We start from the raw sequence: 57,671 nt of genomic DNA on the forward strand, positions 1-57,671 counted from the left end.
ATGTATAATGTATAATGTATAATGTATAATGTATAATGTATAATGTATAATGTATAATGTATAATGTATAATGTATAATGTATAATGTATAATGTATAATGTATAATGTGATCATTAAACACTATTTTCTGCATCAATAGGAACGGACTTTAGTCCGTTCACTTTATAAATCAGCCAATCTGGCTTTAGTCAAAACCTAAAAATAAAATTTTTTCAAAAAAAAACATCTACGCAAAATGACAGCGTAATACTACGATTACTTTGCATCAGAAATCAGAGAGGAAGATATAGATTCCCAAATGTTTAACAAAAAAACAGTAATCATGAAATTTAATTTTTTAAGAAAAGAGACTAAAGTAGTCATGAACTACGAAGGTGAAAAAGCATATATGATGACACCTGCTGAAGAATTATATAGTGCTGTTGTTACAACAGGACTGTCCAATACAACCTATGAGAAAGGAAATGACAGGTTGAAAAGAATCCAATCTCTGATTAAAAAAAATGATCCGGAATTCGTAGCGAAATTAGCGGTCTATGCAAGAAGAGATATGTACCTGCGTTCCATACCATTGGTTTTGACGACTGAACTGGCAAAGCAGACTTCAGGTACGGATTTAGTAAGCCGGACAGTAGAGGGCATTGTTCAAAGAGCGGATGAAATCACAGAACTGTTGGCTTACTACCAACTTGCGAATGAAAGAACAGAAACAAAAAAACTGAATAAATTATCAAAACAGATTCAGAAAGGGTTGGCAAACTCATTCAACAAATTTGATGAGTATCAGTTCGCAAAATACAATAGAAAAGCTGAGATCACATTGAAAGACGCGTTGTTCCTGGTTCACCCAAAAGCTAAAGATGAAAATCAACAGGCTGTTTTCAATAAGATTGTAAATGGTACTCTGGAAACTCCTTATACTTGGGAAGCTGAACTTTCTGTCTTAGGTCAGAAGAAATTCATTAATGACGAAGAAAGAAAAGTGGCCTTCAAAAACAAATGGGAAGAATTGATCTTCAGTAATAAGCTGGGCTATATGGCAACCTTGCGAAATCTGAGAAATATTTTAGAAGCAGAAGTATCATCCGCAGCAATGGATAAAGTATGCTGCTACCTGGCCGATGAAAAAGCGGTTCGCAACTCAAAACAGCTCCCATTCAGATTCCTGGCAGCTTATAGAGAATTAAAAAGGACCGGTTCTCCATACCTGTCCTCTCTTTTGGAAGCACTTGAAAATGCAGTAATGATAAGTGCAAAGAATATTAAAGGCTTTGGCTTTGATACTTCGGTGGTCATTGCAGCGGATGTTTCAGGTTCAATGCAGAAACCGGTGTCTAATAAAAGTAAAGTTTTATTGTATGATATTGGGTTGCTGATGTCTATGATCTTACAGTCTCAGTATAACAATGTGGTAACAGGTATATTCGGTGACCGTTGGGTGCGTGTTCCGATGCCAAAAAACAGCATTTTAAGAAATGTTGACGAATTCTATAAGCGTGAAGGAGAAGTAGGTTATTCTACGAATGGTTACCTGGTCATCGAAGATCTGATCAAAAGAAATGAAAAAGTGGATAAAATAATGCTGTTCACTGATACCCAAATGTGGGACAGCAATGGTTTTAAAAACTCTTTTGAAGACTCTTGGAACAGGTACAAAGCTATGGCTCCCAATGCGAAACTGTATATTTTTGATTTGGCAGGTTATGGCAGACAGCCTCTGGATGTCAGAAAAAATGATGTATATCTTATTGCGGGTTGGTCAGATAAAATTTTCGATGTGCTGAATGCTTTGGAAGATCAAAAATCTGCAGTAGAAATGATAAAAAAGGTAGTGCTGTAAAAGGCACTGCTTTAAATAAAAGATAATAAATAAAAAACAACTGCGTAAAAAGAATGCGCAGAAGCTGCATAAATTTGTAACAAGAAATTAATAACCATGAAATTATTATAAAAAATAGTAAAGGAGCAAGTGCCGTAAAGCAGGGTTACTTCGTTGGGGTAACAAAGGTACAGGTTCAAGCCCTGTTCTGTGGAAGCAGATGGTGTAAAGATAGCACTTTGTTAATACATCTCTGTTTGAATCATTGCCTTGCTCAAATTATATCAAGTGTCGTTTTAGGATCATACTTCGGATTTTAATCATCGGGTCGCAGGTTCGAATCCTGCCTTCTCCCCCGAAAAGGAGAGGTAGCTCAGAAGGTAGAGCAAATGCACGACAGATCCTAAGAATATTACCTTGATTATTCTCAAAAAAGAACAATGACTATAAAAAATGTATACTCAAGTCAAGTGTCGTTTTGGAATCGGGACACGGGTTCAAATCCCGTCTCTTTCACAAAATTACGATGTGTAGTAGGAAGAGTAGCTCAGAGTTAGAGCACGACATCACTTTTTGCTTATTGCCTTGTTTTTATAAAAAGAAAAGCTGGAAGCTGTGAGGCCCCTTTGTATCATAATTTTCTACAATGTCCGTCTTTGCACTTCCAGCCTTATTGTAATAATGATTATATAAGTGTCGTTAGGAAAAATTTCATCGTTACGCAATTATGGGAGGAATAGCGAAATCGGTAACTCCGGTAAGGCTATCCGGTTCGATTCCGGCTAACGTACAGCCCGCTTTTTCCTTATCATTACCTTATAAAAATGCCGGTAGATTATTTACCGGCATTTTTCATTGTATTTTCGAGATCTTCCTCAAACATCATTCTCCATTTTGAGAGCGTGGTTCTGCTTATTTTATATTTTTTAGACATATAGCTGGTAGAATACCCGTGCTTCTTTTGATACTGAAGAAGCTTTAGCATTGTCTTTTTATCGTATGTTTTTAGCTTTTGGTTTTCTCTGGACTGTTGAAATAATTTTTCATTGAACTTCAGAACATCTTCAGACGTGTTAAGTTTTTCAAGAAGTTCTTTGATTTTAGGATCTTGTAACTTCTCAGGATGTTCCAGTTTAAGCATGTCATGGTAAATCTTTTTGTAATTCGGGCGCATTCTGTATCTGTTTATCCGTTAGTAGTATCAACCTTTTGAAGCCATCGGTGAAGTGTGCTTTTAGGAATGGAATATTCTTTAATAACATCAGTTGGGGTCATTTCTCCGGAAAGAATTCTTTTCATGATAAATTCTTTAATCTCCTGAGTATAAATATTTTTTCTGAAATAAGGAATTTTATCAGATTTCTGCTGGTTTTTATTTACTGCTGAAGGAGGAGCATATAATATTAAATGAGAACTGTACAGTCTGAAAAAATCATACTCTAATAGTTTGCTCCATCGTAGAAGAATATCTGCCTCCAGTGATTTTTTTTCGTACATCTTTTCAACAGACTCTTCATCCTTTCCCAAAAACTTGCATATTCTCTCAATAGGTATTTCATTTTCATCAACTCTCTCTTTAATAAACTTTCCTATATGGATCTCTTTATATAACATTTTTATTGAATATTATCTTGATTAAACTTATGCATTGAAAAAAATAGGTAGTATATATTAAAATAGAACCGAGTGGATTGGCTTGAATTTGAAGTCAACAGAATATTGGAGTATCATACTCCAAAAGATGTTCAAGATGAGTTAATATCTTAAAAGAATGGAGGCACTGCCACTTTAATTGATCTTAGAATATATTCCTTATTTTCATTTGGTTGATCAACTCTCTTCTCTTTCAAACCTCTTTTTTCTACCATTTGTGTAAATAATATATAACCTATTAAAGTTTCTTCATGCAATCTATCTGTTTAAGTAGTTATTTACCAGGGACTATGTGTTTTTTAGTAACGAAAACTTTACGTAAATATTCCCCATCAATGGTAAATAAATTGCTTAATTGTTTTCAAATTTAAACAAAAATTGGAAGTAAGCAGAATAAGAAGTGTAAAAAAGTTTATTTATAGTAAAATTTTAATTAAAATTAACATATTGTATAACAGTAATGTGAATTTTTTAAAAAGATCGGAAGAAAGATAAAGTAAAACAATTGTATACTATTGTACAAGTACATACCTTTGCCAATCAATGAAAAATACCATAAGTTTATTCGATTTTTCGAAGAAAATAAATTATAAAAATGAATTGCTGGCAGGCTTTACCGTAGCCATGACCATGATTCCGGAATCTCTTTCATTTGCTATTCTGGCGGGTCTTTCTCCACTTACAGGTCTGTATGCAGCTTTTATAATGGGACTGGTGACCGCTGTTTTAGGGGGACGTCCCGGAATGGTGTCAGGAGGAGCCGGAGCTACCATTGTTGTTTTGATTGCATTGATCCAATCTCATGGGATAGAATATCTTTTTGCAACCGTAGTATTGGCAGGGATATTTCAGATGTTGGTAGGTATCTTTAAGCTGGGAAAATTTGTCAGGCTCATTCCACAACCCGTTATGTACGGATTTCTGAACGGGTTGGCTATTATTATCTTTATGGCACAGGTTGAGCAGTTTAAAATTACAGGGACTAATGGAGCTGTCAGCTGGCTTCAGGGACTTCCTTTATATAGTATGGGAGGATTGACTGCCTTAACGATTGCCATAGTATATTTTTTTCCAAAGGTCACAAAAGTTGTGCCCGCTTCTTTGGTAGCTATTATAGTAGTTTTTGCAGTGGTTCTTGGCTTTAATATTCCGACAAAAACTGTGGCTGATATTGCACACATAAGTGGAAGTCTTCCCAGTTTTCATATTCCACAAATTCCTTTCTCTTTAGAAACTTTACAGATTATTTTTCCTTATGCCCTTATTATGGCCGGAGTAGGGCTGATAGAATCACTGCTGACATTGTCTATGGTAGATGAAATTACAAATTCAAAAGGAAATGCTAACAAAGAATCTGTTGCGCAGGGTCTTGCCAATATGACCAATGGCTTTTTTGGTGGAATGGGAGGCTGTGCAATGGTGGCGCAAACACTGGTGAATCTTAATGCAGGATCAAGAGCCAGATTATCAGGGATTATTGCCTCTGTGATGATTCTGATGATCATTCTGTTTGGAGCTCCTGTTATTGAGAAAATTCCTATGGCTGCATTGGTGGGAGTGATGATGATGGTTGCCATAAGTACTTTTCAGTGGGTTTCTATCAGAATTATTAATAAAATGCCGAAATCGGATATTGTGGTAGGAATTACCGTGGCTCTGATAACCGTCATCCTGCATAATCTAGCACTGGCAGTTTTGGTGGGAGTTATTATTTCAGCCCTGGTTTTTGCCTGGGATAATGCTAAAAGAATACGGGCAAAGAAATATACAGATGAAAACGGAATAAAACACTATGAAATATACGGTCCATTATTTTTTGGTTCTGCCACGGCGTTTGCAGATAAATTTGATCCAATGAATGATCCTGATGAGGTGATCATAGATTTCAAAGAAAGCAGGGTTGTAGATATGAGCGCTCTTGATGCTCTTGATAAGCTGTCAAAACGATATAAACAGGAAAATAAGACCTTATATCTTCGCCATCTGAGTGAAGACTGCCGTAAAATGCTGAAAAATGCCGAAGCAGTGATTGAGGTTAATATTCAGGAAGACCCAACATATAAAGTAATGCCTGAATAGTGAATTTTGCTTCGCAAGTGAATGGTGAATAGGCGCAGGTGAAAATTGACAAACACAGCGATTGACCATTCACTATTCTCACAAATAATTAAACAAGGACCATAAAATAGAATTATGGTCCTTGGTTTTTGCTTTGATTTCGTTCCTTAAATCATAAAATATCTTAAAACAGGGAACTAAAGTAATGCATTTATGATAAATATTTTATCTTTGGAAATAAGTAGAAAACCAAACACTTGTTGATGATTAATAAAATTTAAATCTTTTTCAAAAAAGCTAAATAAAACTTTTAACTAAAACATATTGAAAACAGATATCGACATTCATAACCACTGTCATTTTTCCTTTGACCTGTGGCTCACATTAATCAAATCTCATCCTGAATTTAAAACAAAAAGAGTTGAGCTCTTCTCCTCGTTTTTTAATGTCAGCAAACCCATAGAGGATGTTGCCAAAACTGTAAAATATTACGATGATCTTTGTAATACAATTAATGAAGTAACAGGAGGGAATATCGATACCTTTGAAATCTATCTAATGATCTTGGGAGCATTGGATGTTGATGTAAAGCTTTTAAATAAAGAAAAACTGAACGAATTTTATCTTAAAAGTGAAGAGCTTTTTTTAGAATACAAACCGGTAATTATTTTTGAAAATATCCATGATTTTTTTGACGATATCAAAAATCAGGGTAAAACTATTAATATTCTAAGCAACACCGGATTTATCAAAGGGAAAACGATGAGAAAATTTCTGATTCATGAAAATCTGGATCAGTATATAGATTTTCATATCTACTCCGATGAGATAAACTTTTCTAAGCCGAACCCACTTGTTTTTCAGGAAGTGAAAAACAAGATTAACGATCAGGATATTCCGATGCATCAGATTCTGCATATTGGAGACAATCCTGTAGCAGATTACAAAGGAGCGAAAGACTTCGGTTTCAGTGCACATTTACTTAAACACTAAAATAAACATGAGTACAAGATACAGCTTACACCACATTCATTCCGCAGATGAGTTTACTTTCTCACCGGCAGAATACAGCTATTTCAAATATGGCGATAAGTCGTATGCAGAAAAATTTGCAAAAGAATTATTTGATGGGTTTATCTCTCAGAATAAGGAGATTTTAGATACAGATAAAGAAATTGTGGTACTGCCAAGCCCCTATATGGCAATTCCTACCGCTTCCAATTTTTTATGTTTCTTCTTTAAAAAATACCTGGATTTTTATCTTTTTCAAAAAGGAAAAAAATCAAGTGTTTTGTCTAAGATCAACAGGAACCATACCTATATTACAGATTATGGGAATCTTAATTTTGAAGATCGTAAAAATCTGATTGCCAATGATACTTATTATATAGATAAAGATTTTTTAAGAGGAAAACTTTGTATTTTTATAGACGATATAAAAATTACAGGAAGCCATGAATATACAGTGAACAGAATTCTGAATGAATATAAGGTGGAAGCCGATTTTATATTCCTGTATTATGCTGAGCTGATGAATTTTGACCTTGATCCTAAGATTGAAAATTATTTCAATTACTATGCAGTACAAAATGTACAGCATATTGCAGAAGTGATGGGGAAATCAAGTTTTGAATTCAATACAAGGATTGTAAAATATATTTTAGGCCTTAATTCAAGTAATTTTGATTATCTTACGTCTAAAGTAAAAAAAGAACAGATGGACCTTCTTTTAGAGCTGGCCATCAGTAACAATTATCATTTAATAAAAGAATACGAAAATAACATCAATACTTTAACACAAACGGAACTATATTATGGCTATTAACTTACAAAAAGGACAAAGAGAAAATATTAACGCACCTAAATTTACTGTAGGTTTAGGATGGGATATCAATAATACTTCTACAGGAACAGCATTTGACCTTGACGCTTCATTATTTTTATTGGGCGAAGACAAAAAATTAGTGTCAGACAGTCACTTTATTTTTTATAACAACCTTGAATCTCCGGATAAATCAGTAATTCACACTGGAGATAACCTTACAGGAGAAGGTTCAGGTGATGATGAGCAGATTAAAATCGATCTTACAAAAATTGATCCTGCGATTCAGGAGATTACAGTAGTAGTCACTATTCACGATGCTGATACCAGAAAGCAGAACTTTGGACAGGTAAGAAATTCTTTCATTAGAATTTTCAATACAGATACGAATGAAGAGATCTTAAAATATGAATTGGATGAAGATTTCTCAATCGAAACCGCTGTAGAATTCGGAAGAATCTACAACAGAAACGGAGAATGGAAATTTGAGGCTGTAGGAGCAGGACAAAGAGACGGCCTTGAGAAGTTTGTATCAATTTATCAGAAATAAGTATGGATAATCAGGAAAATCAACCCATAGATCCGCTAGGATCAATTGAACCTCTTAAAACATTTGAGCCTACGCCAATGACTCCACCAAGTCAGCCTGTTCAAAATGCAGCACCGGCAGTTCTTGTAGACAGGGAAGGAAATGTAAGCCTTAGTCAGTTACAGCCGGAGGAACGTCAGAAGTATGAACTTCTTGCCAACTCCATTGACGAAGCTAATCCGGGATCTATTGTGAATTTTGGAGCAGAGCTTCAGAAAACATTATCGAACCAGAGTGACAGTTTCTTAGGAAATGTAAGAAGATCAAACTCCGGAGAAGTAGGGGTACTTATCAATGATCTTTTGGTAGAGCTTAATTATGTAGACGTAGAAGAGCTTAACGGAAATAAAGTAAAGAGTTTCCTTAGCAAACTGCCTTTCATGAAAAAGATCATGACTCAGGTGGAAAACTTATTTACGAAATACGATAAGATCATCAACAATATTGAACAGATCTCTTATAAAGTAAATGCGGGGATTATTACTTCTACAAAAGATAATGCTGTTTTGCAGACTATTTTTGAAAGCAATGTAAACTCTATTAAGCAAATTGAAGAGCTGGTAATTGCAGGAAATGTAAGAATGGAAAGAGCTGCAGGAGAACTAGCCTTGATGGAAGCGAGCCCTGAAAGCTATCAGGACTATCAGATTGCAGATAAAAGAGATTTTATTGCCAGATTAGACAGAAGAATGGCTGATCTTAAGGTAGTACGTGTCATCATGATGCAGTCGCTGCCACAGATTAGATTAGTACAGAATAATAATGTTTCTATTGCTGAAAAAGCACAAACAATTCTTACCACTACACTTCCGGTATGGAAAAATCAGCTTTCTCTGGCTGTTGCCATGTACAGACAGCAGCAGAATATTGAAATTCAGCAGAAAGTATCTTCCACTACTGAGGCTATCTTAAAAAAGAATGCAGAACGTCTTGGTCAGAATTCAGTGAATGTAGCCAGAGCCAATGAACAGACAATTGTATCTGTAGAAACATTGAGAGAAACAACTTCAATGCTTATCAATACACTGAATGAAGTGAAACAGATCCAGAAGCAAGGTGCTGATAACCGAAGAAAACTGGATCAGGATCTTCAGACATTGGAGCATGAATTAAAAGCTAATGTCAGAGGTTAATTAACAGGGTACCAAGGTGGGGGATGATGCAGCAACCATATTGTCGCAAAGCAAAAGAAGGTTAACAAAGCTTAAACTTCTGGCTAATTTTTTTGAACATATTGACATAATATCCATTTACATCAAAACAGATATTATCCACAATCTGTTCCAGGAGAATACTGCTTTGGATTATAGCAAGCTGGAACTTTTTCACCTTCAATATACCGACAGCCTTATAGAATTGCTCACCAAGATCAAAAGACAGAAGGAAAATGATATGCTGACTGTCATTAATGAAATTGGTATTAATAAAAAATATATTTCAGGTTTTGAAGAAAGAAGAGTAGACAGTTTTCAGACGGACAGGAAAATGTACAGTGGTGTATTTTCTCAACATTTGAAAACACTGTATAAAGATCTTACAGAAGATGTTTTTACAGCCAATTGGGATAATGTACTGTATTTCCACAAGAAATATGCTCAGGAGTTTTACAGGACCGAAGCAGACGAATCTCTGCTCAAGGCCGATTCTTTTCCTGGTTATAAGTACCTGGACTATTCTATTGAAAGAAAACTTTTGGGAAGGCTTAATATACAGGGATTTAAAGTCCGTTTTGTTTGTGGTTACCTTATGGGAATTCATGAGTATGAACTTTTTAAGATCTTTCAGTCTGATGATTATTTTATTTTCAGTGTAGACGAGAAGAAACTTTATCTTTTTGATAAAAAACTGGATCAGCTCGATATTTCTGAAAATCAGTCGAATCAGGGAACTATTATAGATCAGCTGAAAAGGAAAAATGAATACCTGGAAAATACTATGAACGAAAGAAAACGCAGTATACCCACAGAGGTGGAAAGTGTTTTGAAAGACTATTTAAAAAACCTGGAAAATATAGATATTATGAGCAAAATATTTGATTTCGATGAAGAAACAAATATCCTGCGGGCAATGCTTAATTTGAATTTGAATAATAACTGATACGAAATTTGAAAAGTGAAAAAGCAAATCTGCTCTTTCACAAAAAAAGTAAATAACAACTAAACATACAAAGATGGCTATCAACTTACAAAAAGGTCAAAGAATAAACCTTAAAAAAGAAAACGGCGCTGAACTTTCCCAAGCTTGTGTAGGAATCAACTGGGGAGCAATTGAAAAAAAAGGCCTTTTTGGAACTAAAAAAGAAGCAGTAGACTTAGACGGAAGCTGTATTTTATATGATTCAAATAAAAATGTAACGGAAGTAATTTATTTCGGAAACCTGAAATCCAGAAACGGAGCTGTAAAACACAGTGGAGATGATCTTACAGGTGATATCAATGGCGATGACGGATTGGACAACGAAGTCATTACTGTAGATTTCAGCCAATTGGAACCCAATATCGAACATGTTGCAATGGTTTTAAATAGCTACCAAGGCCAGGATTTCGGAACAATTCCTTTTGCTTCTATCCGTATTTATGAGGGATCTCCTACCAACGTAAGAGAAGTTTTTGCTAAATATGATATTGCAAACGACGCTTCTTTCAAAGGACATGTGGCTATGGTAATGGGAGTATTCTATAAGAGAAACGGAGAATGGAAGTTCAATGCTATCGGAGACCCTACAGCAGATAGAAAACTGGAACAGACCATTCAGACTGTACAGCTGAATTACTTATAATCAATTATCAATCAACAGATAAATAAAATAGCAATATTTGTACCTTGTACACTTATTGCTTTTATCATATAATAACATATACAAGTGGAACATCAAAGTATTTTAGAACTGCACCCTGGCCTGGTCTGGGGATTTGCGATAACGGTTGTTATCATGCTGCTCCTGGATTTAGGAGTATTCAATAAAAAGAGTCACGAAGTCTCGTCCAAAGAAGCCACCATCTGGTCTATTGTGTGGATCTCACTTTCCATGATCTTTTCAGGAGTCGTGTATTGGGTTTTCAATACAGACGGAACACCGGAAAGCCATGGTATTGCCGTAGAGAAATTTACACAGTACCAAGCTGCCTACTGGATTGAAAAAGCCCTTTCTGTGGATAACTTATTCGTATTTATCCTTGTTTTCGGATTTTTTAAAGTTCCGAAATACCTTCATCATAAAGTACTGTTCTGGGGGATTATCGGTGCACTGATATTCAGAGCCATATTTATCTTTGCTGGAGTAGGACTTATTAACCTTACTTACCTTCCTGAAATGAACGTTTTCGGAAAACCTGTACAGATCAATGTAGTAATGGCCCTGTTCGGACTGTTTCTCGTGTATGCAGGGATTAAATCCTGGGGCGACGGAGCTGATGATGACGATGAAGATTACAGCAATACAGCTGGAGCAAGGCTGATCAAAAGCTTCTGGAAAGTTTCGGATAATTATGATGGTGACAAATTTTTCACCATTCAGAATGGGATCAAGATGGCAACACCTCTTTTAGTAGTGGTAGGAGTTATCGAATTTACAGACGTTCTTTTTGCCGTGGATTCTATTCCGGCGATCTTTGCGATCTCAAATGACCCTTTCATTCTTTATACATCAAATATCTTTGCTATTTTAGGGCTTAGATCATTATATTTCCTGCTGGCAAACTTTATTCACATGTTCAGCAAACTTCCATATGGTCTGGCCATTATCCTTTCATTTATTGGAGTTAAAATGCTTATTGCACCATGGATTCATATTCCATCTCCTGTTTCTTTAGGAATTGTAGGAGGAGTATTGGTGATCTCGGTTCTTTTATCCATTATATTCCCTGAAAAAGAAGTAGCGGAAAAAGAAAAATTAGAAGAAGAATAATCATCATTAAAATAAAAAGAAAGCCTCTGGAATTGTAATTCTGGAGGCTTTTTTGTTAATAAGTTTTTTTGTTGGAAAACACAATGATGCAAGAAATATAATCATAATTCCTGCTTTTAGGGCACAAGAAAATCAAAGATTTTCAGCAAGGATACTTATTAATTATTTACCTTATTCAGAATCATATTATTAGAGATATTTAAATTTTATCGGGGATAAAAATTCTTGCGTCTTTAATACATGGCATTAGTGAAAATTTTGCGCTTTTGCGTTTTCCAAAACTCTCAAAGGGAAAAATTTTAAAATAAAATAGACAGATCAGTCTGTTCGTTATTTTTTTTCATACATTTGTTTCATAAAAGAAAACAATATGAAATCTCCAAGAGAAAGAATAATAGAAACCACCTTTCAATTGTTTGCGGGACAAGGCTATAACTCTACCGGAATTAATCAGATTATTTCCGAAGCAGAAGTTGCCAGAGCCAGTTTCTATCAGTATTTTAAATCAAAAGAAGATTTGTGTGCGGAATTTCTGAAGGTAAGACATGAATATTGGTTCAATGAACTCCATAACTTTTTAACGAAAGAAAAAGAGTCAAAATATAAAATCATCAAAGCTTTTGATTTTTTAATCTATATGAATCAGAAGGAAAATTTCAGAGGATGCAGCTTTCTGAATATTTTATCAGAAATTCCAATGGATAATGTCAAAATACTCAGTGTAATCCAGTCGCATAAGGCTGACCTTAGAAACTACTTTTTAGAATTATTGGCGGATGATATGCTTTCAGACCATATTTATATGCTTTTTGAGAGCAGTATCATCGAAAGTCAGCTTTTCAAGTCTGATGAATTGATTGAGAAAACAAAAAGAATAGTTATCAATTTAATACCATAAACAATGGAACAGAAACATCCGCTTCCCCCTTTCACTTTTGAAACGGCATTGGAAAAAATTCAAATGGCAGAAGATGCCTGGAACAGTCAGGATCCTGAAAAAGTATCAAAAGCATATACTATAGACAGTGAGTGGAGAAATAGGGATACCTTTATCAATGGCAGAGAAGAGATTGTTGTATTTCTTCGTAAGAAATGGGAAAAAGAACTCCATTATACGCTCAAGAAAGAATACTGGGCGCATACTGATAACCGTATTGCGGTTCGTTTCGAATATGAATATCAAACAAAAGACGGCAACTGGTTCCGAGCGTACGGAAATGAAAACTGGGAATTTGATGAAAACGGACTCATGCAGAAAAGATATGCAAGCATCAATGATCTGGCTATCAAAGAAGAAGATCGAAAGTTTAAATAAAGTAAAAGACTGTTGTTGAGACAGTTTTTTGTTTTATAGACAAAAGAAAATCTCTACTCATATTGCCATGAATATAATGGATATCAACAAATTTTATCGAAGATAAATCTTTGTGCCCTAAAAGTATAACGTTTGTCAGAAAATTTAGCGGCCTTACGTTTCCAAAATTATAATTCATCTTTTATTTCCCATGCAGCAGCTTATTAATTTTCCTCCTCGTCTGTACAGAAACTTTATAAGCTTCATCACGCAGTTTTTGTATTTTTCCTACAGGCTGAAAAATAGTTTTGCTTTCAAAAGGATTGAATGAAAGGAGTTCATTCGTGCAGGTTTGTGCGTTAAGCAAAGCATCTTTATTGATCTTCAGTTCACCAATTTTAATATAAGGTGAGTTTTTCCATTCCACATTCAGCTTATTGATAGGCTGATCTTTTAAATCATAGCAGAACTGGATCAAAACATCAGCTGTGAAGTCATGAGTCTGAAAATAAGTTTTTAAGGTGTCTTTTATTTTTTGATTCTTACCCATATTCTTATCTACAGATTTTGGGCTTAATTTTATTTTGATCATATAATCTCCAAGACGGTAGGCTCCTACTGAGTGATAATCAAAAGACAAAATAAAATCATTTTTCTTGCGCAGAAGCTTTACCATATTCTTTAAGAAAGAACCCGATAAAACTGCAGGGATTATTTTAACTGCCTGACCAAGTATAGGAAATAGACCACTCCATTTTTTCATATACGATCTGTTGATAGCAGTAAATAGCTTTAAAAAAGTAGAAATAGAATTAACAGGAAATAATGGAAAATTGACCAATGGATAATTGGCGAGAAGACCTCCGTTCTCATCTTTAATCTGTACTGCCATTCCGTAAGCAGGAATATCTTTTTTAGCATTATTAATGGTGAGCTGAGCATTGGAAAACCTGATGATAAGATCAAATTTCTCTTTATCAAAAAAAGCATGCAGCGATTCAGAAATATTGGGATTAACCCATAATGTTCCTTCCGCTACAGCATAGGTTTTTGCATGAGCATTTCTTGTAGCATAATTGACATCACTGATAGAAGAGGATTGCTCAACAAAATCTGCAATCGATTTTTTGTTGATCTCCAGAAGCTTCTTTTCCTCTTCATTGAGTTCATCAAATTTCTTATTATATTTTAGTGGCTTTGGCATTTAGTTTTTAAATTCAATTATAACGCCAAGTTTTGGAAATTGTGTTAACTGAGTATTACAAATGTTTGAATTTTACTGAGATAACGGGACGAAGAGAATATATTGAATGGTATAAAGTAACTGGATCAGGATACATACTTTTAAGTAATTGATTAATAATACTTCCTGTTTCTGATTCCCAACTTCCGGCAACAAATCTTATCTTTGTAAAAAATTAAAGTATGGGAGTAGCAGATTTGTTATTTAAACGCAAAAAAGAATTAGCAGAAAAAAACCTTAACGACGGTAAGGAATATATGGTAGAGTACGGTAAAAGAGAAAGTGTTGTACAATTGCCAAGCGGTTTGCAGTATGAAATTATTACTGAAGGGGATGGTGCAAAGCCAGGACCTAAATCTACTGTAAAATGCCATTATCATGGAACTACGATTTCAGGTAAAGTTTTTGACAGCTCTGTAAAAAGAGGTACTCCTGCATCTTTCCCTTTAAACAGAGTAATTTCAGGATGGACTGAAGCTCTTCAGCTTATGGCTGTAGGAAGTAAGTGGAGATTGATTATCCCTCCGCATTTAGCCTATGGAGATCAGGAAATCAGCAAAGAAATAGGACCAAACAGTACGCTTGTGTTTGAAGTTGAATTGCTGGATATCAAATAATCCTTCTTAAAAATAGATTAAAAAAATTACCTGAATTCAGGTAATTTTTTTTATTTGTGCTATATTCGTATAAATGAATCATCATAGAAACAGATGACAGCTTCACAACTGTTAATCATGATTATGATTGTTCAGTTACTGCACAAATTTATAAATGAATGAAAAATCTATTCTACCTTTTGGCTATTTTTAGCTTATTGATATCTTGTGTTTCCAGGAAAAATCAAGCTATTCAGCAGAATATACTGACCCTTAAAGACAGCTACTGTAAGGCACCATTTAAATACGACTTTATTAATAAACTTCCGTCGTATAATTCTGATTCCATTCTGACGGCTAATAAAGAGCTTAAAAATGTACTTTCTGAGCAAAGTATTCTGATTCTGAATGCCCTGAATAATTTGGATGAGGTGTATAAGATTATAGCACTCAAAAAAGACTCTTCTATTGCTTCTCAACTTAAAGTTTTACAGCTAAAAGGAAAAATCAACAACAAAATTGCTATTTCATTAACAGAATTAGATGCCGTAGCAGCAGAGTTTGACTGTGAAGGAGAAAGGGTAGAGCAAATTGAGAATTATGTGAATGATCTTAATAATTCCAGAAATAACAAGATGATTTTGTATTCTATTATAACAGGGGCCGCTGCTTCCATAGCAGGGGGTATTATAAAAAGTGATGGATGGAGCAATGCAATTGATATTGGTGGTGGAGCTTTAGGAGCGGGTTTTGGACTGGCAACACTTAATCCGAAAGGTAAAAAAGTGGAATTTATCCATAAGAGAAATCTGCTGAGAGATATATGGAGAGGAAAACTGGAATCGTCAAATTTCCCACCTTTCATCTGGTATATGTACACGGAAAGAAGGTTTTCAAGCATGGAAACAAAATCTATTATCGCCAATATAAAAGAGATATGGCTCAATTACCAGTTCGACGGTAATAAAGAAGCTGCAGACCAGTCGGTGATTTTCAGTGACGGAGGTATATACAGAGCTGATGATCTTCACAGCCGTGCATCGATGCTCAACCAGATGCAGTCTGCTACCCGAAAGATCAATCAAAATATAAGTTATCTTCTGTTAGATTTGGATCGTCTTATCCTCTAAGAAAAAAATAATTGTAATAAAATTTGTTACAGTTAAAAAAAGTCGTATCTTTGCCATGTAATTATAATGAACAATACAAGATTTGCTACGGCAGTACATATCATGACCCTATTGGCGAAAAGTCCTCAGGAGTGGCTCACTTCTGAATGGATTGCGGGTAGTATCAATGTAAATCCGGTTATTGTCCGAAAGGAGATGAGTGTACTAAGAGAAGCAGGCCTTATCATGAGCAGACAGGGAAAAGAAGGAGGGAGCCAGCTGGCAAAGAATGCGGAGCTGATTAGCATTTCTGAAGTGTACAAAGCGGTAAAAAATACAGAAGTATTAGGTAAAAAAAATCAGAATCCCAATCCCGCATGTAGTGTCGGAAAAGAAATCAATGTTCATTTAAATACATTATTTGAAGAAACAGATCAATTGGTAGTTAGCTTTTTAGGGGATAAATCATTGAAAGAATTCGCTGATCAGTTCAGATAAAATTTTTTTAACTATAAATGTAACAAATTTTATTACAATTTAATTTAAAATATAACATTATGAAAAAAGTAGCAGTAATAGGTGCAACAGGATTTGTAGGAGCACGCGTAGTAACAGAATTAACTGAAAGAGGATATGCTGTAGAAGCTTTAGTAAGGGACGCATCGAAGGTAAAAACACAAGAGAATGTAACGGCAAAAAGCGTTGACGTAAACAATGTAGATGAATTGGCAGAAGCCTTAAAAGGAAGTGACGCTGTAATTAGTGCTTTCAATGCCGGGTGGACGAATCCAAACCTTTACAATGATTTTTTAAATGGTTCCGTAAACATTGAAAAAGCAGTAGGACAGGCTGGAGTAAAAAGACTTATCGTAGTGGGGGGAGCAGGAAGCCTATACACACCAGACCATGTACAGATTGTAGATACCCCTGATTTCCCGGAAGCATACAAACCGGGAGCAACGGCAGCAAGAGATTATCTGAACAAGATCAAAGAAAATAATACATTGGACTGGACTTTCTTCAGCCCGGCAGTAGAAATGAATCAGGCTAATGTAGGAGCAAGAACTGCACAGTACAGAACATCATTGGAAACTCCGGTATTTGACGAAAACGGAAGAAGTCGCCTTTCTGTTGAAGATGTAGCCGTAGTTTTAGTAGATGAATTGGAACAGAATAATCACATCCGTGAACGTTTTACTGCAGCTTACTAATTATAAAAAATAACAAAAATGTTTAAAAAGAAATTATTATCCTTGGCAGTAATGCTTGGTTTCGTAAGTCTTGTGTGGGCCGGGAACCTTAAAATAAAAGTGTATAATCCCGGATCTAAAGCGATTTTTCCCATTACCTCAACAATCATTTATGGAGATAAAGATGCGATGCTTGTTGATGCTCAGTTTCAGAAGCAATATGCGGAACAATTGGTGAAAGAAATAAAAGCGACAGGCAAAAACCTGAAAACCGTTTATATCTCACACAGTGACCCCGATTTTTATTTTGGATTGGATGTGATCAGAAAAGCCTTTCCCAATGCTAGAATTATTTCAACAGCTCAGACTGCTTATTTGATATCCGCTTCAAAAGATGATAAAATGGCTGTCTGGAAACCACAGATGAAAGGAGATGCTCCCTCAGAAATTATAATTCCGGAAGCCGTTACTGCAATTCCTGATCTTGAAGGAAATAAAATGGAGATCAGACAGAATTCTGAAGACCCTGCCCATAGTTTTCTTTGGATACCGTCTTTAAAAACAGTGGTTGGAGGGATTTCAGTTTCTACGGGCTCACATCTTTGGATGGCTGATACTCAGAATGTAAAAGCTATTGATCAGTGGATTGCACAGATTGATGCTATGAAAGCTTTACAACCTCAGCAGGTGATTCCTTCCCATTTTTCAGAACAGTCTCTATCTCCTCAGTCTCTGGATTTTGTTAAAGGTTATCTTGAAAACTATAAAAAATCAGTTACAGAAAATAAAACAAGTTCTGCCATAGTAGATTTTATGGTGAAAAAATATACAGGACTTCCGGGAAAAGAAGAATTGGAAATGGGCGTAAAGGTTTTTACGGGAGAAATGGGCTGGGATTTAAAATCACCCTATCCGGCAATTGGAAATAAGGTGGAGGTAGATTTTGGAACAACAAAATTCATTCTGGATTTTAAAGATAACAAAACCATGTCATTCGTTGGAACAGCCGGACCTTCGAAAGATGCCAAAGATACGGTGCAGTATACTGCAGTGGAAGTGGCTAAGAATATCTTTATGGTATATTGGCATGAACCACACCTGGGTTTCAATGTAACCCATATTCAGGATTATAATAAAGGTATAATATATTCAAATATTGCAGGACCTGATGGTACATTTACCCATCCGAAGGGGACTCTGAAGATTTTAAAATAAAAAAAATCTGCCTATTGATTCTATCTTTTAGCACCTTTAAGATGAAGATATAAACAATAAAACCTAGTATGAAATAAATATCAATTTCATAGCTCACAAAGTTTTAATTGAATATAACAAGAAAAAGGCTGTCCCATCGGACAGCCTTTATTTTTATAGATTCATAAACAGCTTCGGATTAACCGGAGTATTGTTTTTGTGTACTTCATAGTGAAGATGAGGTCCTGTAGAACGGCCGGAATTTCCGGATTTAGCAATTACCTGGCCTACTTTTACCTTATCATTTACTTTTGAAACAAGCTGTGATAAATGTCCGTATAGAGTAGCTAATCCATTTCCGTGAGAAACAATAACGCAGTTTCCGTAGCCTCCTTTCTGCCCAGAGAAAATGATGGTTCCTGCAGCGGCAGCTCTTACATCAGAACCATAGGCCACCGCAATATCTAATCCTTTATGAAACTGCATCTGATCAGCTTCAGCAGGCGGGTTATTTTTTTCAGCAGTTGCGATGGTCTTAGAAGAAGAAGCGGTTCCGGCAACAGCTTTTGCAGCTGTGGGAGCTGGAGTTGCAGCAGCAACTGGAGCGGCTTTTGGAGTTACCATTACCTTGATCTCTCTTTTAATACCATAACTGTCTGTCACTTCAATAATTTTTTCTACAGGTTCAGCTTTTACTTCCGGCTTTGGAGCTGCCGCCACTACAGGCTTAGACTCTGTTGCAGCATTTGTTTTTACAGAAGCATAAACGGTTTTATAGGGAATAGGATTTTTTCTAATTCCAAAGTTAGATGAAATATATCCGTCAGTAGGCATTCCCAGGGGAACCTGCATCAGTTTTTTCTGCAGATCCATTAAATACTGACTATATCGGTTGGCCTGTTTGGCGAGATAAACAGAATTTGAAATGCTGTCCTGGCTGAGAACCATTAGTTTTTCGTTGGAAATGTCTTTAGATTTCAGGAAAGAATTGAGCTGTGAAACAGTCTGATCTACAAGATTAAGATCTGTTTTCATTTTCAAATAATCTACACTGTCCCTTTCAGTGTTTATTTTTACAAGGTTGACTTCGTAGTTTTTGTCATCCTTTTCTGAGAATAACTTGGCAATACATATCCCTTGTGCAAAAACTACTAGTAAAAGCCCTCCGAGGAGAATGTTTACGTTCTTCTTGCTGTTTAGAAAATTTTTCATATTTCCTCTCTTAGTAAGTTTAAAACGGTTTGAAGCTGCAAATTTAATTAAAATTAATCTTTATGACTTATTTTTAATTAAAACTCATGATTTTCTGTATTTAACGTTTAATTAGATATTTAATTGTGTTGAAGTGTTAATTTTTTCAGAAAACGGCTTTTATCATTGTTTCAAAAGCGTTGTTACGTCTATGTTTTAATATCTTTGCATTTCACATTCCAATTATGGCTAAAAAGAAAATAATGTCAGAATCTTCTCATCCAAAAAAGAATAAAAAGGATATTTCTGTAGGAGTAGTAGGAAGCGGAAGTTTTGCAACCGCTATCGTAAAAATGCTTGTTGAAAACTGTAAAGTTGTACACTGGTGTGTAAGAAGTGAGTTTGTAAAAGGAGCTATTGAGCTTCGTGGACATAACCCCACCTATCTTACAGCAGCTCATTTTAACCTTAAAAGTTTAAAACTAACCACGGACATCAATGAATTGGTTTCTGCCTGTGATGTTATTGTTTTGGCAACGCCATCCATTTACCTGTCTGATACATTAGAAAAAATGACATGTGAATATTCAGAAAAAATCTTTATATCGGCTATTAAAGGGATTATTCCTAAAGTAAATGATGTGGTAGCGCATTATCTGCGTGATGAATTTAAAATAGGTTTCAGAAATCAGGCGGTTATTGCAGGACCATGTCATGCAGAAGAAGTCGCAATGGAAAGACTTTCTTATCTTACGATTGCCACTGTAGAAGATGAAACTTCTGAAAAATTAAAAGAAATTTTCAGTTCAGATTTTATTAAGGTTCAAACCAGTAAAGATATTTTAGGAAATGAATACAGTGCTATTCTTAAAAATATTTTTGCCATTGGGGCCGGTATAGCAAGTGGGTTGGGATATGGAGATAACTTTACAGCTGTTTTTGTATCCAACGCGATCCGTGAAATGGAAACCTTCCTGGAAGCCATTTATGAAGCACCAAGAGATGTGAATGAAAGTGCCTATCTGGGAGATCTTTTGGTAACCGCCTATTCACTCTTTTCAAGAAACAGAAACTTAGGAAACCTTATCGGGAAAGGATATACCGTAAAATCGGCAATACAGTCGATGAATATGGTGGCAGAAGGATATTACGCTGCAGATTCCATCTATAAAACAGCAAAGCAGAAAAAACTTAAATTACCAATTATTGATACGGTGTACGCCATTCTTTATGAAGGTAAAAATGCTGAAAAGCAGTTCAAAAAACTGACAGCGAAACTGAATTAAAAAAAGAAGGTTGCATAAACCTTGTTTTAATATATTTGAATCCAAGCTTCCCAGCTTGGTTTTTTTTATGGGTTTATTTCTGTGATGATCAAAGGTATTCGCTGAGACCGGGAACTGTATTTTTGAGTTTTTACCTATTTGAGTTGTTGCTATTATCAATCATTTCAATGAAAACATATCGAAATTTTCCATGATTTTTTGTTGTATACTAAAGAAGTCTGTTTCCATTAAAAATTAACGTGTTAAAATCGTTTCTCTTTTTAAAACTTTTCCCGAAATTTGAAGTAAATTTAAAAATATGCCACAATCGCTTACAAGCAGAACACCGAAGCCTAAATATGACGTTGTACTGATAGGCGGCGGAATTATGAGTGCTACTTTAGCAACGCTGCTTCATGAATTTGATCCCAATCTTGAAATTGCGATCTTCGAAAGGCTAGGAAGATTTGCCAAAGAAAGTACAGCAGCATGGAACAATGCCGGAACAGGGCACTCCGCTTTTTGTGAGCTAAATTATACTCCCGAAAAACCGGATGGCAGCATTGATATAACAAAAGCAGAAAGTATTGCTGAACAGTTTGAAATTTCAAAACAGTTCTGGTCTTATCTGATTACCAAAGGATATATCAAAGAGCCTAAAGAGTTCATCAATTCATGCCCACACATGAGCTTGGTATTTGGTGAAAAAGATGCTGAATATCTTAAAAAACGTCATGATAAAATGGTTGACTCTGTTCTTTTTTCCGGAATGGAATTTTCTTCCGATCATGAGAAGCTGCGAGAATGGATTCCTCTGGTCATGAGCAAAAGAAACCAATCTGAAATAATGGCAGCCACGAAAATGGATATGGGGACGGATGTCAACTTTGGAACGTTAACCCGAAAAATGGGAAGACACCTGCTTGAAGATTCTAATGTAGAGGTCTTCTTATACCATGAAGTGAAAGATATTGATCCAAGAGAAGACGGTAAATGGGAAATGAAGGTAAAAGACAGAATTCATAGCCACAAACAGGAGGTTGTTGCTGATTTTGTATTTATCGGAGCCGGAGGATATGCACTTCAGTTATTAGACAGCTCAGATATCAAGGAAAGTGAGGGCTATGGAGGTTTCCCTGTTTCCGGACAGTGGCTGGTAAGCCATAATCAGGAGCTGGTGGAAAAACATCAGGCTAAAGTGTATACACAGGCAACAGTGGATGCTCCACCTATGTCTGTTCCGCACCTTGACCTTAGAATTATAGATGGCCAGAAAGCGCTTCTTTTTGGACCTTTCGCAGGATTTTCAACAAAGTTCCTGAAAGAAGGAAGTTATCTTGATCTCCCAGAAAGTGTTAATACCAAAAATTTAAAATCATTATTTGGTGCCTGGTGGCATAATATCCCGTTGACAAAATACCTTATTCAGCAGGTAGCCATGACAAAGTCTCAGAGAATGCAGCATTTGAGAGAATTTGTAAAAGATGCCAAAGAAGAAGACTGGGAACTGAAAGTGGCAGGACAGAGAGTTCAGGTTATTAAAAAAGACGAAAAAGAAGGAGGTAAACTTGAATTCGGAACTGAAGTGGTTGTAAACGAGAGTGGTACTATTGCTTCTTTGTTAGGAGCTTCACCGGGAGCCTCCACAGCGGTATATGCTATGCTGAATGTTCTTGAAAAATGCTTCCCGGAAAAACTTCAGGGCGAATGGAAAGATAAATTGCTTGAAATGGTGCCTTCTTACGGGAAGAAATTGGCAGAACATCCGGAACTTACCCAAGAGGTAAGAAATTATACAAAAGAAAAATTAGAATTAGAATACTAACATCAGTAGTGAGCAATGAGTAGTAAGCAATACAAGCAGAATTACTCATTGCTTATTATTTATTACTTATAAAAAAGGTGGAAGAAGTAGTTGTAAAGCCGCTCATAGCAAAAGAACTCCTGGAGTCTCTTCAGACAAAAATAGAAGAGGAGAAACAGGTGATTATACACTGTTGCTTCCCGGCATCACCATTCTTAGGAAATCTGATAAGAATCTGGCATTCCACTTATCTTTTTGATAATCAGTCTGAGCATAGAAGCAAGATGATTCATGCCGAAAACATCTCAATTTCCCCTTATTGGACATCGGTTCCTTTCATGAAAGACTTTTGGTTTACCTTGATATTCTCCGGGCTTCCGAAAGATTGTAAAAGTTTTGATTTAAAAGAAGTGATTCCTGAAGAAGGAGGTTTCTTTGTGGAATCCATTAAGAGAAATTCTTCAGATGTCTACCGTGTAAAAATATCAGAATCCTGATTGGTATGAAAATAAGAGAAGAAAAGCTGGAACAGATTATTCAGTGGGCTGAAAACAATCCCGATATCCGGGCTGTTCTTCTGACCAGCTCATTGGTGAATCCCTATGCTCCCGTAGATGATTTGAGTGATCTTGATGTAGAACTGGTTTTTGAAAGCCGGAAAGACTATGAAGCCGAAAATAGCTGGCTTCAGCTTTTTGGAGACCCCATTTCTATGATTGAGGAAGATGATACCGTTTTTGAGGGAAAACATGCCATGAAAATGGTTTTGTACAGAGACCATGTAAAAGTTGATTTTAAGCTGTACCAGGTGTCTGAATTTATGCAGGAAGTACAAAAAGAAACGCTTCCTGAAGATTGGGACGTAGGGTATAAAGTACTGATTGATAAAGATGGCCTGACAAAAGATCTGAAACCTCCCACTTATCAGTCTATCATGATTCATAAGCCTGATGAAAAAGAATTTAAGCAGCTGATGAATGATTTTTGGTGGGATACCACCTATGTGGCAAAATGTCTGAAGCGGGGTGATATTTTTTATGCTAAATTCATGTCTGAAAATATCCTGAGAGCAGAATATTTGGTTAGTCTGGTTGAATGGCATATTGGTAACGGACATAACTGGGATAACATAACTGCGAATAAGCATGGCAGGCTTTTTAAAAAATACCTGTCTGAAGATTTGTGGAGTAGAGTGGAAGCTACATTTTCCGGAAGTTCTATCGAAGAAAACTGGACTGCTTTATTTGCTTTCGCTGATCTTGTTCATGAATTGGGCACTGCTTTAGCTCAAGAACTGAGCTTTACGTACCCTTCTCAACTTGAAAGTGATATCCGAACTTATCTTTTCGAAGTAAAATCAATGCCGTGATTTAAGCAAATTCGTTCTCTCTGATCAGGTTTTCAATACAGTATTCTGCAATGGCGGTAATGGTAAGAAAAGGATTCACTCCAATTGTTCCGGGAATTAATGATCCATCTAAAACATAGAGATTTTCATGTTCCTTTAATTTACCATATTCATTAGTTGTTTCACCCAATACACATCCTCCGAGCGGATGATAGCAGATATCTGCTCCAAAACCATTATTAAACAGAAAATGACTTCTGGTTCCTCCATTGGCTTTATTCATTTTTCTGACAAAATATTTGGCATTTTCCTTCATTTTGACCGTATGACCTTCATCCCAATTCAACTTCAGAGACTGATTGATGGTATCATACGTGACTTCCCCTTTTTTATCAACGCGGTTAATTAATAAATACAAGGCCGTGGCCACATCCATTCCCATAGGCAAAGGGGCAATCTCTGTGAAGAAAGTATGTTCCTTATCATCCCAATTGTCAATGCCACCCACCGGAATGGTAGATTGCTTTGCTCCTGTTCCTCCGGACAGAGGCTTTACCCAATTTCTTCCGGTCATAAAGTTACCATTGTTACCCCAGTTTTTTCCAATACCTTCATGAAGGGGTAATCCGTTTACAGCATGGGAGCGTAACAGGAGCTGTAACGTTCCCATTGTGCCTGCCGCAAGAATAAGCTTTTTACAGTGGAACATCTTATCTGCAATTAAAGTTCCAGAGGTATCAGTCTGCTGTACGCTGACGGTATACGTTTTATCATCATTCAGTTTTATATCGTCTACCCGGTGAAGATCAAGAATTTCAAGATTTCCGGTTTCCAGTGCTTTTTTGAGATAGGTTTTGTCTAAGCTGTTTTTACCATGGTTGTTTCCATAGATCACTTCAGTATTAAGAGCAGAGCGGGGAACTTCATTCAGAAATTCTTTTTCCATGTATTTAAAATCATATACATTGGGAACTCTCATTGTTTTAAAACCTGCTTTATGAGCTTCTTCTTCTCCCACCCGTGTAAATTTGTAATAAGGACAGTCTTTTAAAAATTCTTCATCAATCACGTTTACTTTAAGTTCTTTTTGTACCAAAGGAAAATAATGGCTATAGAACTTTTCTGCATTCAGATGGGGGAAAACCTCTTTGAAATAGTTCTCTTTAGGAGTTACGGCCATCCCTCCGTTAACGAGTGATCCGCCGCCAACACCCCTTCCAACCCAGATATTAATATGATCAAAATCCAGACGGTCCAAGGTCCCGGTAAAAGGAGTCAGAGAAAAAATATTCATGAACGGGGCAATGCTTTTCTTTTTAAGCCATGCAGAGCTTTTTCCAGGTTTTAGCAGGTTAGAAAAAGGAATACCTGCCTTCTCCCAGTTGAGCCCCATTTCCAGCAGCACTACTTTTTTCCCGGCTTCACAAAGACGTAAAGCAGATACAGCACCTCCATATCCACTGCCAATGATAACAATCGGAGCTTCTATAATTTCGTTTTGCTGATCGTCTTTCCGCTCCGCAGCCCGGAATAGATCAGATTGAAGAAAATAAAAGCCTGATACCGCTAATACACTTGTCTTAATGAATTGTTTCCTGTTCATGAGCTTTGTTTCTCAAAAAGTATGCTAGCTTCACGAATGGGTGTTTTATTTAAAACAGATTATGCTTTTTTATTATAATTTTAACTGTTTATACTCTGAAAAATTCATAGTTTTACTTATAATTTATAGCATTTATGAAAAAGATTTTATTGTTCTTTTTGACCCTCCCTCTTTGGGCTTTTTCCCAAAAAACGACTTCTAAAGAAGTGATGGAGGTGAAAAAATTTCAGAAAGAACTCAATGCTGAATATCTGAATCCGAAAGAAACGCCTTTACGGGGAGATAACTTTAAAAATTTTAAAGAACATCCTTTTTTTCCGATTGATATAAGATATAGAATTACAGCAAAGTTTGTTAAATCAAAAGATACAAAACCTTTTGATCTTCCCACTTCTTCAGGGAAAACAAAGTCTTATCAGGAATATGGAAAGGCAAGCTTTGAGTTAGATGGAAAATCTTATACCCTTACTTTATACCAAAGCCTGGATTTGATTAAGCAGAAGAAATATCAGGACTATCTTTTTCTTCCCTTCCGGGATGCTACCAATGAAAAAGAAACCTATGGCGGGGGAAAATATATGGATCTGAAAATTCCGAAAGGAAATACAATCGTACTGGATTTTAATCAGTCCTACCATCCTTATTGTGCTTACAATGCCTATGACTATAATTGTCCTATTGTACCTGAAGGAAATAAACTTCCTGTGGAAATACGTGCCGGAGTAATGTATGAAGATATCTATCATCACTAAACTTGATTATGGTAAGCTTAGCATTTTTTAATCCGGAACATCTATCAGCCATCACGTATACGCTGGATGAAAAGCAGTCACAATTTACGGCACTGGCGGAAGAAGCCCTGCAGAGAATAGCAGAAAGGGATGATCATGATGCATTTCCTGTTACCATTTTCGAGGATGGGAATCCTGTCGGCTTTTTTGTGCTTGATTTTGGACAGGATAAGTTTGAACTGACTGATAATAAAAATTCTGTTTTGGTGAGATCTTTATCTGTAAATCCTGAAATGCAGGGAAAGGGAATAGGAAAGGCTGCCATGATGAAAGTGGATGATTTTGTCAGAAGTCATTTCAAAGATTGCAATGAAATTGTACTGGCTGTCAATCAAAAGAATGAATCAGCCTATCAGATTTATCTTAAAACCGGATATTCTTATGACGGTAAAATGAGAATCGGAAGGAGCGGGCCTCAATACCTTATGTACAAAAAACTTTAAGAAAATTTTAAATTCAAAATTCCTGCCCTCCTGATTTCTTTCCATAACTTTGAGTATCATCAAATTACAAAACATGGAAATATCACTTCATAATCAGGTGGCTGTGGTTACAGGAGCATCCAGCGGAATAGGTTCAGGAATTGCAAAATCTTTGGCTGCTGCAGGCGCTTCAGTAGTTGTGAACCACTCTTCACAAAGATCTTTAGAAGAAGCACAGGCTGTTTTAAAAGAAATTACAGATGCAGGAGGAAAAGGTATAACTTACCAGTGTGATGTTTCTAAAGAAGACCAGGTAATGACAATGTTTCAGGATGTTGTCTCTCAGTTAGGCACAGTGGATATACTGGTCAATAATGCAGGCATTCAAAAAGATGCTCAATTTACAGAGATGACAATGGATCAGTGGAATGCTGTGATTGGTGTCAATCTGACTGGGCAATTTCTCTGCGCAAGAGAAGCAATCAAAGAATTTTTACGTCGGGGCATTGATCCATCACGCTCCATTGCCTGTGGTAAAATTATTCATATCAGTTCTGTTCATGAAATTATTCCCTGGGCAGGACATGCCAACTATGCATCAAGTAAAGGGGCTATCAGAATGCTAATGCAGACCTTAGCCCAGGAATATGGAGCGGATAGGATCCGGGTCAATTCTATTTGCCCGGGAGCGATCCAGACTCCTATAAATAAAGCCGCCTGGGATACTCCTGAAGCACTTCATTCACTTCTTACCCTTATTCCTTACAACAGAATCGGACAACCACAAGATATAGGAAACTTAGCAGCATTTCTTGCCAGTGACCTCGCAGATTATATCACCGGAACCAGCATTTTTATTGATGGGGGAATGACTACGTTTGAGAGCTTTTCAACCGGGGGATAGAGGAGTGGGTAAGAGTTATGAGTTAAGAGTTAAGAGTTGAGAGGTGAGAGTTGAGGGTGAGGGGTAAGGGGTGAGGAGGAAAAGGTTTAAAATAAAGAGCATTGGGAAAGATAAGATCATACATTAATGCTTGTTTTTTATAAAATTTCAGAATAAAGGACGTTAAATTACTAATGATTTCACTATGTCAGAAAAAGAAAGAATTTCAGATATTTCTTGGAAAAAATGGGGGCCTTATGTAAGTAACCGGGAATGGGGACTTGTACGTGAGGATTACAGCGGGAATGGTGATGCCTGGAATTATACCAATCATAATACCGCAGAAGCTAAAACATACAGATGGGGTGAAGAGGGGATATGTGGGATCTGTGATGACGTTCAGCAATTGGTCTTTTCTGTTGGATTCTGGAATAAAAAGGATGAAATGGTAAAAGAACGGTTCTTTGGGCTTACCAACGGGCAGGGAAATCATGGTGAAGATGTGAAGGAATATTTTTATTACCTCGATTCTACCCCTACCCATTCTTATATGAAAATGCTGTATAAATATCCGCAAAATGCCTTCCCATATGCAGATCTTGTGAAAACCAATGCAGAAAGAGGTAAGACAGAACCTGAATATGAGCTCATTGACACCGGGATTTTTGATACTAATGAATACTTTGATATTTTTATTGAATATGCTAAAGAAGGACCCAATGATATTTTGATAAGACTTACCATTATCAATAAAGCTGAAAAAGATGCTTCTCTTGTTATACTGCCTACCGTCTGGTTCAGAAATACCTGGAATTGGGGCTATGACGATTATCAACCACAGCTGAGCGCTAATGAAGCTGACCGTATCAGAATAAGTCATAAAGACCTTGAAGTGAAAAATATCTATGCAAAACAATCTATAAAGACCTTGTTTTGTGATAATGAAACCAACAACAAAAGACTTTATCAGTCACCAGAGAAATCAGAATACTGTAAAGACGGAATTAATAATTTTATACTTACAGGGAATTCACAGTCGGTTAATTCCCAAAATGTAGGCACAAAAGCGTCGTTCTTTATCGATGAGGATTTTAAAGGTAAAGAATCAAAAACTTTTGAATTCAGGATGACGGATAAAGAATTGAAAGAGCCGTTCAGTGATTTTGAATCAATTTTTGATCTGAGACGCAAAGAAGCAGATGAATTTTATGCTGAAATTCAGAAGGGAATTCAGTCGGAAGATGAAAAAATGGTGCAGAGACAGGCATTTGCAGGAATGCTTTGGAACAAAATGTTCTATCATTACAATGTTGAAAAATGGCTGAAAGGGGACCCTGCAGAAATGTCACCACCAAAATCCAGGGATAAAATAAGGAATTACGACTGGAAGCATCTTAACAATGCCCATATTATTTCCATGCCTGATAAATGGGAATATCCATGGTATGCAACCTGGGATCTGGCTTTCCATGCCATTAGCTTTTCTATAATTGATCCTGATTTTGCCAAGCATCAGCTTAAACTTTTCCTGTTTGAATGGTATATGCATCCTAACGGGCAGCTTCCTGCTTATGAATGGAATTTCAGTGATGTTAACCCTCCGGTACATGCATGGGCTGTTTTCAGAGTGTTTAAAATTGATGAGTATATTCGAGATAAGCCGGATCTTGAATTTCTTGAAAGTGCATTTCAGAAACTGCTGATGAATTTTACCTGGTGGGTGAATAAAAAAGACAGCAACGGTAACAACATTTTTGAAGGAGGATTTTTAGGACTTGATAATATTGGTGTTTTCGACAGAAATTCTGCGCTTCCCAATGGGGAGCAGCTGGAGCAATCCGACGGAACAAGCTGGATGGCTATGTTTGCCCTGAATATGATGAGAATAGCACTGGAGCTGGCATTATATAACAATGTGTATGAAGAGATGGCAATGAAGTTTTTTGAACATTTCCTGTCTATTGCGCATTCGTTGGATAATATGGGTGATGAAAACTTCAGCCTTTGGGATGAGGAAGATGAGTTTTTTTATGATGCGATTGCTTCCAGTGACAATACCCATATGTATTTAAGATTAAGAACAATTGTAGGATTGATACCCATGTTTGCTGTTGAGGTGATAGATGACGAAATGATTGAAAATCTTCCCAACTTTAAGAAAAGAATGAAATGGGTACTGGAAAATAAACCGGAACTCGCATCTCTGGTTTCAAGATGGGAAGTTAAAGGACAGGATTCCAAGCACCTTTTATCTTTACTTCGGGGGCACCGTTTAAAAAGACTGTTGAGCAGAATGCTGAACCCGGAGGAGTTTTTAAGCGATTACGGAGTCCGGGCTTTGTCGAAAGAATATGAGCAGAACCCATATACTTTACAGCTTAATGAAACGGATTATTGTGTGAAATATACGCCTGCAGAAAGTGACAGTGGGCTTTTTGGCGGAAACAGCAACTGGCGTGGACCTGTCTGGTTTCCTATTAATTTTCTCATTATTGAAAGCCTCCAACGTTTTTTCTTTTACTACAGTCCGGATTTTATGGTGGAATACCCTACAGGAAGTGGAAACTATTCTAATCTTGATCAGATTGCAGATTCTTTAAGTAAGAGGCTTTCGAAAATATTTTTAAAAGACGAAAACGGAAAACGTCCTGTGAATGGCCAGTACGAAAGATTCCAGACGGATCCTGATTTTAAAGATTATATTTTATTTTACGAATATTTTCACGGAGATAATGGCCGTGGGGTAGGAGCTTCTCATCAGACAGGCTGGACAGGGCTGATCGCAAAAATTCTGCAGCCAAGATTTACCAAAAAAGAAATAGCAGAATCTGAAACTGAAATGCCGGAGAAAGCGAAATAGCGAAAAGTAAATTTGCGGACTGGCTTTATTTTATTCAAATATCTGCTGGATGATTTCCAGTGAGGTGGGTGTTTTAAAATCGGTAATGTGATAGTGATAATACACCAAAAGACTATCCAGGAAATCTTTCCTTACAGAAGAATGTATTTTAGTGGTATAAAGGTTTTCGGCGGTGAGTGCTGTTTTCCACAGTAATGAAATTTCTTCATTGAAGATCTGATGGGTAGAACCGGCTGAAAAAGTACCCGTTTCCGGATCTAAAAATTTTCCTTCACCAATTAAAGGAGCAACACCCTGAATCTTTAAAACAGCAAGTAAAAAAAGAAGATGTGACTGATAATTTTTGTTGATAAGCTGATCAATAAATTCATCAATACTAAAAAATATATTGAGATTTTTGTTTTCAAACTTAAGAATCTGACTTAGGAAATCTGAAATAAAAAAAATAACGGTATTTACTTTTATATCATTATAAATATCATTGTTTTTTACCAGTTCAAATTTTGAAACCGATGGTATACCGTTACCCCTCACCGGGTTTATTGAAAAACTGAGTTTGCTCAACGGCTGCAGCAGGGCTTTCTTTTTATTTTTTTTGGAATAAACCCCTTTAAGAAAATAAGTCTGGAAGCCCTCCTCTTCTGTAAAACAATGCAGTACAGCATCATTTTCCCCGTACTTTATAAATGAAAGTAAAAATCCGTTTTGTGAATTCATTAATTGACTACTCCTATTTTGGCTGTAGCTTTATCAGAACCGTCTTCATTAGTCATTAATACAAAATAAATACCTGAAGCTACACGGGCTCCTTTTTGATTATTAAGATCCCATTCATAGTAACCTCCCCTTGCAACAGCTGAATGAACTACATTTCCTGCTGCATCTACAATTCTTATATTTGTTTTTTCTGCCAGCCCTTTAATGGTAACCTTTCCTTTAAAGTTAGAATACACTACAGGATTCGGGTAAACCAATACATCTCCAAAATTTGAATTGACATCGGCAACATCTCCCTGATAAGTTACAATACCGTTATAAGTAACGAAATATACTTTACCGGTTTTTTTATCTACCTTGATGTCTGTAACACTATTGGTAGGAAGCGGTGAGTTTTCTTTTGTAAAATGTTTTATGGTCTTTTCTCCATTAGAAGAAAGATAGTATACACCACCTCCTTCTACAGATACCCACTTATAATCTCCTGCATCTACTTCAATCTGGAGAATCTGTGAATCTCTGAAAAGTTCTTCGGCAAGCCCGTTTTGTTCTATAATAATAGGGGATGCTGCAGGACTTGGCGTTTTTATTTCGGAAGCTGCATTAGCAAGGATCCTTAACCCATTATCACTACCAATCCATGCATCTCCAGATTTATCAAATGCTACAGATAAAGTTCCTTCACCTGCAATTCCGTTAGATTCTTTTAATAGATAATCGGTGTCATCAGAAAGATTAGCTGCATTTTTATAATCATATACCCAGAAGTTATTTGTTCTCGGCAGCGGTGTCCAAAGCATGTTTTCATAAAAAATGGGCTTTTGTACCCCTGAACTTGAAATAGTATTCTTTTTTATGGTAAAATCATCTGCTGCTTTATCGTAAATCCCTATTGACGGATTTCCGTTGTCTGTAAATGCAATGGAAACAAAAAGATTGCTTTGAGTATCGGTGGCAAAGCCTACAGGACGTCTGTAAAATGGTTGTCCTCCTACGCTATAATATTTTGCAAGCTCAAAGTCTTTACTGCCTGCATTGTATTTCATTTTGTAGACCCCATTGTTAAACATCGTATAATTGGTGAAAAATACTTCATTATTGTTGATAGGGCTCATAACTGCATCGAGCACATTGACTTGTCCTATGTCCCCTTTACTAAAATAAGAAGGATATATCCATTCGGTACCGTTAAAATAATAGAATCCTGGTTTTTTAGGATTTTCTACCGGAAAGTTATAAATATCGGCCCTTGCTCCACTGGAAACAAGCATCTGGTTGTTATCGTAAAGATTTATTTTGTAGGCAAAGTTAAAATACGGACCGGAAGGTTTATAGGTGTTGTTGCCTTCATCCTTTATTCCGGATAATACAGTTCCACCCAGCACCTTTCCACCCGCTATGGTAGCCGTATTACAATCTTCACCAAGGCTTATCGCATTTAAAGAAATACCATTAAGACCAAAGGTATATATTCTGTTATCGGTTACTATAATGTTATTTGAGGTAATAACTACATCCTGAATCTTTGCAAAGCTTGCAGGAAGCGGAGTTGGAGTACCGTTATTATACATGAATGCAGAGGTGGCAGATGCAAATACCAATTCAGATTCAGCATCTATATTTTTAAATGATCCGGGAACTTCCGTTGTCCATGTAGAAAATACAGGGAATGTAGTATTGATCTCATGGCTTTTCAATCCAGTATTGGTTACAGAATAAATCTTGTTTCCAAATATTGTTGCTTCGTTACTGGCTTCATATATACCTCCGCTAAGGAAAAATGCAGAATCTCCAAACTCTTTCTTTTTAAGATCAAATATAGATACTCCATACCCTACAGAAATAACTGCCTTATCTCCTGTAATAGAAATATGGTTGACTTTTTTATTTCCGTTATAACCTGTGGCAATAGGAATGTCAACGATGTACTTAATTTCCTGAGGAGTAATGACATCCATAGATCCGTCAGAATAACCGATAAGACCTGTCTTGGTTTGTGAGTTATAATCAAAGGCGGTGATCCCAATATTATGGAGTCCGTTAGCTTTAGACAGCTTTGTAATCTCTCCACTTCCTATAGTATAATAGAATAATCCGTTTTCTGTGGCGGCTATTATTTTTCCATTGTCTTCTTTCATGGCCAGGACATTATTGTAGGAAAAAAGATCTGCCCATTTTTTTGATGAAATGACCTGCGCTTTTGTAAACTGCAGGGATGCTAAAATACCAAGAGAAATTAAAGAGAGTTTTTTCATATTATGCTATTATGCTGCTGTCTATTACCTGATTGTTCCAGGAGATATGCTGTACGTTTTTATTTGTATCAAAGTGAAAATCTATTCTACCCAAAAGAAGTCCTGCCCATCCAACCTGGTTCACCAAGACATTTTTACCTTGTCTGTTGGTGAAAGTTTGAGGCTCAGGAAGGAAAGTATGGGTATGGCCACCTAAAATAATATCAATATTTTCTGTACTGGCGGCTAAAATTTTATCACTTATTTTATTGGGTTCGTCTTTGTAATCATACCCAATATGGGAAAGACAGATTACAAGATCACATTGTTGGTCTTTTTTCAGAAAGTTCGAATAATGCTGTGCTACATCAACGGGGTTAGAATATACGGTTTCTCCATATTGTTTTTTACCTACAAGACCGTCCAGTTGGATTCCTACTCCAAAAATCCCTACTTTAATACCGTTTTTATTAAAGATTTTATATGGAGAAGTTTTTCCGTCAAGTATTGTATTTTTGAAATTATAATTAGAACAGATAAATGGAAACTTTGCTGTGGGAAGAACCTTAGAAAATCCATCTAAACCATTGTCAAAATCGTGGTTTCCCATAGTAGAAGCATCATACTTCATCATAGACATTAGCTTAAACTCCAGTTCGCCTCCGAAAAAGTTAAAGTACGGTGTTCCCTGAAAAATATCTCCCGAATCAAGAAGTAATACATTAGATTCCTGATTTCTGATCTGTTGAATTAAGCTAGCTCTTCTGGCAAAACCTCCCTGATTCGGGTTTTTGGTATAACTTGCATCAAAAGGCTCTATTCTGCTGTGCTGATCATTGGTATGAAGAATAGTTAGTTTATTTGCGGACTGTAAACCAGGAATAGCTAATCCTTCCGCCTTCATCATATTAGGAGCTAAAGCCATTGCTAAAGTTCCACCACCTATTGCTTTTAAAAAACTTTTTCTATCCATTACTTTTTACCGATAAAATTTAAACGAACATCCGTATTAGGCACTACTTCCGGAGTTTTTTTGAAATATTCAATGAATAAATCTCTAAGTTTTATCCCTGTCGGAATTGATTCTCCTTTGGCAAAGAATTTCATATTATCTCCACCCAAAGCAAGATAGTCTGAGGTAGCAATATAATAGTCTTTATCAGTGTCTATTTTTTTTCCGTTAATTAACGATTGATTAAGTTGTCCGTCTTTTGTTTCAATATACAGATGAGAAACAGGATTGTTCACCTGGGTTTTTGCATAATAATCAAAAAGACCCTGAAGATCCGTCCCTTTCATTTTCACAATAATTACCTCATTTTCAAAAGGCATTACTTCAAAAACGTTTTTCAGCATAATATCACCTTTTCCAATGGTAGTACGGATTCCTCCGATATTGATCAAGGCAGCATCTACATTTTTCTTAAGATTTATTTTTGCCCATTCATTTCCTCCTTCAAATGTATAATCAGCTAAAAGATTACCGAGATTACTGTTGTCTCCCTGCTTGGTAAGGTCTACACTGGTATGAGAAATTTTCTGGTTCATTTCCCGGTCCAGTTTCTCTTTATAAGGTTCAATTACTTTTACAAACTCCTCATCATTCTTTAGCTCGTTATTAATAGAAATATTCTTCTGGGTCTCTACGTTTGCAAGCTGCAGCGTGGATGCTGTTTTGCAGGCGGTAAGCGATGCCAGAACAATTCCTAGTAACAAGAATTTATTTTTCATAATATCTTTTAGTATATGCAAATATAACCATATGAATAATAAAACATTATTATTTATTACAAATTCTTATTGTAAATTATTAAATTTGACAAAAATAATTCGAACAGATGAGCATTTTAAAAGGAGTAGGTGTTGCATTGGTAACGCCCTTTAATGAAGATTTATCCGTTGACTTCGATAGTTTAACAAAACTTGTTGAATACAATATTGAAAACGGAACCAATTATTTGGTAGTATTGGGAACTACGGCAGAAGCCGCTACGCTTTCTGATGAAGAAAAGAAACAGGTAATTGAGCATATCATTAAGGTGAATAATAAACGTCTTCCTCTGGTATTAGGAATTGGCGGTAACAATACTCTTGAAGTAAAGAAACAGATTGAAGAAGCAGACCTTTCTGCATTTGAAGCAGTGCTTTCTGTATCTCCATATTACAATAAACCTAACCAGGAAGGACTTTACCAACATTACAAAGTTTTGGCTTCTACAGGAAAAAAAATAATCATTTACAATGTTCCTTCAAGAACAGGGCAGAATATTGATGCAGATACTACTATCCGCATTGCAAAGGAATTTCCAAATCTGTTTATGATCAAGGAAGCTGCACCCAATATTCTTCAGTATTTTGATATTTTAAGAAAAAAGCCTGAAGGGTTTTCATTGGTTTCCGGAGATGATGAATATACACTTCCGGTAACGTTGGCTGGTGGAAAGGGGGTAATTTCTGTGATTGGACAGGGATATCCTAAAGAGTTTTCCACAATGGTACAGTTGGCTTTTGACGGAAAGGTGAAAGAAGCTTATGAAATTCATAATAGGCTGGTGGAAATTACACGTTTAATTTTTGCAGAAGGAAACCCTTGTGGTATTAAAGTAATTCTTGCTGAAAAAGGAATTATTAAGAATCATCTTAGACTTCCTTTGGTTCCTGCTTCAGAAGGACTTTATGCAAAGATCAAGGCTGAAATGGCAACTATTTAAATTGAATACCAATCATCAGTAGTGAATTTGTATTAGACTATATGAATTCACTGTTGAAAACAGATGATAATTGATATAATCTCATAAAGTGAAAAGTTCAGGCTTTTCACTTTTTTTAATCATAAAATGAAAATAATGAAATTAATAGAAGCGACAGTAAAGGACATTCCTTTGATTCAGGATTTGGCAAAAAGATCCTGGGAAAATGCGTATGCCGATATCCTTTCGGCGGAACAGATGGAGTATATGCTTGCAGAAATGTATTCTGAAACAGAAATTACAAACCATTTCCAAAATCCGTATTATCATTATTATTTGATTCAGGATGAACATAACAGTTCTTTTGAAGGTTTTATTGGATATGAACACCATTATGAAGACCAGACAACGAAACTTCACCGTATTTATCTGGTTCCGGAAAGTAAAGGAAAAGGTTTTGGAAAAGAAGCACTTCAATTTTTGAATCTTAAAGTAGCTGAAAATGGAGATGAAAGAATTATTTTGAATGTAAATAAATATAACGCTGCCAGAAATTTTTATGAATCCCAGGGATACAACGTGTTTGGAGAAGGAGCTTTCGATATTGGAAAAGGATTTATAATGGATGATTTTCTGATGGAGTTTCTAATTCACAAATAATTGACTTAAAATCTTGTAACTTTATCTTGTAATTCTATAACAAGTGATTTCTTTTTTTGAGTCATCTTTGTTTCAGAACCAAATCACTTTTTAATAATACATTCATATGCTTGGTTTTGAGCTGATTTAGCTTTTTATCAGTATATTTTTTTCATCCTTAGTGTTTAAATTCCTGTATTCTTGAATGCAGGAATTTTTTTGTGGGTCAATTCTTGAAAAAAATAAGGCTATTTCACATTCAATTGAAATAAATCATTATATTTACTGAAAATTTGACTTACTATAATAGGATGAAAATGTATGTAAAATTTGATTTCAACACTCTCTGTAAGAAGGTGTTAGATGAAAAACTTAGAGAACACGGGCTGAAATACAGGTTGCTGAACTTTGGAGAGGTAGAGTTTTACGAGCCCCTAACGCAGGAACAGCATCATCTTTTTAAGAAACATCTTGGAGAGTATGGTATCGAAATTATTGAAAGCCAGAAAACGGCTTTAGTACAAAAAATAAAAGATGCTATCGTAGAGCTTGTTTTTTCTGATGAGATTATTCCTGTAAAAGCATCTATTTATATTTCTGAAAAGCTGAATCACAGCTATGGATATCTTTCCAACCTTTTTTCAGAAGTTGCTTTTACTTCTATCGAGAACTTTATTATTTTGCAGAAAATAGAGCACGCTAAGGTGTTAATTATACGAAATAAGCAAAGTCTCACAGAAATTGCCCACAAATTGAATTACTCCAGTGTAGCCCATTTGAGCACACAGTTTAAAAATACAACCGGCATTACGCCATCCCAGTTTCAAAAAATACTAGGGAAAAGACGCAGGGCCCAAAATACGGCCATAAACCATAAAATGCAGTATGAATAAAGAATTTCTGAACGTAATCGTAGCAGATGATAATGAAAACACACTTACTTTTTTTAAAAATATATTTAAAGAGCTAAAAATTTCTATTAAAGTTCAATGCTTTAACAGTGGAATATCCCTGATGAAATATCTGAATAATGAAGAAGCTGTTATTCCTGAAATTGTTTTTATGAAATATGAAATTCCTGACAAAAATAGCCTGGAATGGATTGAAGAAGTTCGCGAAAACCTGAAGTTTAACAATATGGTAATAGCAGTATATTCTGAATCAATCCCTGAAAATGAAGTTGAAGATCTCTTTGTTAAAGGGGGGAACGTTTATATTAAAAAGCCTGAAACGTTTGAGAAATTGAAAAAAGTACTCACGGAAGTTATCACTATCAATTGGCAGTATCATACATCAGGACTGAATAAAGAGAATTTTATTCTGAAAGTATAAACGGCAGTAGTTTTTTTAATTCTATTTTTTGATAATTTAACGATATTTATTACATAGTATTCACAAATAGGTGAAAATTTTATAACTAATAACTGAAATAATATAAAAAGGTTTTCAATAAAAATGCAGACTTTTGTAGTATAGAATCAGCGACACAAATTTGATATAAATAAAAGATACAGATGAATGAATAGTAATTGTTTCACAACAAGTATTTATATAAATCACGATGTTATTTAACAAAATGAATTATATTAATTTCCAATTATAAAGCATAGAAGATCTTTAAACAAAACGGTACAATCATGAAAACTCAAAAGTAGTTGGAGACCTATTTATTCGTTTCATTCCCTCGTCTCCTTCTATATTCAGTTAGTTTTTATAATAAGCAAGTTGGAAAAATAATTCATTTTGTTTTTTTTATAATTTATTTTAATAGTTATGGTTTGAAATCTATTCAAATAATATATAAATATTTTCACACCACATCACAAAATATTAAACCTAAACTATTAAAATAAATTTTCTTTAGGCAGACAAGAAGTAATTTCTTCTAAATAACAGTTTTATAAGGGGACCGCAGGAAAGATTTTCTGCGGTTTTTTTTATGAAATTTTACTCCACTTATTCTTTCCTTTGTAATACCTGATGTAATAATTTTTGATGACAAGGTTGTCAGGTCTTGAAAGCATTGGATCAGCCTCCAGAATTCTGTCTACTGTATTTTTGGTAGTCTTAATGATTGCTGAATCATTGATAAGGTCTAATCTTTTAAAATCTACCACGCCGCTCTGCTGAGTTCCCAGGATATCTCCGGGACCGCGAAGCTGCATGTCAACTTCAGAGATTTTGAAACCATCATTGGTTTCTGTCATTGTTCGGATGCGGGTTCTGCTTTCCTTAGATAATTTATCTGAGGTCATCAGAATACAGTAGCTTTGTTCTGCTCCTCTTCCCACACGTCCTCTAAGCTGATGAAGCTGTGAAAGGCCAAATCTTTCTGAACTTTCAATAACCATTACAGATGCATTAGGAACATTTACTCCCACCTCAATAACCGTTGTTGCTACCATAATTTCTGCTTTTCCTGAAGCAAAATAAGTCATGGCTGCATCTTTTTCATCAGGTTTCATTTTTCCATGAAGCATGGTAACATTATAATCTGAGAAGTATTCCATGACATGTTCAAGCCCCTCCATCAGGTTTTTATAATCCAATGTTTCAGATTCTTCAATAAGTGGATAAACAAAATAAATCTGCCTTCCTTTCTTTATCTCATCTTTACAGAAATTGTAAACATACGACCTGTCTTTTTCACGCCTGTGAGCTGTGATTATAGGTTTTCTTCCCACCGGCATTTCATCAATCACAGACACATCAAGATCCGAATAAAAACTCATTGCCAATGTTCTCGGAATAGGAGTTGCGGTCATTACAAGAATGTGAGGCGGAATTTTATTTTTTGCCCACAGTTTCGCCCGTTGGGCTACCCCAAATCTATGCTGTTCATCAATAATAGCCAGTCCTAAATTTTTAAATTTAACTTTATCTTCCAATATGGCATGGGTACCTACCAGAATAGAAAGACTGCCACTTTCAAGTTCTGCATGAATAATCTTCCTTTCAGAAGCCTTGGTAGAACCTGTAAGAAGACGGATGTTGATATTCGTTTCCTGCAATAATTCCTTCATTCCGTTATAATGCTGCTGGGCAAGAATTTCTGTAGGAGCCATCATACAGCTCTGAAAGCCATTATCCAGTGCAATCAGCATGGTCAGTAGTCCCACCATTGTTTTTCCGGATCCTACATCGCCCTGTAAAAGCCTGTTCATCTGGATGGGCTTTTTCATATCCATGCGGATTTCTTTTAAAACCCTTTTCTGGGCATTCGTAAGATCAAAAGGAAGGTGATTTTCATAAAAATCATTGAAATGATCCCCAATAATAGGAAAAGGATTGCCGTGTGACTGAGTTTTATGATGCAGTTTTTTCAAACCATAACCTAATTGAAAAAAGAATGACTCTTCAAACTTTAGTCTGAAATCTGCCTTATCAAAATGCTCCATATCTTTTGGGAAATGCACATTCAGAAAAGCATGCTGCCTTGAGATAAAATTGAATGTTTTCATTAAATATTCCGGGAAGTTCTCCTCAATAAGCTGAGGAATCTCTTTGCAGATATTTTTAAGAGCATTTTGAAAGAACTTTTGACCCAACCCCCTTTTAGTAAGTTTTTCAGAACTTGGATAAATGGGCTTCAGACGGGTGTCACCGTCTTTACTTTCTTCAGCTTCTATTTCCGGATGCGGCATAGAAAACTGCCTGTTGAAAACATTGATCTTTCCAAATATATATACATCACGATTAACAGGAATTTGCTCTTTCAGCCATTTTGAATATTGAAACCATACAAGATCTATACTGCCTGTATGATCATTAAATTTGGCAGAAAGTCTTTTTGTTTTTCCGGTCTGAATTTCCTGTATCTGGGTGATTTTCCCTTTTAGCTGGATATCAAGATTAGTTTCCTGAAGCTGGGAAACCGTATAGATTTTACTTTTATCCAGATAACGGATAGGGTAGAAGTTCAGAAGATCTTCCACAGTGGAAAGGCCCAGCACACTTTTGATGAGTTTGGCTCTTTCAGGACCTATTCCTTTTACGTATTCTATTGAAGTATCTAAAGTCATTTAAAAAGCGAGCCCTAATTTCGGTAAAATAGCTGGAATTTGAAATTTTTAATACGAGAATCTTGAGGTAAATATCTAAAAAAGGCTTTCAGATTCTGAAAGCCTTTGATTTATATTAGTCTTTGATTTTAGATTTGAACTTTCTCTGGTAATCTTCCCACTGTTCTCTGGTACGGATTTTTTTAAATAAATCCTTTGATATCAGTTCCAGGTAGGGTTCCAGTTCTTTAGCAGATAACTCTCCCTGCAGAATAGTGATAGGATCTCCATGTTCATCCAGGAAAACAGTACTTGGTACAGCTCCTACGTTCATGTACTGGGTAAACTCATGCAGGGAATTTTTTCCTTTCTTCTGTTCCGTATTTGGATTTGAAAATGTTCTTCCAAAGATTTCAATACTATTTTTTTCTTCAGCATTAAATTTTACAGGATAGTAATTCTCATTTAAGATCTGGGAAATCACGGCATGGCCATATGTTTTTTTATCCATAATCTTACAAGGCCCACACCAGTCTGCATAAAAATCAATAAGAATTTTTTTAGGATGGGTCTTCTGGGCTTTTAAAGCCTCTTCAATAGTCATCCACTTTATTTGTGCAAAACTGAAATTCAATAATAATAAGAGTACTATGCTTAAAATTTTCTTCATAATGATTTGTGATATTTATGTAAAAATAAGCATAATAGTTTATTCTTTATTTTACATCCTGCATTAATTTTTTTACGAATGGAGATATCAAAATTAATACTACTCCGGCAATTACAGCGTATAATCCCAATTGTTTATATCCATCAGTATAAGTGATCAATTCATCATAATTGGTAGAGCCCTGTTTTGCTGTAGCCAGGCTGGCTCCGATAATCCCTGCAACATATTGCCCATAAGCTGAGGCAAGGAACCACATTCCCATCATCATCCCTTGAAGGTTCTTGGTGGAAAGCTTAGTCATGATGGATAATCCGATAGGGGAGAGGCATAATTCCCCAAGGGTAATAATCAATAATGCCAGTGTGAAGAAATTTAATGAAGTAATCCCCTGAAGATCGGCAAACAAACGGGTAGCAAATAAAACGTAATATCCCAGTCCCAGGAAAATAAAACCTAATCCAAATTTGATAATGGTATTAGGCTCAATTTTTCTTTTGTTCAGCCAGATCCAAAGAAGTCCGATAAGTGGAGCCAGGAAAATAATGAAAAATGCACCTCCGGAGTTATTCACTCCATTCGGGTCTAATCCAAAAAGATCTTTATTCAGGTTCTTAGCGGCAAAAATACTTAAAGAGCCGCCACTTTGTTCATAAATTCCCCAGAACACTATAGAGAAGATAATGAAGACCAATGCTGCCCAAAGCTTCTTGCGTTCTGAAGCTGTTACTTTAGACATTTCATAGAATAAATAAATTAATGTCAATGGTCCGATAGTCCACATAAAATAATCTGTATATTCTGTTTTGGCAACCATAGTCATAATGATGGGTACAAAAACCAATGATAATACGTAGACTCCATATTCTTTCCATTTTGGGATCGGTGCAGATTTGATTTCTGCTAAAGGATGTCCCGGCTGAAGTCCAATAGTTCCTAATCTCCTTTGAGTAAATATGAAATTAATTAAACTGATAACCATTACTACTGCTGCAAGTCCAAAAGCAATATGCCATCTCATTTCTTCGGATATAATATTGCTTAGGAATTCTCCTTTACCAATTGCAATACATAAATAACCACCTAATAGTGCGCCAAGGTTAATACCTGCATAGAAAAGTGAGAATCCGGCATCTGCTCTTGAATCATTAGATTTATACAGCTGTCCAACCATTGATGAAATATTCGGTTTGAAAAAGCCTGTTCCCACTACAGTAAATGCAATACCCAGAAAAAAGAATTTATGGGGATCGGTTGCTAATATTAAACTTCCGATAATCATCAGAAGCCCACCCCAAAACAATGATTTTCTGAATCCTAAGATTTTATCTGCAAAAAGACCTCCTATAAAAGTAAAGGCATATACAAAAGCCTGGGTGGCTCCGTACTGAAGGTTGGCTTCTTTTTCATGGAAGTTGAGCTGTGAGATCATAAAGAAAACCAGCATTCCACGCATTCCATAGAAACAGAAGCGTTCCCACATCTCAGAGAAAAACAGACTCCAGATTTGTTGGGGGTATTTTCCTTTGAAATTTTGTATTTCATCTAAAGTTAAGCTCATAATGATAATATGATTATTTTTAATTAAGGGTTTTTATTTTCCTGATCCAGCTCAAAACGGATTCTATCCTGGTCAATAATTTGTTTTAATTCTTCTTCTTTTGGGAGATACAGCAAATATTTGCTGGCGAATAAATTGTTTTTATCATTGAGAACGGAGTATTTTACAATGGTCTCATCCTTTTCTGAGCATAGTAGAATTCCGATGGTTGGATTATCTCCTTCACCGCGTTTAAGGTCATCATACATTCTTACATACATGTCTATCTGCCCAATATCCTGATGAGAAAGTTCTCCGGTTTTTAGGTCGATGATGACAAAGCATTTCAATATGTAATTATAGAAGACAAGATCAATATAGAAGTCTGATGTATCAGTTGAAATATGTTGTTGTCTGGCTACAAAAGCAAATCCTTTTCCAAATTCCAGTAAAAACTTTTGAATATGATCAATGATTGCTGTTTCAATTTCTTTTTCGGAGAATTGTTCATCAGATCTTAAGCCAAGAAATTCAAAAATATAAGGATCTTTTAAAACACTGTGAATAGTTTCTGTGGAAGATTTTTTATGTTTTAAAACCCGTTCGTAAGCAAGGGAATTGATTTGTCTTTTTAGATCCCTGACATTCCAGTTATTTTGTACCGCTTCATTGAGATAATAATTTCTTTTATTTTTATCATCCTGACTTGAAAGCAGCCTGTAATGAGACCAACTCAATTGTAGAGACAATGTGTCAACAATTGGGAAAGACATATAAAATTTACGCATATTAGATAAATTTGTATAGTCAAATCCTTTTCCAAACTCCAAAGTTAGCTTTTGAGATAGATTCTTTAAAATATATTTTCCATATTCTGCACGTTCTTTTCCCTGTTGTTCATCTTCAACAATCAGTTTTCCAATCTGCCAGTAAGTAAGCAGTAAGGTAGAATTCGCTATCCGAAAAACCTTTTCGCGCGATTGTCTAATAATTTCCTTTACGGATTGGAATAAAGAATCTTCGGAAATTTCCATCGTACGAAATTAAAAAAAACCTCTGACTTAGCAGAGGTTTTATTCATATTTTGTTAATGCAGTTAGTTTACACCGTGCATCATTTTCTTTAAGATAGGTGAAATTAAACCTAGAATCACAGCAGCAATACCACAAAGTACCACGAATACCATAAAGAATTCGAATAAATTATGGATTTCAAATCCCGCAAATGTAGGATTGTGCAGCGGTAGCTGAGCTTTATCGAAAGCTGCTACCTGATCAGCAGTTAATGTTATTTTTTTATCTAAAACATCCTGAAGATTTACTCCTATTTCCTGTGCTTTTGTAAATTTATCACCTGTTGCAGGGATCAAAGCTCCTAGTGAACCTGCTAAGGCATAGCCTGCAGCATTAGAAATAAAGAAAACACCATATAATAATGAAGCGAATCTTTTTGGAGCCAGTTTACCAACTAATGATAAACCAATTGGAGAAAGACAAAGCTCACCACATGTCTGAATGAAGTACAGTAACATCAGCCATTTGATAGCCAACAGGCCAGAGTTTCCTAAATCTTTTACGTTGTGCGCTATAATAAAATAACTTAAAGCTATTAATGCAAGTCCCATTGCCTGTTTGAATGGAGATACAGGCTCTTTTCCTTTTGCTCTCAGTTTATCCCAACACAAACTGAAAGGAACGGCTAGCAGAACAACGAAAATACCATTAAAGATCTGAACCATTGAAGGTGGCATATTCCATCCAAAAATGTTTCTGTCAGTTTGGTTATCTGCGATGAATGTTAATGAAGAACCTGCCTGTTCGAAAGCTGCCCAGAAGAAAATGATAAAGAATGATACGATATAAATTACCCATATTCTCTGTCTTTCAATTTTGTTTTCAGCAGAACTCATAATAAGGAAGGCCAAAGAAATACCTGCTGAATAAATGAAAGGATAAATAATTCCTTTGATCAATTGACCCATTTCTACAGCTTTAAATCCAAGTTCTCCTACCAGTAAATATCGGAAAGCAAAGAATAAAATAACAAATATAACTCCGGTAATACCTAAAGCCATGCCTGAGAATTTTGCTGTTTGCGTTTCACCTTCTTCAAAATCTGCACTGGTATTGTTTTTTGGTAATCCACCGATAGGTCTTCCTTCAGGTGTTACTACATATTTATTTTTAAGGATAAAGAATGTAATAGTTCCAATCACCATGGCAATTGAAGCGGCTAAGAATCCCCATTTGAAGGCGAAGATATCTCTTACTCCTGTAGCAGCGTCTTTTACGTCTCCTACATAAGGACAAATAAACTGACCTAAAAATGCTCCAATATTGATTCCCATGTAGAAAATAGTGAAAGCAGAATCCAGTTTAGACTTCTCTTGTTTTGGATATAAGCTTCCCACCATAGATGAGATGTTCGGTTTGAAAAATCCATTACCAAAAATAATAACGAATAAAGCCAGCCACATGATAAGCTTGGCGCTTCCAAGATCTGCAGAAAAAGTGGAAGCACTAATGAATAATAAAAACTGACCAATGGCCATTAATGATCCACCAATGATAATAGCAAACCTGTTTCCTATATATTTATCTGCAATAAATCCGCCTAAAAGGGGAGTTAAATAACATAAAGCCAAGAAGCCACCATAGATAATAGCTGCATCAGCTTCTTTTATCAATAAGGAATTTACCATAAAGAGCGTCAAAAGAGCTCTCATTCCGTAAAAGTTGAAACGCTCCCACATTTCTGTTCCGAACAGAACCCACAATCCTTTCGGATGTCTGGAATTCTTATTCTCTACAAATTCATCCGGTTTCGGACTTATTGCTTCAATATTATCCATTTCTATTGTTAATTTTTGTTAAGACTGACAAATATAGTTTATTTTGGGTTTTTGGCAAGGTTTTAATTTTATTTTTAAATAAAAAAGCTGCAGAATGGTTCTGCAGCTTTATATTCTTTATAAATACCAAGGATTAGTGCCCTTTTTCCTTCATAATTTTATTTAATCTTTTTAACATAGAAAGGCCTAATAGCGTAGCAAATATTAACAAACCGAAATTAACAAGAAAATAATTCGTCTTATTTTCGTAGTTATACCATGTACTGGCAAGGATTCCTGAAAGCTTGTTCCCTACAGAATTGGCAAGAAAGAATCCTCCCATCATCAGTGCTGTAATTCTTGCTGGTGACAGTTTTGAGACAAAAGAAAGTCCCATAGGAGAGAGGCATAATTCCCCAATAGTAATTACTCCATAACTGGCTACCAGCCATAAAGGAGAAACTTTTACCGCTCCGTTGTCTCCGGCCATTACCGCTAATACCATCACCAGACAGGATAGTCCTGAAATAAAAAGTCCTAACACTATTTTGGTAGGGGTTAATGGTTCTTTTCCTTTTCGTCTTAAAAGTGCCCAAAAACCTACGATAACCGGTGTTAGGGCAATTACCCAAAACGGATTAATGGATTGAAACAGCTCGGTATTATATAAATATACTTTTTGTGGTGAGGTTCCTCCCAGGTCCTTACGATCTAATTCTGAAATATTTTCGAAATAAATATCCTTTCCTATTTTTTTTAAAGGTTTTCCATTTTCATCTTTTTGGGATCTGAATTGTTCATCATAAACGGGAACCTCTTTGTCCTCATAACTTTTGCCTTCCACCATGTAGATGCTTTCAAGAGGTTTTTCTAAAGAAGCGGGAACACTTCTGTCTGTATAATAATTGGCCCATCTTGTAAGGGCTGTACCATTTTGTTTGAATACCGCCCAGAAGAACATACTGATCAGGAATACAGAAAGTAATGCTCCAATTGAAGGTTTTTCGTCCGGTTTAGCTTTGAAATAAAGAGAGGCATAAAAGTAAATAACAGGAACACATGCAAATATAAAGGCATCTGTACTGTCACTACCAAAGATATTGTTAGGAATAAACCAACCGATTGCTCCGGCAATAATAGCAGGAACAAATACTTTAAGCATAATTTCTGAAAGTTTCGTGTCTCCTTCCTGTACAGGTTTCATCTGTGCAGCATGAATATAGTGTTTTCTTCCGATCGTGAAAATAACCATACCGATGAGCATTCCAACTCCGGCAGTGATGAATGCTTCACCCCAGCCAAATTTATTACGCATAAAGGCAGCAATAATATTACAGATGAATGCACCGATATTGATTCCCATATAGAAAATATTATATCCGGAATCTTTATTGGCTTTATAAGGTTCTTCAGAATAAAGGTTTCCTAAAAGAGTGGAAATCGTAGGTTTAAAGAAACCATTTCCAATGATAATTAAGGCCAAAGAAGAGTAAAATAAGGGTAAGTCTTTGAAAACTCCCATCCCAATATACCCTGCAGCCATTAAAAATCCACCAAGGTAGATGGACTTAATATATCCTAACACTCTGTCTGCCAAAAATCCACCAATGAAAGGGGTGAGGTACGTCAGGGCAATGTAAGTTCCGAAAATATCATCAGCGGTCTTGTCGGGCAGTCCAAGACCTCCTTTCATACCCGTGGGCTCAATAACATATAGTACAAAGATTCCGAGAATCAGGTAATATCCGAAACGCTCCCACATTTCAGTGAAAAAGAGGAAGGGTAGCCCTTTAGGATGTTTAGTCTTCATATAATCAATTTTCAAATTTCCCAAAAATAAGTTTTTAATTTCAATTGATAAAATAAATAATACTTGACGAAATGATTAATGAAATAAATAGAAATTTTTTGTTTCGGATACTATAAATCAAATTTTGCAAAACCTGATCAATATGTATGTACAACGAGTTGATATTGCACATATTTCGAAAAGAAAAAACAAAAAATATACATGATGTATTTCTCTTTATAGTGATCATTGTTTTTAGTTTTGATAGGTCAATAATGACACAAAACAATTTTATAGAAAGCATTATGAAAAAAATCGATTTAAAAAAATTGAAAGGAAGCTTATCCAGAAATGAGCAGAGAAAAATTAAAGGAGGCGTAAGAGAAGAAGATCCATATACTGATCTGGGATGTGCATGTACAAACGCACAGTGTGCTGCTTCACATGGAGGCAATGGAGATTCTTATTGCAACGGGACTTTTTGTTGCGGATAATTAAGACTCATTTTTTAAAATGGCAACAGGAAACTGTTGCTGTTTTTTGAAATGTAATGACAAAAAAAAATGACACACAAAAGTTATACTGCTGTTATCAATTTTTTAGATAATCATAAAATATATGTTGACCGGGATGAATTTGAGCTCCAGTTGGAGGGGCATCCGGATTTTCCAAGTCTTTTAGCATTTTCTGATGCGTTACACTTTTTCAATATTGAAAATTACAGCTACAGAATAGATAATGATGAGAAAGATATTTTACCGGAAGATTTTCTGGCTTTAGTGGATGGAGAGCTGGCTGCTGTGAAAAATAAGAATAATCAACTTATCATGAACGGTTCTCCGACAAATGATTTTTTTTCAAAATGGGAAAATATAATACTTGTTATTGAAAAAGAAAGAGAACTTGCTGCTACAAAATCAAGACTTAATTATTCCTACATCAATTGGGGAATCCTTATCGTATTGTTTTTATTTCTATTAGGATACAATTCTTCCAATATAATTTTACAATCAACTTTCGCACTTACTTCTTTAATAGGATTTGTATTTGCTTACGAAGCTTATAAAAAGACGCATGGGAAGGGAACATTTATTCCGGTGGGAGTGTGCAAAAGCAATTATTTGAATACGGATTGCGATTTGGTTTTTAATTCTAAAAAATGGAAAATTTTTAACAAAATAGATTTATCTGAGATTTCACTTTTGTTTTTTACCAGTCAGATAGTTTGCTTCATTTTATTTTCTCTCGCAAGAAACATTGAATTCTTTTTTACGGTCTATCAATATGCTTTATTTACATTTATTCCCATGGCTTGTTTATCTTTATACTATCAGGTATTTGTGGTCAAAAAATACTGTCCGGTGTGTATGATCATTATAACCTGTGTGTGTATCCAATTACTCACAGCTAATCTTATACCTTTTGATGCCAAGAAAATAAATCCGGGTTCTGTATTCTTATTTTTAATTGGAATTTTTGGTTCTTTAGCTGTTTTGCTGAACTTAAGAACGAAAAATGGGATTGCACAGAAAAATGAAAATATCATCAAGAGAAATCTGAAATTCAGGAGAAACTATTTGTTTTTTAAAAACAATCTATCCATTCAAAAGAAACTAATGGATACCGATTTTTCAGGTGCTTTTGTATTTGGGAATGAACATGCCGATCAAAGTTTAACCTTTATCACCAATCCTTTCTGTAAACATTGTAAAGAATTTTATCCTGTTTTTCTAAAGCTGGTTAAGATGTATTCTGATGAACTGAGAATTAATATTTTCTTCGATATAGACCTTAACAGAGGTGACGAGGACAACAAAACAGTTCATGTCAACCTTACCAATATTTATCTCAATAGTAGAAATAAGGCAGAATTTTTAGAGGCTTTGAGCAATTGGTATGAAGTTCAAGCGTATAGTGAAAACAAAAATGGATGGTATACAAAATATTCTAAATACTTCGGAAGTTCAGAAGCTGCTCTTAATCTATTAAGAAGGCATGAAAATTGGGTGACGGCTAATAGCATTCACTTTACACCTGATATTTTCCTCAATGATACGGAATATCCCATTCAGTATGAAAGAGCGGATCTGGAGTATTTTATCCCCGAATTTTTATCAGAAAATTAAACCCGATTATGAAAAATTTATTATTTATATTGCTGGGAACTGTGATGTTTTTTTCTCAGAACAACAGGTTCATCTATGAGGTGAAATACAAGAAAGATTCAACCTCAAAAGAGATCACCAGGGAAAATTACTATCTGGATATCACAAAAGAAGATATTGCCTACTATAACAGACTGAATTATATTAATGATTCAATATTTAATGTTACTGGAAAATATTCGCCTGGTAGGTTGACTTCTTTTCTTATCAAAAAGAACAATAATAATGTCTATCAAAGCTATGAATATATCGGAGATGTGAATTTTTATAAAATGTCTGAGAAAGCCAAGCAACAATGGACTATTACAGACAGTACAAAAGTTTCTGATAATTTCCGGCTTCAGAAAGCTACTGCTCAATTCGGAGGAAGAAACTGGATTGCATGGTTTACTAAAGATATCCCAATGCCCTACGGACCTTATAAGTTTAACGGATTGCCAGGATTGATTATGGAATTGTATGACACTCAAAAGAATTACTATTTTAATGTGATTAAGAGTGAAAAGATTCCGGATGATTATAAACGTAATTCATTAAATAATTATATACCCAGAGCAATTCCCGTTACCCGGAAAGATTTAAATACACTAATGTTGGACCTCTATTCCAACCCTTTTAAATATGTGTTGAATGGAAATCTGACTATGCGCGAAGGGCAGAAATTATTGTTGGATGACGGAACGGTTCTCTCCAAAGAACAGCTGAAGCCTGCTGAAGGTAATGAAAGGAAAAAAATAAAAGCCTTTAATAATCCTATAGAACTGGATAAAGCCGTAAAATACCCTTGATGAATATAAAAATCCCTTTCAAAAACTTGAAAGGGATCTATAGTGAGTTTAGTTTGTAAGATATGTTTTCTTATAAATTGTTTAAGATAAAATCAGTCATTTTCTGATAAAGCTGCGGTCTTGTCTGACCTCCATAAATTCCGTGATTCTTATCCGGATAAGCCATAAAATCAAACTGTTTTTTATTTTGAATTAAAGCTTCGGAAAACTCCATGGAATTCTGGAAATGTACGTTATCATCAGCTGTCCCGTGGATTAACAGGAATTTGCCTTTTAATAAATTAGCATATTCTGTAGGTGAGTTTTTATCATATCCGTCAGCATTCTCCTGAGGGGTTCTCATAAATCTTTCGGTGTATACAGAGTCATAATATCTCCAGTTGGTTACCGGTGCAACGGCAATTCCCATTTTGAAAACATCTGCTCCTTTAGTCATTGCCAAACTGGTCATATAGCCACCGAAGCTCCATCCGAACATTCCGATCCTGCCCTTATCAATATAAGATTGGGTACCGAACCACTTGGCAGCAGTAATCTGATCCTCAATCTCATATTTACCCAGGTTCATATACGTTACTTTCTTATATTTTGCCCCTTTATAGCCCGTTCCACGTCCGTCTACACAAGCAACAATATATCCTTTCTGTACCAAATGATTGAACCACATGGCATTTCCATTATCCCAGGAATTGGAAACCTGCTGCGATCCCGGGCCTGAATATTGGAACATGAATAACGGGTATTTCTTGCTTGGATCGAAATTTTTAGGCTTCATGATCCATGCATTCATCTGATCGCCCACTGCATTGGGAATGGTAATGAATTCTTTTTCAGTAAAATTATCAGCTTTTAATTTTTGTAACTGATCGTTATTGTTCTGAAGTTCTTTTACAGCCTTACCATTTCCGTCTTTTAAAACATAAGTATAAGGTTTTGAAGCTGTAGAAGAGGTCTCAATAAAATAATTGTAACTTTTACTGAAGTTGGCAGAATTGTTTCCTTCAGCATTAGAAATAAGCTGAGATTTTCCGTTTTCAATATTTACTTTAGAAATTACCTTGTTGATACTTCCTTTTTCAGTAGTCTGAACGTAGATTTCTTTAGATTTTGGATTGAAGCCATAATAATCTGTTACTTCCCAGTTTCCTTTAGTGATCTGTTTTTTAAGCTTGCCATCTTTGTCATACCAGTATAAATGACGGTTTCCGTCTCTTTCTGAAGCCCAAAGGAAGGAATTGTCTTCTAGAAATTCTAAAGTAGGACTATCCGTATCAATCCACTTGTCATCCGTTTCAGTGAATAATTTCTGAACCGCTCCTGTTTTAGTATTTACTTTTAAAATATCGGAAGCGTTTTGAATTCTTTCGGAAGTAATCAAAACAATTTCATCTGCTTTTGCCGTTTGAAAAACGTTAGGGATATAATAATTTTTAAAAGAGGCTAAATTCAATGGCATTGTTTTTCCATTATCCAAACGGTATAATTGTGCAGAAACTACAGAGTTTTTTTCGCCGGCCTTAGGATATTTGTAACGCATTTCAGCCGGATAAAGATTTTTCCCATAGATAGGAATATAAATTTCCGGAACCTGGCTCTCATCAGATTTTACAAATACAATAGCATCAGAATTTTTTGTCCATTCATACTGTCTTGCATGTCCGAATTCTTCCTCATATACCCAGTCTGCCAATCCGTTAATGATGGTGTTTTTCTTACCATCGTTCGTTATTTGTGTGATCTTTCCAGAAGCCAGATCCTGATAGAATAAATTATTATCAGAGATGAAAGCTATTTTCGTAGCATCGGGTGAAAATCTAGGCTCCTGAACAGTCTTGCCGTCATTTAGGCTGATTACCTTTCCTGATTTTAAATCTTTTACGTCAAATTTTCCAAGGAAAGAGTGTCTGTAAATAGGCTGGCTCCCCACTTGTAAAAGAATTTTAGACTCGTCATCAGAAAATTCATAGCTCTCAAATTTTCCCTCTACAAGGTTTCCTTCTTTCTGAGAAGTCTTGTAAGAATATTTTGCGATTCCTGCCGGTTCTATAACCAGATAGTTTTCGCCGTTTTTCATAGATGTAATCCCGGCAATACCTTTACCACGGTAATATCCTGAATATATTTTATCTAAAGTAATATCCTGTGCCGATACAGTTTGGAATGCCGCAGCAATCGTAAGCGTTAAAAATAGTTTCTTCATTTCTAGCATTAATGGATTTCAAAGATAATAATTTTATTAAAATGTGTAAAAAAAGCTTTTCAAATAAGACTTTTGGCAGAAAAATTGAATATCATTAAGTATAATCAAATCAAATAATAATTATGGAAACGAATGCATACAACCAGAAACTGAACCGTTATGTATTGAATGACAGAATTGTTTATACAGGTTTTTCCAGCTTTAAAGATGCTGAAGAATGTGCCAATAAAAAAGGAGGAACATTGGTGGAAGTGAGTTTTAAAGATGGAAATGATAACCCTCAGATTACAGATGAAGCCGGTTTGATAGAAAAAAAACTTCACTACTATGTGTATGCAGGCGATGAATACAAATTTATCCATTCATCAGATCCCGGATTTAGAAAATATGCTGATGAATTGCAGAAAATAAAAGCGAAAATGCGTCAGGATGCTCCTGATGAAAGATATTTAGCGAATTTTGAAATTGAAAATGCTGAGGATCCGATTATTGTATTAAAAAATGACCACTTTGAATCGGTCACTTCACGAGAACGTTCAAAATATTTGAAACATGCCTGTGTTTATGAACTAGGGGTATCCCTGTTAAAATCTTAAAAAAAATCTATTATGAGCAAGACAAAATATTCAGAAAAAGCTCAGGACAAAGTAGGAAAAGTAATGCACGAATTCAAGGAAGGGAAATTGAAATCTTCTTCCGGAAAAAAAGTGACAAGCAGAAAACAAGCCGTAGCAATCGGTATTTCTGAAGCAAGAGAAAAAGGCTTAAAAGTGCCTTCAAAAAAGAAAAGCAAATAATAGTTAATGAAAAGTCCGTGAAGAATTTCTCCACGGACTTTTATATTTTAATAGTTGGAACACTCTGGCAAGTATTTTTAATCCTGGCTATTATAAAGTATTTTATAGTATTCGTCTGCCATCCTATCGCTGTTGAATTGTTCCTTTACATCATCCATTGCATTGTGCTGAATTTTTCTCCATTGATCAGGATGGTCATAATAGGTGGGAAGGATTTCGTTCTCAAGGATTTCATATAATTTGTTTAAATCATAATTATCCTGCTCATAGATGCTCATATTCAGATAATCTGCTTTAGGAACCACAAAGGAATTTTCTCCATGTCTTGCAAATTCAGGAATCCATCCGTCATCAGTGGATAAATTGACCGAACCATTCATGGCGGCAGTCATTCCGGAAGTTCCCGATGCTTCCCTTGGAACCCTTGGGTTATTTAGCCAAAGATCTGAACCTTGCTTTAAAGATTTGCTTAAAGAAAGCTCATAGCCTGTAAGTACGGCTATATTTTTATGATTCTTACTTTCCTCAACGAGCGTGTTGAAGATGGAAATAGCAGAATAGTCCATGGGATAAGGCTTACCGGCCCAAATGATCTGTACAGGATATTTAGAATTGTTCAGAAGTTTGTAAAATCTGTCTTTGTCATGCAAAAGAAGTTCTGCTCTTTTGTAACCAGCAAACCTCCTGGCCCAGACAATGGTGAAAATATTGGGGTCAAATAAATTTCCTGTTTGATCTGCAACAGTGCTGAAAAGTTTTTTCTTTAAATGCTTTTTTCTATAGTCGAAAACAGTTGCATCATTTTCATCTTTAGCATTATAAAGAAGCTTATCTGCCCAATATTTAAATTCCTGAGCATTGGTAATAGACGTGATCTCACAAATTCCCGGATATTTACTCCACATTGTTCTGGAAACTGTTCCGTGAAGCTGAGAAACCCCATTGGCTTTTCTGGCCATTTTTAAAGCACAAAGAGAATGGTTAAACCGCTCATCATCCGTTCCTTCTATACTTTTTATTTCTTCCATACTGTAGCCCGAGAAATAAGACATATCATAGCACAATTTGAGGTTATGCTTTTCATTTCCTGCTTCTTCCGGAGTATGAGTTGTAAAGACTAATTTTTCTCTTACTTTATTGAGGTCTCCATTATATTTTTTTAATAAATAGAACGCAGCCGGAAGTCCATGGGCCTCATTCAGATGATATACCTCTCTTTTGATATTCATTTCTTCCAGTAATTTAGCACCGCCTTTTCCTAATAAAATATACTGAGCAAGCTTTGTAGATTCATTGGCGTCATACAATTTGTGACAGATTGTTTTGGAAACATGATCATTTTCCGGAACATCTGTTGAAAGAAAAAACATGGGAGCTGTATTGAAAGTCTCAGGATCAAGGTACCATACCTTTACCCAAACCGGAGAACTGTGGATTTCAATCTGAAATTTTATTCCTGTATCCACCAGAAAGCTATACATTTTTCTTGTCCATACCGGTTGTAGCGTTTGGTCATGATTTCTTGCCTGATCATAATAACCAAATTTCCAAAGAATACCGATTCCAATAAGATCCTGCTTCAGGTTATAAGCACTTCTCATATGGGAACCTGCTAAAAATCCAAGACCTCCGGAATATATTTTCAATACCTGCTCAAGGGCAAATTCCATTGAGAAATAGGCGGTTTTTTTTGAATATTGGGGATTAACGCTGTAAGGTATTTTGAAATTCCTGAAATCCATAAATGCTGATTTGTGTTAGAAGAGGCAAAGGTATTGATTATGAAAATAAACTTTACATTAATTATTTGATAAATTAAATTGGAAAGTAATTATGGGATTGTTTTTTTACTTACCTTTAAGAGTGTAAAATTTTGATTATCAAAAACTTTTAGTGGTGAAAACCGATGACTGCATGTGTTCTTTAATTCAATAAAAAAATCACACATGAAAAAGACATTTTCTGAAGAAGATCTGATAAAGAATCTAAGTTTATATTACCTGAACAGGCATTTGAAAAAAAAGCCCATAGAAAAGTACCACCGTACAATAGATGAATCTCAGCTGCATGACCGTGAAAAATACAGAAAGAAGTCCGAAATATTACTTCTCAACTCTTTTATGCATCACTTTCCCGAGGTCAAATTTGAGGATTTCACTTGTGAAAGCCCTGATTTTATTGCCAAATTAAATGATAAAAAAATTGGAATAGAGCTGACTGAAGTGATCAATCATCTGGAAATGAAAAAGGTGGAAAGTACCCTGAATAAGATATTCCGTCAGGCAGAAATATTATTGGAACAAGAGGACACTACGAAATATCGTGGTGTTTATTTTTTAGAATTTCACACTAATGTAAGATTTGATAATCTGGAACAACAGGAAGAAAATATTATCAGTATTTATAAAAGCATTAAAAGAAATAAAGCTGTTGGCTGTGTGAAAAGCGTGCGGAAATCTTTCCACCGCAGGAATGTCTTTATCACCCACGAATATAATATGAATCTTTTTGATGAACTCTGTTCGGAAAAAATCCTGGAGCTTATTGAAAAGAAAAATGAGAAATTCCCATATTATGATACTTCTGTAGATGAATGCTGGCTGGTAATAGTTTCTGATATGAATTCTATAGCCTCACGATATACTTTTATTCAGGATAAAGAACATTTAAATGAGGTGAAAAGTCCTTTTCATAAAATATTCCATCTTGAAAATCTTTGTGGAAACATCACAAGCATAAAATAATTCATTTAATGAATTCTATAATGAATTATTGTTTTTATTTATAATATTTCAAAATTATTGGAATTTTATTATTTGTAATTAAATTATAGGTATATTTGGTATGGGTTGATATCAGCCTGATTTAAACTGATTTAACCATAAAAACATATATCTATGAGGAAACTTTTACTTTTCATTCTTTTTTGTATATCTCAAACTTTTTATTCCCAGGCAGATTGTGCAACAGCATTAGCTGTCTGTGGAAACTCAGATATTACCTACAGCCCTTCAGGATATGGCAATATTAAAGAATTGGTAAGCTCAGGAAGCTGCATAGATGCAGTCGGTGAACATAATTCGATTTGGTACAAAATTACCATTGCCACAGGAGGAACACTTACCTTCGACCTGGTTCCTAATAATCCGGATGCTGATTATGACTGGGCTATTTTTGGGCCTAATGTTACCTGCGGAAGTCTGGGATCCCCCATACGCTGTAATGCAGCAACAGTGATTGGAGTAGGTCCTTCTACAGGGTTAAATATGACAAGTACGCTCCTAAGTGCTATTGGTGGTTCTTCCACTCCTTACTGTAAATATATGGATGTTTTACCCGGGCAAACGTATTATTTGTTTATTGACAACTGGGTGAGCAGCACCAGCAGCACAACAGCACCGTTTTCTTTGACATGGGGTGGTACAGCTACCTTGGCATCGCCATTTACAGACCCGAATATTCAGACGTATCCATTTATCCCTCCAGGTATTGCTCCTGTAAACCCGGCTGACCCAAGAGAAGTTATTATATGTGGAAGTACTGAATTGTTTGACTTTTCTACTTTATCCGCAGGAATTCTTAATGGAAATCAGAGCTTTAGCGTGAGCTATCATACCAGTCAGAACGAAGCGTTAACGGGAGCCAATCCTATTACCGCTCCCAGAACGGTGAACACCACTACTGTTTTTTATTATAGTATCAGTTATACAGATCCTACAAATCCGGATAACCCACTTAATAAATGTAAACAGATCGGAAAATTTAAATTCAAAGACGGTTCTATCAAGGTAAAAAATGCTACTTTGACAGCTTGTAACAATAATAACGCAGGTACGGCATTGTTTGATCTTACATCGGCAGATATTATTGGAAGTACTACTGTAGTTAAGAAATACTACCATTCCATGGCTGACCTCGATGCGGGAATGAATGAGATTACCACACCAATGGCATTTATATCTGCTGAAGCTA

The 57,671-nt window shown here is 35.6% G+C and carries 52 protein-coding genes (1 of these 52 running past the window's edge); 35 read left to right on the forward strand and 17 right to left on the reverse strand.

Annotated features, from left to right (window positions below):
• The first annotated feature begins 323 nt into the window (after positions 1–323).
• The gene (locus tag MP477_RS17620) at positions 324–1,841 is read left to right on the forward strand and encodes a TROVE domain-containing protein (RefSeq protein WP_257191417.1); all 1,518 of its coding nucleotides are present in this window, start codon (positions 324–326) and stop codon (positions 1,839–1,841) included.
• Between the two features lie 814 nt (positions 1,842–2,655).
• Here MP477_RS17620 and MP477_RS17625 read toward each other — a convergent pair.
• Together MP477_RS17625 and MP477_RS17630 are read right to left on the reverse strand one after the other, a co-directional pair.
• The gene (locus MP477_RS17625) at positions 2,656–2,994 is read right to left on the reverse strand and encodes a helix-turn-helix domain-containing protein (protein ID WP_230038585.1); all 339 of its coding nucleotides are present in this window, start codon (positions 2,992–2,994) and stop codon (positions 2,656–2,658) included.
• 11 nt (positions 2,995–3,005) lie between these two features.
• Complete coding sequence (locus MP477_RS17630; RefSeq protein ID WP_230038587.1) at positions 3,006–3,434, reverse strand: transposase; 429 nt, start codon at positions 3,432–3,434, stop codon at positions 3,006–3,008.
• A 582-nt stretch (positions 3,435–4,016) separates the two neighbouring features.
• Between MP477_RS17630 and MP477_RS17635 the strand changes: the two genes are divergently transcribed.
• The 10 genes from MP477_RS17635 (at position 4,017) to MP477_RS17680 (ending at position 13,164) form a co-directional block, all read left to right on the forward strand.
• Positions 4,017–5,552: a SulP family inorganic anion transporter gene (locus tag MP477_RS17635; protein WP_257191418.1), complete on the forward strand. Its 1,536-nt coding sequence runs from the start codon at positions 4,017–4,019 to the stop codon at positions 5,550–5,552.
• Positions 5,553–5,855: 303 nt separating this feature from the next.
• Entirely contained in the window at positions 5,856–6,524 is a 669-nt protein-coding gene (locus tag MP477_RS17640; protein WP_230038592.1) for an HAD family hydrolase, read from the forward strand.
• Positions 6,525–6,531: 7 nt separating this feature from the next.
• A complete protein-coding gene (locus MP477_RS17645) occupies positions 6,532–7,356 on the forward strand; it encodes a phosphoribosyltransferase family protein (RefSeq protein ID WP_257191419.1) in 825 nt (274 codons plus the stop codon).
• Complete coding sequence (locus MP477_RS17650; protein ID WP_257191420.1) at positions 7,346–7,903, forward strand: TerD family protein; 558 nt, start codon at positions 7,346–7,348, stop codon at positions 7,901–7,903. Before MP477_RS17645 ends, MP477_RS17650 begins: the two co-directional genes overlap by 11 nt.
• Positions 7,904–7,905: 2 nt before the next feature.
• The gene (locus MP477_RS17655) at positions 7,906–9,075 is read left to right on the forward strand and encodes a toxic anion resistance protein (RefSeq protein ID WP_257191421.1); all 1,170 of its coding nucleotides are present in this window, start codon (positions 7,906–7,908) and stop codon (positions 9,073–9,075) included.
• Between the two features lie 16 nt (positions 9,076–9,091).
• Positions 9,092–10,039, forward strand: a complete 948-nt coding sequence (locus MP477_RS17660) for a hypothetical protein (RefSeq protein ID WP_257191422.1) — start codon at positions 9,092–9,094, stop codon at positions 10,037–10,039.
• 73 nt (positions 10,040–10,112) lie between these two features.
• The gene (locus tag MP477_RS17665; protein ID WP_230038601.1) at positions 10,113–10,721 is read left to right on the forward strand and encodes a TerD family protein; all 609 of its coding nucleotides are present in this window, start codon (positions 10,113–10,115) and stop codon (positions 10,719–10,721) included.
• An 84-nt stretch (positions 10,722–10,805) separates the two neighbouring features.
• Complete coding sequence (locus MP477_RS17670; RefSeq protein WP_257191423.1) at positions 10,806–11,849, forward strand: TerC/Alx family metal homeostasis membrane protein; 1,044 nt, start codon at positions 10,806–10,808, stop codon at positions 11,847–11,849.
• 370 nt (positions 11,850–12,219) lie between these two features.
• Entirely contained in the window at positions 12,220–12,747 is a 528-nt protein-coding gene (locus MP477_RS17675) for a TetR/AcrR family transcriptional regulator (protein ID WP_257191424.1), read from the forward strand.
• A gap of 3 nt (positions 12,748–12,750) precedes the next feature.
• On the forward strand, positions 12,751–13,164 hold the full coding sequence (locus MP477_RS17680) for a nuclear transport factor 2 family protein (RefSeq protein WP_257191425.1): 414 nt from the start codon (positions 12,751–12,753) through the stop codon (positions 13,162–13,164).
• A 181-nt stretch (positions 13,165–13,345) separates the two neighbouring features.
• Here MP477_RS17680 and MP477_RS17685 read toward each other — a convergent pair whose 3' ends face one another.
• A complete protein-coding gene (locus tag MP477_RS17685; protein WP_257191426.1) occupies positions 13,346–14,347 on the reverse strand; it encodes a catalase in 1,002 nt (333 codons plus the stop codon).
• Between the two features lie 221 nt (positions 14,348–14,568).
• Here MP477_RS17685 and MP477_RS17690 point away from each other — a divergent pair, with 221 nt between their 5' ends.
• From MP477_RS17690 to MP477_RS17710, 5 genes are all read left to right on the forward strand, one after another.
• Positions 14,569–15,003, forward strand: a complete 435-nt coding sequence (locus tag MP477_RS17690) for an FKBP-type peptidyl-prolyl cis-trans isomerase (protein ID WP_230038608.1) — start codon at positions 14,569–14,571, stop codon at positions 15,001–15,003.
• 158 nt (positions 15,004–15,161) lie between these two features.
• On the forward strand, positions 15,162–16,112 hold the full coding sequence (locus MP477_RS17695) for a hypothetical protein (protein WP_257191427.1): 951 nt from the start codon (positions 15,162–15,164) through the stop codon (positions 16,110–16,112).
• Positions 16,113–16,178: 66 nt separating this feature from the next.
• Positions 16,179–16,589, forward strand: coding sequence for an Rrf2 family transcriptional regulator (locus tag MP477_RS17700; protein ID WP_257191428.1), 411 nt, complete (start codon positions 16,179–16,181; stop codon positions 16,587–16,589).
• A gap of 59 nt (positions 16,590–16,648) precedes the next feature.
• The gene (locus MP477_RS17705; RefSeq protein ID WP_257191429.1) at positions 16,649–17,302 is read left to right on the forward strand and encodes an NAD(P)-dependent oxidoreductase; all 654 of its coding nucleotides are present in this window, start codon (positions 16,649–16,651) and stop codon (positions 17,300–17,302) included.
• Between the two features lie 18 nt (positions 17,303–17,320).
• Positions 17,321–18,496 (forward strand): MBL fold metallo-hydrolase, encoded by a 1,176-nt coding sequence (locus MP477_RS17710; protein WP_257191430.1) that lies wholly within the window; start codon positions 17,321–17,323, stop codon positions 18,494–18,496.
• 153 nt (positions 18,497–18,649) lie between these two features.
• Here the strand turns inward: MP477_RS17710 and MP477_RS17715 are convergent, their stop codons facing one another.
• Entirely contained in the window at positions 18,650–19,687 is a 1,038-nt protein-coding gene (locus tag MP477_RS17715) for a M23 family metallopeptidase (protein ID WP_257191431.1), read from the reverse strand.
• Positions 19,688–19,929: 242 nt separating this feature from the next.
• On the opposite strand from MP477_RS17715, the gene MP477_RS17720 reads away from it, so the two are divergent.
• The 4 genes from MP477_RS17720 to MP477_RS17735 all read left to right on the forward strand — a co-directional run bounded on the left by MP477_RS17720 (position 19,930) and on the right by MP477_RS17735 (position 24,104).
• Positions 19,930–20,952: an NAD(P)H-dependent glycerol-3-phosphate dehydrogenase gene (locus MP477_RS17720; RefSeq protein ID WP_230038620.1), complete on the forward strand. Its 1,023-nt coding sequence runs from the start codon at positions 19,930–19,932 to the stop codon at positions 20,950–20,952.
• Positions 20,953–21,250: 298 nt separating this feature from the next.
• Positions 21,251–22,756, forward strand: coding sequence for a malate dehydrogenase (quinone) (mqo, locus tag MP477_RS17725; protein ID WP_257191432.1), 1,506 nt, complete (start codon positions 21,251–21,253; stop codon positions 22,754–22,756).
• Positions 22,757–22,833: 77 nt separating this feature from the next.
• Positions 22,834–23,232, forward strand: a complete 399-nt coding sequence (locus MP477_RS17730; RefSeq protein WP_257191433.1) for a hypothetical protein — start codon at positions 22,834–22,836, stop codon at positions 23,230–23,232.
• A 5-nt stretch (positions 23,233–23,237) separates the two neighbouring features.
• The gene (locus MP477_RS17735) at positions 23,238–24,104 is read left to right on the forward strand and encodes an AadS family aminoglycoside 6-adenylyltransferase (RefSeq protein WP_257191434.1); all 867 of its coding nucleotides are present in this window, start codon (positions 23,238–23,240) and stop codon (positions 24,102–24,104) included.
• Between the two features lies 1 nt (position 24,105).
• Here MP477_RS17735 and MP477_RS17740 read toward each other — a convergent pair whose 3' ends face one another.
• Complete coding sequence (locus tag MP477_RS17740; RefSeq protein ID WP_257191435.1) at positions 24,106–25,686, reverse strand: GMC family oxidoreductase N-terminal domain-containing protein; 1,581 nt, start codon at positions 25,684–25,686, stop codon at positions 24,106–24,108.
• A 134-nt stretch (positions 25,687–25,820) separates the two neighbouring features.
• Between MP477_RS17740 and MP477_RS17745 the strand changes: the two genes are divergently transcribed.
• The 4 genes from MP477_RS17745 to MP477_RS17760 all read left to right on the forward strand — a co-directional run bounded on the left by MP477_RS17745 (position 25,821) and on the right by MP477_RS17760 (position 30,642).
• A complete protein-coding gene (locus MP477_RS17745) occupies positions 25,821–26,438 on the forward strand; it encodes a DUF1684 domain-containing protein (protein WP_257191436.1) in 618 nt (205 codons plus the stop codon).
• Between the two features lie 8 nt (positions 26,439–26,446).
• Positions 26,447–26,920 (forward strand): GNAT family N-acetyltransferase, encoded by a 474-nt coding sequence (locus MP477_RS17750; RefSeq protein ID WP_257191437.1) that lies wholly within the window; start codon positions 26,447–26,449, stop codon positions 26,918–26,920.
• Between the two features lie 73 nt (positions 26,921–26,993).
• Entirely contained in the window at positions 26,994–27,803 is an 810-nt protein-coding gene (locus tag MP477_RS17755; protein ID WP_257191438.1) for a glucose 1-dehydrogenase, read from the forward strand.
• Between the two features lie 184 nt (positions 27,804–27,987).
• Positions 27,988–30,642 carry a glucosidase gene (locus tag MP477_RS17760; RefSeq protein WP_257191439.1) on the forward strand — a complete coding sequence of 885 codons (2,655 nt, stop codon included), beginning with the start codon at positions 27,988–27,990 and terminating at the stop codon, positions 30,640–30,642.
• Positions 30,643–30,672: 30 nt separating this feature from the next.
• Here the strand turns inward: MP477_RS17760 and recO are convergent, their stop codons facing one another.
• The 4 genes from recO to MP477_RS17780 are packed head-to-tail and all read right to left on the reverse strand — an operon-like array spanning position 30,673 to position 35,324.
• The gene (gene recO, locus MP477_RS17765) at positions 30,673–31,359 is read right to left on the reverse strand and encodes a DNA repair protein RecO (RefSeq protein WP_257191440.1); all 687 of its coding nucleotides are present in this window, start codon (positions 31,357–31,359) and stop codon (positions 30,673–30,675) included.
• Positions 31,359–33,614: a hypothetical protein gene (locus MP477_RS17770; RefSeq protein ID WP_257191441.1), complete on the reverse strand. Its 2,256-nt coding sequence runs from the start codon at positions 33,612–33,614 to the stop codon at positions 31,359–31,361. The genes recO and MP477_RS17770 overlap by 1 nt, the downstream gene beginning before the upstream one ends.
• A gap of 1 nt (position 33,615) precedes the next feature.
• Positions 33,616–34,566: a bifunctional UDP-sugar hydrolase/5'-nucleotidase gene (locus tag MP477_RS17775; protein ID WP_257191442.1), complete on the reverse strand. Its 951-nt coding sequence runs from the start codon at positions 34,564–34,566 to the stop codon at positions 33,616–33,618.
• Positions 34,566–35,324 carry a 5'-nucleotidase C-terminal domain-containing protein gene (locus tag MP477_RS17780; RefSeq protein WP_230038643.1) on the reverse strand — a complete coding sequence of 253 codons (759 nt, stop codon included), beginning with the start codon at positions 35,322–35,324 and terminating at the stop codon, positions 34,566–34,568. The genes MP477_RS17775 and MP477_RS17780 overlap by 1 nt, the downstream gene beginning before the upstream one ends.
• A gap of 107 nt (positions 35,325–35,431) precedes the next feature.
• Here MP477_RS17780 and dapA point away from each other — a divergent pair, with 107 nt between their 5' ends.
• From dapA to MP477_RS17800, 4 genes are all read left to right on the forward strand, one after another.
• Positions 35,432–36,304 carry a 4-hydroxy-tetrahydrodipicolinate synthase gene (dapA, locus tag MP477_RS17785; protein ID WP_230038645.1) on the forward strand — a complete coding sequence of 291 codons (873 nt, stop codon included), beginning with the start codon at positions 35,432–35,434 and terminating at the stop codon, positions 36,302–36,304.
• Positions 36,305–36,439: 135 nt separating this feature from the next.
• Positions 36,440–36,943: a GNAT family N-acetyltransferase gene (locus MP477_RS17790; protein ID WP_230038647.1), complete on the forward strand. Its 504-nt coding sequence runs from the start codon at positions 36,440–36,442 to the stop codon at positions 36,941–36,943.
• 290 nt (positions 36,944–37,233) lie between these two features.
• Positions 37,234–37,815 carry an AraC family transcriptional regulator gene (locus MP477_RS17795; protein ID WP_230038649.1) on the forward strand — a complete coding sequence of 194 codons (582 nt, stop codon included), beginning with the start codon at positions 37,234–37,236 and terminating at the stop codon, positions 37,813–37,815.
• Positions 37,808–38,254, forward strand: coding sequence for a response regulator (locus MP477_RS17800; protein WP_230038651.1), 447 nt, complete (start codon positions 37,808–37,810; stop codon positions 38,252–38,254). Before MP477_RS17795 ends, MP477_RS17800 begins: the two co-directional genes overlap by 8 nt.
• A 605-nt stretch (positions 38,255–38,859) precedes the next feature.
• Here MP477_RS17800 and recG read toward each other — a convergent pair.
• The 6 genes from recG to MP477_RS17830 all read right to left on the reverse strand — a co-directional run bounded on the left by recG (position 38,860) and on the right by MP477_RS17830 (position 47,770).
• Positions 38,860–40,944 carry an ATP-dependent DNA helicase RecG gene (recG, locus tag MP477_RS17805; protein WP_257191443.1) on the reverse strand — a complete coding sequence of 695 codons (2,085 nt, stop codon included), beginning with the start codon at positions 40,942–40,944 and terminating at the stop codon, positions 38,860–38,862.
• 115 nt (positions 40,945–41,059) lie between these two features.
• The gene (locus MP477_RS17810) at positions 41,060–41,593 is read right to left on the reverse strand and encodes a thioredoxin fold domain-containing protein (protein ID WP_230038655.1); all 534 of its coding nucleotides are present in this window, start codon (positions 41,591–41,593) and stop codon (positions 41,060–41,062) included.
• A 46-nt stretch (positions 41,594–41,639) separates the two neighbouring features.
• Positions 41,640–43,151, reverse strand: a complete 1,512-nt coding sequence (locus MP477_RS17815; RefSeq protein WP_230038657.1) for a peptide MFS transporter — start codon at positions 43,149–43,151, stop codon at positions 41,640–41,642.
• Positions 43,152–43,174: 23 nt separating this feature from the next.
• Positions 43,175–44,164, reverse strand: a complete 990-nt coding sequence (locus MP477_RS17820) for a YhcG family protein (RefSeq protein ID WP_230038659.1) — start codon at positions 44,162–44,164, stop codon at positions 43,175–43,177.
• A gap of 62 nt (positions 44,165–44,226) precedes the next feature.
• A complete protein-coding gene (locus MP477_RS17825; protein WP_257191444.1) occupies positions 44,227–45,981 on the reverse strand; it encodes a peptide MFS transporter in 1,755 nt (584 codons plus the stop codon).
• A 133-nt stretch (positions 45,982–46,114) separates the two neighbouring features.
• On the reverse strand, positions 46,115–47,770 hold the full coding sequence (locus tag MP477_RS17830) for a peptide MFS transporter (RefSeq protein ID WP_257191445.1): 1,656 nt from the start codon (positions 47,768–47,770) through the stop codon (positions 46,115–46,117).
• Positions 47,771–48,054: 284 nt separating this feature from the next.
• Between MP477_RS17830 and MP477_RS17835 the strand changes: the two genes are divergently transcribed.
• The 3 genes from MP477_RS17835 to MP477_RS17845 all read left to right on the forward strand — a co-directional run bounded on the left by MP477_RS17835 (position 48,055) and on the right by MP477_RS17845 (position 50,702).
• Positions 48,055–48,243: a hypothetical protein gene (locus MP477_RS17835; RefSeq protein ID WP_230038665.1), complete on the forward strand. Its 189-nt coding sequence runs from the start codon at positions 48,055–48,057 to the stop codon at positions 48,241–48,243.
• 69 nt (positions 48,244–48,312) lie between these two features.
• Positions 48,313–49,875, forward strand: a complete 1,563-nt coding sequence (locus tag MP477_RS17840; RefSeq protein WP_257191446.1) for a vitamin K epoxide reductase family protein — start codon at positions 48,313–48,315, stop codon at positions 49,873–49,875.
• A gap of 8 nt (positions 49,876–49,883) precedes the next feature.
• Positions 49,884–50,702, forward strand: coding sequence for a GLPGLI family protein (locus MP477_RS17845; RefSeq protein ID WP_257191447.1), 819 nt, complete (start codon positions 49,884–49,886; stop codon positions 50,700–50,702).
• A gap of 70 nt (positions 50,703–50,772) precedes the next feature.
• Here MP477_RS17845 and MP477_RS17850 read toward each other — a convergent pair whose 3' ends face one another.
• On the reverse strand, positions 50,773–52,902 hold the full coding sequence (locus MP477_RS17850; protein WP_257191448.1) for a S9 family peptidase: 2,130 nt from the start codon (positions 52,900–52,902) through the stop codon (positions 50,773–50,775).
• Positions 52,903–53,024: 122 nt separating this feature from the next.
• On the opposite strand from MP477_RS17850, the gene MP477_RS17855 reads away from it, so the two are divergent.
• Both MP477_RS17855 and MP477_RS17860 read left to right on the forward strand, forming a co-directional pair.
• On the forward strand, positions 53,025–53,498 hold the full coding sequence (locus tag MP477_RS17855) for a hypothetical protein (RefSeq protein ID WP_230038673.1): 474 nt from the start codon (positions 53,025–53,027) through the stop codon (positions 53,496–53,498).
• 12 nt (positions 53,499–53,510) lie between these two features.
• Complete coding sequence (locus MP477_RS17860) at positions 53,511–53,699, forward strand: DUF6496 domain-containing protein (protein ID WP_002984739.1); 189 nt, start codon at positions 53,511–53,513, stop codon at positions 53,697–53,699.
• Positions 53,700–53,776: 77 nt separating this feature from the next.
• On the opposite strand, the gene glgP is transcribed toward MP477_RS17860, so the two are convergent.
• Complete coding sequence (glgP, locus tag MP477_RS17865; protein ID WP_257191449.1) at positions 53,777–55,441, reverse strand: alpha-glucan family phosphorylase; 1,665 nt, start codon at positions 55,439–55,441, stop codon at positions 53,777–53,779.
• A gap of 204 nt (positions 55,442–55,645) precedes the next feature.
• On the opposite strand from glgP, the gene MP477_RS17870 reads away from it, so the two are divergent.
• Together MP477_RS17870 and MP477_RS17875 are read left to right on the forward strand one after the other, a co-directional pair.
• On the forward strand, positions 55,646–56,443 hold the full coding sequence (locus tag MP477_RS17870) for a hypothetical protein (protein ID WP_230038677.1): 798 nt from the start codon (positions 55,646–55,648) through the stop codon (positions 56,441–56,443).
• Positions 56,444–56,596: 153 nt separating this feature from the next.
• Positions 56,597–57,671 carry the 5' portion of a gliding motility-associated C-terminal domain-containing protein gene (locus tag MP477_RS17875; protein ID WP_257191450.1) on the forward strand. The gene runs 1,031 nt beyond the window's last position, so the window shows 1,075 of its 2,106 coding nt (coding positions 1–1,075); its start codon is at positions 56,597–56,599; its stop codon lies off the right edge, out of view.

The sequence above is a fragment of the Chryseobacterium sp. WG23 genome, assembly GCF_024586575.1.
Classification (GTDB): Bacteria; Bacteroidota; Bacteroidia; order Flavobacteriales; family Weeksellaceae; genus Chryseobacterium.

What these genes read in the sequence shown, in the direction of transcription:
- MP477_RS17635 (WP_257191418.1), top strand. Translation starts at nt 4,017, where the DNA reads ATGAAAAATACCATAAGTTTATTCGATTTTTCGAAGAAAATAAATTAT.
- MP477_RS17870 (WP_230038677.1), top strand. Translation starts at nt 55,646, where the DNA reads ATGAAAAAGACATTTTCTGAAGAAGATCTGATAAAGAATCTAAGTTTA.
- MP477_RS17850 (WP_257191448.1), bottom strand. Translation starts at nt 52,902, where the DNA reads ATGAAGAAACTATTTTTAACGCTTACGATTGCTGCGGCATTCCAAACT.
- MP477_RS17820 (WP_230038659.1), bottom strand. Translation starts at nt 44,164, where the DNA reads ATGGAAATTTCCGAAGATTCTTTATTCCAATCCGTAAAGGAAATTATT.
- MP477_RS17735 (WP_257191434.1), top strand. Translation starts at nt 23,238, where the DNA reads ATGAAAATAAGAGAAGAAAAGCTGGAACAGATTATTCAGTGGGCTGAA.
- MP477_RS17815 (WP_230038657.1), bottom strand. Translation starts at nt 43,151, where the DNA reads ATGAGCTTAACTTTAGATGAAATACAAAATTTCAAAGGAAAATACCCC.
- MP477_RS17775 (WP_257191442.1), bottom strand. Translation starts at nt 34,566, where the DNA reads ATGGATAGAAAAAGTTTTTTAAAAGCAATAGGTGGTGGAACTTTAGCA.
- MP477_RS17770 (WP_257191441.1), bottom strand. Translation starts at nt 33,614, where the DNA reads ATGAAAAAACTCTCTTTAATTTCTCTTGGTATTTTAGCATCCCTGCAG.
- MP477_RS17625 (WP_230038585.1), bottom strand. Translation starts at nt 2,994, where the DNA reads ATGCGCCCGAATTACAAAAAGATTTACCATGACATGCTTAAACTGGAA.
- recO (WP_257191440.1), bottom strand. Translation starts at nt 31,359, where the DNA reads ATGAATTCACAAAACGGATTTTTACTTTCATTTATAAAGTACGGGGAA.
- MP477_RS17675 (WP_257191424.1), top strand. Translation starts at nt 12,220, where the DNA reads ATGAAATCTCCAAGAGAAAGAATAATAGAAACCACCTTTCAATTGTTT.
- MP477_RS17695 (WP_257191427.1), top strand. Translation starts at nt 15,162, where the DNA reads ATGAAAAATCTATTCTACCTTTTGGCTATTTTTAGCTTATTGATATCT.
- MP477_RS17750 (WP_257191437.1), top strand. Translation starts at nt 26,447, where the DNA reads ATGGTAAGCTTAGCATTTTTTAATCCGGAACATCTATCAGCCATCACG.
- dapA (WP_230038645.1), top strand. Translation starts at nt 35,432, where the DNA reads ATGAGCATTTTAAAAGGAGTAGGTGTTGCATTGGTAACGCCCTTTAAT.
- MP477_RS17855 (WP_230038673.1), top strand. Translation starts at nt 53,025, where the DNA reads ATGGAAACGAATGCATACAACCAGAAACTGAACCGTTATGTATTGAAT.
- MP477_RS17715 (WP_257191431.1), bottom strand. Translation starts at nt 19,687, where the DNA reads ATGAAAAATTTTCTAAACAGCAAGAAGAACGTAAACATTCTCCTCGGA.
- recG (WP_257191443.1), bottom strand. Translation starts at nt 40,944, where the DNA reads ATGACTTTAGATACTTCAATAGAATACGTAAAAGGAATAGGTCCTGAA.
- MP477_RS17845 (WP_257191447.1), top strand. Translation starts at nt 49,884, where the DNA reads ATGAAAAATTTATTATTTATATTGCTGGGAACTGTGATGTTTTTTTCT.
- MP477_RS17740 (WP_257191435.1), bottom strand. Translation starts at nt 25,686, where the DNA reads ATGAACAGGAAACAATTCATTAAGACAAGTGTATTAGCGGTATCAGGC.
- MP477_RS17780 (WP_230038643.1), bottom strand. Translation starts at nt 35,324, where the DNA reads ATGAAAAATAAATTCTTGTTACTAGGAATTGTTCTGGCATCGCTTACC.
- MP477_RS17650 (WP_257191420.1), top strand. Translation starts at nt 7,346, where the DNA reads ATGGCTATTAACTTACAAAAAGGACAAAGAGAAAATATTAACGCACCT.
- MP477_RS17790 (WP_230038647.1), top strand. Translation starts at nt 36,440, where the DNA reads ATGAAATTAATAGAAGCGACAGTAAAGGACATTCCTTTGATTCAGGAT.
- MP477_RS17700 (WP_257191428.1), top strand. Translation starts at nt 16,179, where the DNA reads ATGAACAATACAAGATTTGCTACGGCAGTACATATCATGACCCTATTG.
- MP477_RS17690 (WP_230038608.1), top strand. Translation starts at nt 14,569, where the DNA reads ATGGGAGTAGCAGATTTGTTATTTAAACGCAAAAAAGAATTAGCAGAA.
- mqo (WP_257191432.1), top strand. Translation starts at nt 21,251, where the DNA reads ATGCCACAATCGCTTACAAGCAGAACACCGAAGCCTAAATATGACGTT.
- MP477_RS17665 (WP_230038601.1), top strand. Translation starts at nt 10,113, where the DNA reads ATGGCTATCAACTTACAAAAAGGTCAAAGAATAAACCTTAAAAAAGAA.
- MP477_RS17685 (WP_257191426.1), bottom strand. Translation starts at nt 14,347, where the DNA reads ATGCCAAAGCCACTAAAATATAATAAGAAATTTGATGAACTCAATGAA.
- MP477_RS17810 (WP_230038655.1), bottom strand. Translation starts at nt 41,593, where the DNA reads ATGAAGAAAATTTTAAGCATAGTACTCTTATTATTATTGAATTTCAGT.
- MP477_RS17835 (WP_230038665.1), top strand. Translation starts at nt 48,055, where the DNA reads ATGAAAAAAATCGATTTAAAAAAATTGAAAGGAAGCTTATCCAGAAAT.
- MP477_RS17795 (WP_230038649.1), top strand. Translation starts at nt 37,234, where the DNA reads ATGAAAATGTATGTAAAATTTGATTTCAACACTCTCTGTAAGAAGGTG.
- MP477_RS17755 (WP_257191438.1), top strand. Translation starts at nt 26,994, where the DNA reads ATGGAAATATCACTTCATAATCAGGTGGCTGTGGTTACAGGAGCATCC.
- MP477_RS17825 (WP_257191444.1), bottom strand. Translation starts at nt 45,981, where the DNA reads ATGGATAATATTGAAGCAATAAGTCCGAAACCGGATGAATTTGTAGAG.
- MP477_RS17840 (WP_257191446.1), top strand. Translation starts at nt 48,313, where the DNA reads ATGACACACAAAAGTTATACTGCTGTTATCAATTTTTTAGATAATCAT.
- MP477_RS17630 (WP_230038587.1), bottom strand. Translation starts at nt 3,434, where the DNA reads ATGTTATATAAAGAGATCCATATAGGAAAGTTTATTAAAGAGAGAGTT.
- MP477_RS17830 (WP_257191445.1), bottom strand. Translation starts at nt 47,770, where the DNA reads ATGAAGACTAAACATCCTAAAGGGCTACCCTTCCTCTTTTTCACTGAA.
- MP477_RS17680 (WP_257191425.1), top strand. Translation starts at nt 12,751, where the DNA reads ATGGAACAGAAACATCCGCTTCCCCCTTTCACTTTTGAAACGGCATTG.
- glgP (WP_257191449.1), bottom strand. Translation starts at nt 55,441, where the DNA reads ATGGATTTCAGGAATTTCAAAATACCTTACAGCGTTAATCCCCAATAT.
- MP477_RS17710 (WP_257191430.1), top strand. Translation starts at nt 17,321, where the DNA reads ATGTTTAAAAAGAAATTATTATCCTTGGCAGTAATGCTTGGTTTCGTA.
- MP477_RS17745 (WP_257191436.1), top strand. Translation starts at nt 25,821, where the DNA reads ATGAAAAAGATTTTATTGTTCTTTTTGACCCTCCCTCTTTGGGCTTTT.
- MP477_RS17720 (WP_230038620.1), top strand. Translation starts at nt 19,930, where the DNA reads ATGTCAGAATCTTCTCATCCAAAAAAGAATAAAAAGGATATTTCTGTA.
- MP477_RS17655 (WP_257191421.1), top strand. Translation starts at nt 7,906, where the DNA reads ATGGATAATCAGGAAAATCAACCCATAGATCCGCTAGGATCAATTGAA.
- MP477_RS17760 (WP_257191439.1), top strand. Translation starts at nt 27,988, where the DNA reads ATGTCAGAAAAAGAAAGAATTTCAGATATTTCTTGGAAAAAATGGGGG.
- MP477_RS17645 (WP_257191419.1), top strand. Translation starts at nt 6,532, where the DNA reads ATGAGTACAAGATACAGCTTACACCACATTCATTCCGCAGATGAGTTT.
- MP477_RS17800 (WP_230038651.1), top strand. Translation starts at nt 37,808, where the DNA reads ATGAATAAAGAATTTCTGAACGTAATCGTAGCAGATGATAATGAAAAC.
- MP477_RS17620 (WP_257191417.1), top strand. Translation starts at nt 324, where the DNA reads ATGAAATTTAATTTTTTAAGAAAAGAGACTAAAGTAGTCATGAACTAC.
- MP477_RS17860 (WP_002984739.1), top strand. Translation starts at nt 53,511, where the DNA reads ATGAGCAAGACAAAATATTCAGAAAAAGCTCAGGACAAAGTAGGAAAA.
- MP477_RS17705 (WP_257191429.1), top strand. Translation starts at nt 16,649, where the DNA reads ATGAAAAAAGTAGCAGTAATAGGTGCAACAGGATTTGTAGGAGCACGC.